The sequence below is a fragment of the Paenibacillus sp. Z6-24 genome (genome assembly GCF_054161335.1).
In genome coordinates this window covers 3,744,547-3,802,217 of the sequence record NZ_CP096398.1, presented here as the reverse complement: position 1 = coordinate 3,802,217, position 57,671 = coordinate 3,744,547, and the positions used below count along the sequence as shown (strand labels likewise).

Annotated in this window: 56 protein-coding genes and 6 tRNA genes (2 of these 62 only partly in view); 48 read left to right on the top strand and 14 right to left on the bottom strand. The window is 48.8% G+C overall.

Going from position 1 to position 57,671, the window contains the following annotated elements; genetic code table 11:
• Positions 1–966, top strand: the final stretch of a protein-coding gene (locus tag M1D61_RS16565) for a Tex family protein (protein WP_458119732.1). The gene continues 1,260 nt to the left of window position 1, outside the view; the window shows 966 of its 2,226 coding nt (coding positions 1,261–2,226); the start codon falls outside the window, past its left edge; its stop codon occupies positions 964–966.
• Positions 967–1,173: 207 nt separating this feature from the next.
• Here the strand turns inward: M1D61_RS16565 and M1D61_RS16560 are convergent, their stop codons facing one another.
• Complete coding sequence (locus M1D61_RS16560) at positions 1,174–1,539, bottom strand: hypothetical protein (RefSeq protein WP_046213066.1); 366 nt, start codon at positions 1,537–1,539, stop codon at positions 1,174–1,176.
• 218 nt (positions 1,540–1,757) lie between these two features.
• Between M1D61_RS16560 and M1D61_RS16555 the strand changes: the two genes are divergently transcribed.
• The 3 genes from M1D61_RS16555 to M1D61_RS16545 all read left to right on the top strand — a co-directional run bounded on the left by M1D61_RS16555 (position 1,758) and on the right by M1D61_RS16545 (position 2,441).
• On the top strand, positions 1,758–2,243 hold the full coding sequence (locus M1D61_RS16555; RefSeq protein WP_458119731.1) for a SprT family protein: 486 nt from the start codon (positions 1,758–1,760) through the stop codon (positions 2,241–2,243).
• Positions 2,244–2,267: 24 nt separating this feature from the next.
• Positions 2,268–2,343: transfer RNA gene (locus M1D61_RS16550), tRNA-Asn, on the top strand.
• 6 nt (positions 2,344–2,349) lie between these two features.
• Positions 2,350–2,441: transfer RNA gene (locus tag M1D61_RS16545), tRNA-Ser, on the top strand.
• Between the two features lie 216 nt (positions 2,442–2,657).
• Here the strand turns inward: M1D61_RS16545 and M1D61_RS16540 are convergent.
• Together M1D61_RS16540 and M1D61_RS16535 are read right to left on the bottom strand one after the other, a co-directional pair.
• Positions 2,658–3,533: a Cof-type HAD-IIB family hydrolase gene (locus M1D61_RS16540; RefSeq protein WP_458119730.1), complete on the bottom strand. Its 876-nt coding sequence runs from the start codon at positions 3,531–3,533 to the stop codon at positions 2,658–2,660.
• Entirely contained in the window at positions 3,530–4,315 is a 786-nt protein-coding gene (locus M1D61_RS16535; RefSeq protein WP_458119729.1) for a DeoR/GlpR family DNA-binding transcription regulator, read from the bottom strand. The genes M1D61_RS16540 and M1D61_RS16535 overlap by 4 nt, the downstream gene beginning before the upstream one ends.
• Before the next feature lie 241 nt (positions 4,316–4,556).
• Between M1D61_RS16535 and M1D61_RS16530 the strand changes: the two genes are divergently transcribed.
• From M1D61_RS16530 to M1D61_RS16520, 3 genes are all read left to right on the top strand, one after another.
• A tRNA-Glu gene (locus tag M1D61_RS16530) sits at positions 4,557–4,628 on the top strand.
• 17 nt (positions 4,629–4,645) lie between these two features.
• Positions 4,646–4,721 (top strand) — tRNA-Lys (locus tag M1D61_RS16525).
• A 15-nt stretch (positions 4,722–4,736) separates the two neighbouring features.
• Positions 4,737–4,819: transfer RNA gene (locus M1D61_RS16520), tRNA-Leu, on the top strand.
• A 409-nt stretch (positions 4,820–5,228) separates the two neighbouring features.
• Here M1D61_RS16520 and M1D61_RS16515 read toward each other — a convergent pair.
• Positions 5,229–5,432: a helix-turn-helix domain-containing protein gene (locus tag M1D61_RS16515; RefSeq protein ID WP_046213063.1), complete on the bottom strand. Its 204-nt coding sequence runs from the start codon at positions 5,430–5,432 to the stop codon at positions 5,229–5,231.
• Positions 5,433–5,634: 202 nt separating this feature from the next.
• Here M1D61_RS16515 and M1D61_RS16510 point away from each other — a divergent pair, with 202 nt between their 5' ends.
• Positions 5,635–6,003, top strand: coding sequence for a helix-turn-helix domain-containing protein (locus M1D61_RS16510; protein WP_458119728.1), 369 nt, complete (start codon positions 5,635–5,637; stop codon positions 6,001–6,003).
• Between the two features lie 212 nt (positions 6,004–6,215).
• On the opposite strand, the gene M1D61_RS16505 is transcribed toward M1D61_RS16510, so the two are convergent.
• Together M1D61_RS16505 and M1D61_RS16500 are read right to left on the bottom strand one after the other, a co-directional pair.
• Positions 6,216–6,866: an urease accessory protein UreF gene (locus M1D61_RS16505; RefSeq protein WP_458119727.1), complete on the bottom strand. Its 651-nt coding sequence runs from the start codon at positions 6,864–6,866 to the stop codon at positions 6,216–6,218.
• A gap of 330 nt (positions 6,867–7,196) precedes the next feature.
• Complete coding sequence (locus M1D61_RS16500; RefSeq protein ID WP_458119726.1) at positions 7,197–7,679, bottom strand: tetratricopeptide repeat protein; 483 nt, start codon at positions 7,677–7,679, stop codon at positions 7,197–7,199.
• Between the two features lie 103 nt (positions 7,680–7,782).
• Between M1D61_RS16500 and M1D61_RS16495 the strand changes: the two genes are divergently transcribed.
• Positions 7,783–7,865, top strand: a tRNA-Leu gene (locus M1D61_RS16495).
• Between the two features lie 257 nt (positions 7,866–8,122).
• Here the strand turns inward: M1D61_RS16495 and M1D61_RS16490 are convergent.
• Positions 8,123–8,602 (bottom strand): glutathione peroxidase, encoded by a 480-nt coding sequence (locus M1D61_RS16490; RefSeq protein ID WP_458119725.1) that lies wholly within the window; start codon positions 8,600–8,602, stop codon positions 8,123–8,125.
• Between the two features lie 169 nt (positions 8,603–8,771).
• Between M1D61_RS16490 and M1D61_RS16485 the strand changes: the two genes are divergently transcribed.
• From M1D61_RS16485 to M1D61_RS16475, 3 genes are all read left to right on the top strand, one after another.
• Complete coding sequence (locus M1D61_RS16485; RefSeq protein ID WP_152663484.1) at positions 8,772–9,191, top strand: organic hydroperoxide resistance protein; 420 nt, start codon at positions 8,772–8,774, stop codon at positions 9,189–9,191.
• Between the two features lie 448 nt (positions 9,192–9,639).
• A complete protein-coding gene (locus tag M1D61_RS16480; protein WP_046213299.1) occupies positions 9,640–9,918 on the top strand; it encodes a hypothetical protein in 279 nt (92 codons plus the stop codon).
• Positions 9,919–10,049: 131 nt separating this feature from the next.
• The gene (locus M1D61_RS16475) at positions 10,050–10,529 is read left to right on the top strand and encodes a thiol-disulfide oxidoreductase DCC family protein (protein ID WP_458119724.1); all 480 of its coding nucleotides are present in this window, start codon (positions 10,050–10,052) and stop codon (positions 10,527–10,529) included.
• 214 nt (positions 10,530–10,743) lie between these two features.
• On the opposite strand, the gene M1D61_RS16470 is transcribed toward M1D61_RS16475, so the two are convergent.
• The gene (locus M1D61_RS16470; RefSeq protein WP_458119723.1) at positions 10,744–11,988 is read right to left on the bottom strand and encodes a hypothetical protein; all 1,245 of its coding nucleotides are present in this window, start codon (positions 11,986–11,988) and stop codon (positions 10,744–10,746) included.
• A gap of 320 nt (positions 11,989–12,308) precedes the next feature.
• Between M1D61_RS16470 and M1D61_RS16465 the strand changes: the two genes are divergently transcribed.
• From M1D61_RS16465 to M1D61_RS16420, 10 genes are all read left to right on the top strand, one after another.
• The gene (locus M1D61_RS16465; RefSeq protein WP_458119722.1) at positions 12,309–13,454 is read left to right on the top strand and encodes a ParA family protein; all 1,146 of its coding nucleotides are present in this window, start codon (positions 12,309–12,311) and stop codon (positions 13,452–13,454) included.
• A complete protein-coding gene (locus M1D61_RS16460; protein ID WP_458119721.1) occupies positions 13,451–14,716 on the top strand; it encodes a CpaF family protein in 1,266 nt (421 codons plus the stop codon). The genes M1D61_RS16465 and M1D61_RS16460 overlap by 4 nt, the downstream gene beginning before the upstream one ends.
• Positions 14,717–14,804: 88 nt before the next feature.
• Positions 14,805–15,602 carry a type II secretion system F family protein gene (locus tag M1D61_RS16455; RefSeq protein WP_458122537.1) on the top strand — a complete coding sequence of 266 codons (798 nt, stop codon included), beginning with the start codon at positions 14,805–14,807 and terminating at the stop codon, positions 15,600–15,602.
• A 36-nt stretch (positions 15,603–15,638) separates the two neighbouring features.
• On the top strand, positions 15,639–16,529 hold the full coding sequence (locus M1D61_RS16450; RefSeq protein ID WP_458119720.1) for a type II secretion system F family protein: 891 nt from the start codon (positions 15,639–15,641) through the stop codon (positions 16,527–16,529).
• A gap of 11 nt (positions 16,530–16,540) precedes the next feature.
• Positions 16,541–16,738, top strand: a complete 198-nt coding sequence (locus tag M1D61_RS16445; protein WP_458119719.1) for a Flp1 family type IVb pilin — start codon at positions 16,541–16,543, stop codon at positions 16,736–16,738.
• Complete coding sequence (locus M1D61_RS16440) at positions 16,719–17,408, top strand: TadE/TadG family type IV pilus assembly protein (RefSeq protein ID WP_458119718.1); 690 nt, start codon at positions 16,719–16,721, stop codon at positions 17,406–17,408. The genes M1D61_RS16445 and M1D61_RS16440 overlap by 20 nt, the downstream gene beginning before the upstream one ends.
• A 35-nt stretch (positions 17,409–17,443) precedes the next feature.
• A complete protein-coding gene (locus M1D61_RS16435) occupies positions 17,444–19,753 on the top strand; it encodes a hypothetical protein (protein WP_458119717.1) in 2,310 nt (769 codons plus the stop codon).
• Complete coding sequence (locus M1D61_RS16430; RefSeq protein WP_458119716.1) at positions 19,722–20,852, top strand: TadE/TadG family type IV pilus assembly protein; 1,131 nt, start codon at positions 19,722–19,724, stop codon at positions 20,850–20,852. Before M1D61_RS16435 ends, M1D61_RS16430 begins: the two co-directional genes overlap by 32 nt.
• Before the next feature lie 80 nt (positions 20,853–20,932).
• On the top strand, positions 20,933–21,406 hold the full coding sequence (locus M1D61_RS16425; protein WP_458119715.1) for an A24 family peptidase: 474 nt from the start codon (positions 20,933–20,935) through the stop codon (positions 21,404–21,406).
• Positions 21,407–21,441: 35 nt separating this feature from the next.
• Complete coding sequence (locus M1D61_RS16420) at positions 21,442–23,421, top strand: DUF6382 domain-containing protein (protein ID WP_458119714.1); 1,980 nt, start codon at positions 21,442–21,444, stop codon at positions 23,419–23,421.
• Positions 23,422–23,734: 313 nt separating this feature from the next.
• Here the strand turns inward: M1D61_RS16420 and M1D61_RS16415 are convergent, their stop codons facing one another.
• Positions 23,735–24,658 carry a TIGR01777 family oxidoreductase gene (locus tag M1D61_RS16415; protein ID WP_458119713.1) on the bottom strand — a complete coding sequence of 308 codons (924 nt, stop codon included), beginning with the start codon at positions 24,656–24,658 and terminating at the stop codon, positions 23,735–23,737.
• A gap of 365 nt (positions 24,659–25,023) precedes the next feature.
• Here M1D61_RS16415 and M1D61_RS16410 point away from each other — a divergent pair, with 365 nt between their 5' ends.
• A complete protein-coding gene (locus M1D61_RS16410; protein WP_458119712.1) occupies positions 25,024–26,142 on the top strand; it encodes a deoxyribonuclease IV in 1,119 nt (372 codons plus the stop codon).
• A gap of 672 nt (positions 26,143–26,814) precedes the next feature.
• Positions 26,815–27,711, top strand: a complete 897-nt coding sequence (gene purU, locus M1D61_RS16405) for a formyltetrahydrofolate deformylase (RefSeq protein WP_458119711.1) — start codon at positions 26,815–26,817, stop codon at positions 27,709–27,711.
• Positions 27,712–27,957: 246 nt separating this feature from the next.
• Here the strand turns inward: purU and M1D61_RS16400 are convergent, their stop codons facing one another.
• Positions 27,958–28,398, bottom strand: a complete 441-nt coding sequence (locus M1D61_RS16400; RefSeq protein WP_458119710.1) for a hypothetical protein — start codon at positions 28,396–28,398, stop codon at positions 27,958–27,960.
• Between the two features lie 231 nt (positions 28,399–28,629).
• Between M1D61_RS16400 and tkt the strand changes: the two genes are divergently transcribed.
• Together tkt and ppnP are read left to right on the top strand one after the other, a co-directional pair.
• Positions 28,630–30,687: a transketolase gene (tkt, locus tag M1D61_RS16395; protein ID WP_458119709.1), complete on the top strand. Its 2,058-nt coding sequence runs from the start codon at positions 28,630–28,632 to the stop codon at positions 30,685–30,687.
• Between the two features lie 139 nt (positions 30,688–30,826).
• Positions 30,827–31,138, top strand: a complete 312-nt coding sequence (ppnP, locus tag M1D61_RS16390) for a pyrimidine/purine nucleoside phosphorylase (RefSeq protein WP_046213047.1) — start codon at positions 30,827–30,829, stop codon at positions 31,136–31,138.
• Positions 31,139–31,455: 317 nt separating this feature from the next.
• On the opposite strand, the gene M1D61_RS16385 is transcribed toward ppnP, so the two are convergent.
• A complete protein-coding gene (locus M1D61_RS16385) occupies positions 31,456–32,352 on the bottom strand; it encodes an NAD(P)-dependent oxidoreductase (protein WP_458119708.1) in 897 nt (298 codons plus the stop codon).
• A gap of 338 nt (positions 32,353–32,690) precedes the next feature.
• Here M1D61_RS16385 and M1D61_RS16380 point away from each other — a divergent pair, with 338 nt between their 5' ends.
• The 3 genes from M1D61_RS16380 to M1D61_RS16370 all read left to right on the top strand — a co-directional run bounded on the left by M1D61_RS16380 (position 32,691) and on the right by M1D61_RS16370 (position 35,671).
• A complete protein-coding gene (locus M1D61_RS16380) occupies positions 32,691–34,046 on the top strand; it encodes a glucose-6-phosphate isomerase (RefSeq protein WP_046213045.1) in 1,356 nt (451 codons plus the stop codon).
• Positions 34,047–34,325: 279 nt separating this feature from the next.
• Positions 34,326–34,976 carry a YigZ family protein gene (locus M1D61_RS16375; protein ID WP_458119707.1) on the top strand — a complete coding sequence of 217 codons (651 nt, stop codon included), beginning with the start codon at positions 34,326–34,328 and terminating at the stop codon, positions 34,974–34,976.
• Between the two features lie 113 nt (positions 34,977–35,089).
• Complete coding sequence (locus M1D61_RS16370; RefSeq protein ID WP_458119706.1) at positions 35,090–35,671, top strand: TetR/AcrR family transcriptional regulator; 582 nt, start codon at positions 35,090–35,092, stop codon at positions 35,669–35,671.
• Between the two features lie 243 nt (positions 35,672–35,914).
• On the opposite strand, the gene M1D61_RS16365 is transcribed toward M1D61_RS16370, so the two are convergent.
• Positions 35,915–36,316: a secondary thiamine-phosphate synthase enzyme YjbQ gene (locus tag M1D61_RS16365; RefSeq protein ID WP_458119705.1), complete on the bottom strand. Its 402-nt coding sequence runs from the start codon at positions 36,314–36,316 to the stop codon at positions 35,915–35,917.
• A 438-nt stretch (positions 36,317–36,754) separates the two neighbouring features.
• Between M1D61_RS16365 and cysT the strand changes: the two genes are divergently transcribed.
• The 11 genes from cysT (at position 36,755) to M1D61_RS16310 (ending at position 47,657) form a co-directional block, all read left to right on the top strand.
• Positions 36,755–37,573 carry a sulfate ABC transporter permease subunit CysT gene (gene cysT / locus M1D61_RS16360; RefSeq protein WP_046213041.1) on the top strand — a complete coding sequence of 273 codons (819 nt, stop codon included), beginning with the start codon at positions 36,755–36,757 and terminating at the stop codon, positions 37,571–37,573.
• Positions 37,570–38,367 (top strand): sulfate ABC transporter permease subunit, encoded by a 798-nt coding sequence (locus tag M1D61_RS16355; protein WP_458119704.1) that lies wholly within the window; start codon positions 37,570–37,572, stop codon positions 38,365–38,367. The genes cysT and M1D61_RS16355 overlap by 4 nt, the downstream gene beginning before the upstream one ends.
• A 1-nt stretch (position 38,368) precedes the next feature.
• Positions 38,369–39,433, top strand: a complete 1,065-nt coding sequence (locus M1D61_RS16350; RefSeq protein WP_458119703.1) for a sulfate/molybdate ABC transporter ATP-binding protein — start codon at positions 38,369–38,371, stop codon at positions 39,431–39,433.
• A 93-nt stretch (positions 39,434–39,526) separates the two neighbouring features.
• Positions 39,527–40,594 (top strand): sulfate ABC transporter substrate-binding protein, encoded by a 1,068-nt coding sequence (locus M1D61_RS16345; protein WP_458119702.1) that lies wholly within the window; start codon positions 39,527–39,529, stop codon positions 40,592–40,594.
• Positions 40,595–40,922: 328 nt separating this feature from the next.
• On the top strand, positions 40,923–41,738 hold the full coding sequence (locus M1D61_RS16340; RefSeq protein ID WP_458119701.1) for an MBL fold metallo-hydrolase: 816 nt from the start codon (positions 40,923–40,925) through the stop codon (positions 41,736–41,738).
• 218 nt (positions 41,739–41,956) lie between these two features.
• A complete protein-coding gene (locus tag M1D61_RS16335) occupies positions 41,957–42,685 on the top strand; it encodes an amino acid ABC transporter ATP-binding protein (RefSeq protein WP_458122536.1) in 729 nt (242 codons plus the stop codon).
• 60 nt (positions 42,686–42,745) lie between these two features.
• Positions 42,746–43,585, top strand: a complete 840-nt coding sequence (locus tag M1D61_RS16330; RefSeq protein WP_458122535.1) for a glutamate ABC transporter substrate-binding protein — start codon at positions 42,746–42,748, stop codon at positions 43,583–43,585.
• 286 nt (positions 43,586–43,871) lie between these two features.
• On the top strand, positions 43,872–44,525 hold the full coding sequence (locus M1D61_RS16325; protein WP_458119700.1) for an amino acid ABC transporter permease: 654 nt from the start codon (positions 43,872–43,874) through the stop codon (positions 44,523–44,525).
• 32 nt (positions 44,526–44,557) lie between these two features.
• Positions 44,558–45,223 carry an amino acid ABC transporter permease gene (locus tag M1D61_RS16320; RefSeq protein WP_458119699.1) on the top strand — a complete coding sequence of 222 codons (666 nt, stop codon included), beginning with the start codon at positions 44,558–44,560 and terminating at the stop codon, positions 45,221–45,223.
• A gap of 222 nt (positions 45,224–45,445) precedes the next feature.
• Positions 45,446–46,738 carry an ATP-binding protein gene (locus M1D61_RS16315; protein WP_458119698.1) on the top strand — a complete coding sequence of 431 codons (1,293 nt, stop codon included), beginning with the start codon at positions 45,446–45,448 and terminating at the stop codon, positions 46,736–46,738.
• A gap of 1 nt (position 46,739) precedes the next feature.
• Positions 46,740–47,657 carry a response regulator gene (locus M1D61_RS16310; protein ID WP_458119697.1) on the top strand — a complete coding sequence of 306 codons (918 nt, stop codon included), beginning with the start codon at positions 46,740–46,742 and terminating at the stop codon, positions 47,655–47,657.
• Positions 47,658–48,195: 538 nt separating this feature from the next.
• Here M1D61_RS16310 and M1D61_RS16305 read toward each other — a convergent pair.
• Both M1D61_RS16305 and M1D61_RS16300 read right to left on the bottom strand, forming a co-directional pair.
• Positions 48,196–48,993, bottom strand: coding sequence for a Cof-type HAD-IIB family hydrolase (locus M1D61_RS16305; RefSeq protein ID WP_458119696.1), 798 nt, complete (start codon positions 48,991–48,993; stop codon positions 48,196–48,198).
• 70 nt (positions 48,994–49,063) lie between these two features.
• Positions 49,064–50,065, bottom strand: coding sequence for a lipoate--protein ligase (locus M1D61_RS16300; protein WP_458119695.1), 1,002 nt, complete (start codon positions 50,063–50,065; stop codon positions 49,064–49,066).
• Between the two features lie 308 nt (positions 50,066–50,373).
• On the opposite strand from M1D61_RS16300, the gene M1D61_RS16295 reads away from it, so the two are divergent.
• From M1D61_RS16295 to cobT, 8 genes are all read left to right on the top strand, one after another.
• Complete coding sequence (locus tag M1D61_RS16295) at positions 50,374–50,556, top strand: hypothetical protein (RefSeq protein ID WP_046213028.1); 183 nt, start codon at positions 50,374–50,376, stop codon at positions 50,554–50,556.
• 258 nt (positions 50,557–50,814) lie between these two features.
• Positions 50,815–51,924 (top strand): pyridoxal phosphate-dependent aminotransferase, encoded by a 1,110-nt coding sequence (locus M1D61_RS16290; protein WP_458119694.1) that lies wholly within the window; start codon positions 50,815–50,817, stop codon positions 51,922–51,924.
• A complete protein-coding gene (cbiB, locus tag M1D61_RS16285) occupies positions 51,924–52,931 on the top strand; it encodes an adenosylcobinamide-phosphate synthase CbiB (RefSeq protein WP_458119693.1) in 1,008 nt (335 codons plus the stop codon). Before M1D61_RS16290 ends, cbiB begins: the two co-directional genes overlap by 1 nt.
• Positions 52,928–53,623, top strand: coding sequence for a histidine phosphatase family protein (locus M1D61_RS16280; RefSeq protein WP_458119692.1), 696 nt, complete (start codon positions 52,928–52,930; stop codon positions 53,621–53,623). The genes cbiB and M1D61_RS16280 overlap by 4 nt, the downstream gene beginning before the upstream one ends.
• A 60-nt stretch (positions 53,624–53,683) precedes the next feature.
• Positions 53,684–54,688 carry an ABC transporter substrate-binding protein gene (locus tag M1D61_RS16275; RefSeq protein WP_458119691.1) on the top strand — a complete coding sequence of 335 codons (1,005 nt, stop codon included), beginning with the start codon at positions 53,684–53,686 and terminating at the stop codon, positions 54,686–54,688.
• 32 nt (positions 54,689–54,720) lie between these two features.
• Positions 54,721–55,722, top strand: coding sequence for a FecCD family ABC transporter permease (locus M1D61_RS16270; RefSeq protein WP_458122534.1), 1,002 nt, complete (start codon positions 54,721–54,723; stop codon positions 55,720–55,722).
• 67 nt (positions 55,723–55,789) lie between these two features.
• Entirely contained in the window at positions 55,790–56,617 is an 828-nt protein-coding gene (locus M1D61_RS16265) for an ABC transporter ATP-binding protein (RefSeq protein ID WP_458119690.1), read from the top strand.
• Positions 56,618–56,758: 141 nt separating this feature from the next.
• On the top strand, positions 56,759–57,671 hold the 5' portion of the coding sequence (gene cobT, locus M1D61_RS16260; protein ID WP_458119689.1) for a nicotinate-nucleotide--dimethylbenzimidazole phosphoribosyltransferase. 158 nt of this gene lie beyond the right edge of the window; the window shows 913 of its 1,071 coding nt (coding positions 1–913); the start codon lies at positions 56,759–56,761; the stop codon falls past the right edge of the window.

Genomic DNA, 57,671 nt, shown 5'->3' with positions numbered 1-57,671 from the left:
CTGATCGTGAGTGAAGCGGGAGCAAGTGTATACTCTGCTTCCAAGCTCGCCCAGGAAGAATTCCCGGATCTGGATGTAGCGCAGCGCAGTGCAGCTTCCATCGCACGCCGTGTACAGGACCCGTTGGCCGAACTGGTCAAGATTGACCCAAAAGCCATCGGAGTAGGCCAGTACCAGCATGATGTATCCCAGAAGCATCTGGAAAGCAGCCTCAAAGGCGTTGTCGAATCGGCAGTTAACCATGTCGGTGTCGATGTGAATACAGCGTCGCCTTCCCTGCTGTCCTATGTAGCGGGCGTGAATGCCACGATTGCCAAAAATATCGTGAAGTACCGGGAAGAGAACGGCCGATTCTCCAGCCGCAAGCAGCTGCAAAAAGTACCCCGTCTCGGTGCGAAGACATTACAGCAGTGTGTGGGCTTTCTGCGGATCAAGGGTGGAGACAATCCACTGGATTACACCGGTATTCACCCGGAATCCTATGATGCCACCAACAAGCTGCTCCAATCCCTGAACATCAAGCCGGAACAGCTGGGCAGCCCGGAAGCTGTCGAAGCACTGGCTGCTGTAAATGTGGAAGAAGCAGCACAATCGCTGGAGATCGGTGTACCGACACTGCGCGATATTCTGGACAGTCTTCAGCGTCCGGGCCGTGACCCGCGTGATGAGCTGCCGCTGCCGATTTTCCGTACGGACGTGCTCAAGATCGAAGATCTGACACCAGGTATGGAGCTGCAGGGAACGGTTCGTAACGTGATCGACTTTGGTGCCTTTGTCGATATTGGTATCAAAAATGATGGATTGGTACACATTTCCCAGCTGAGCGAGCAGTTTGTTAAGCATCCGATGGATGTCGTCTCGGTTGGTGACAATGTAACCGTCTGGGTTATGAACGTCGATGTCAAAAAAGGCAGAGTCGGTCTGACCATGCGTCCATCGTCTGCCAATCAAGCGACAGCCCAGTAAGCAGAGGACATTTATCTGCATCTATCCGGATCGCTGATATCAGATTGCCCTGTAAAGGATATATAAAAACCATCTTCGGATCTACAAGGTGGATGATCACTAAAAAGGCAGTATGCATCTTATCGCATACTGCCTTTTTTGGTGTTGTGTTATCCCGAGATTGAATAGATTCAGTCCTTCTAAGCCGCCTATTGGCGGATAAGACGATTAGAGCCGGGCTTCCTCATATTCCTCATACCACTGCTCCAGCTGAGCCTGCAAAGCGCGAATCTCGGTCAGCAGGGAGATGAGCGGATATTGTTCTTCCTGGAGGGCTGCAAAAGACTGCTCCAGCTCGTTAATGTAATGCAGGCCGTTTAACAGGACTGCCTCCGGATTCAGCAATTCCAGGTTGTCGCATTCAGCGATAGCGCGTGGAAGGGAAGGGATATGATCAGCAGTGAGCTTGCTGATTTCCTTATGTAGTCGCAGATTCAGTGCGCTGAGCTGGTAGGCATACTCAGCAGGCATTTCCACATAGTGCAGCTGATCCTCATGCTGCAGAATTACATAGCGCATAACAGTTGTTGTCATCGGTATTCTCCCTTAAGTAACATATCCGCAGGCTGTTCAGATGAGTCATCCGGTTTGCGGTATGTAAAATTGGTAAAAAATTAGAGTAAGTACTTGAAGTGTATCGCATAACAAAGTTAAAATTCAAGAGAAGGCTGTGGCAATGATCCATCCGCCATCATCCGGAAGCATAACAGCAATCAGGAAGAACCACAACATAAAGGAGTATGCCGGGATTCATGACGAACGACGAACTACAAGTCTGGGTGGAACAGTTGTCATTGCAGCATTTTGAACGTCCGTTTCTGCACCGTGCCGTCTTCAATGCGAGACTGCAGACGACCGGAGGACGCTATTTTTTGAAAAGTCATCATATCGAGATTAATCCGCATCAGCTCCAGGCATTCGGCAGGGAAGAAGTAGAGAAAATTATCAAGCATGAGCTGTGCCATTATCATCTGCATATCCAGGGACTTGGCTACCAGCATCGCGATCCCGAGTTCAAGTACTGGCTGAAGCGGGTAGGAGGCGGACGTTACTGTCAGATCCCACCGGAAATGATGGGCATTAAACGAAAGGAACTTTACCGCTATCGGCTGGTTTGCCGGGAATGTGCAACCCATTATTTGCGCAAAAGACGCATGAACCCCGATAAATACCGCTGCGGCAAATGCAGTGGAAAATTGAAACTCGAAGTGCTTGACTTACCTCGGGAATCATGGTAAATTAATTTTTGTATTCAATATTGTTCCCTGATAGCTCAGTTGGTAGAGCACTCGACTGTTAATCGAGTTGTCACAGGTTCGAGTCCTGTTCGGGGAGCCATTTCTTGGAGAGATACCCAAGTGGCTATAAGGGGACCCTCTGCTAAGGGGTTAGACTGCGTAAGCGGTGCGAGGGTTCGAATCCCTCTCTCTCCGCCATATGATTTTTAGTGTGGTATACATAATAGCTATTAAGAGAGTCAGCCTATGCTGGCTCTTTTTTTATGTTCTGTGCCGCTATGTTCTTGGATAAGCCGATATAAGAATAACCTTCTATTTCGAGAGCAGCTGCAAGCACAGCTTGTTCTCAAACAGAAGGTTATCGGTCTTATATAATGAGTTCCATTGTGTGATTCACTAAATCAATCCAATAGATCAAGATAAAGGCACATTCATTCCCAGCGCTCGGTAAATGGCGTGGGCTACGCCGTCTTCTTCGTTTGTGCGTGTCACTTCATCTGCAATAGCCTGTACTTCAGGTTCGGCATTACCCATGGCTACGCCTTTACCGGCCATAGTGATCATGGAGACGTCGTTAAAATTGTCGCCGATCGCCATCGTATCCTCCATTGCAATACCGTAATGCGCAGCCAGATACTTGAGTGCGTTCCCTTTGGAAGCTTCTTTGTGTTCCATTTCAAAATTGTGACTGCCGGATACGACCATCGTCATATCGTCGCGCTCTGCAAAATGCAGCCGGCCGACTTCCAGTTTATCCGAGTCAAGGGAGAGGGCGAGGATATTATAGAAATCCGCCTCATCGGGAATATCATAATGGGACGATACGCGAATCAGCTGTACTTGGGCACTATGTGACTGCATAGCTTCCAGCATTTTGATCAGAGTCGGATCGGGGTTGGTGCTGAGCAGTCGGTCCACTTCGACAGCGAGGCGCTGATGGCCATTGCTAATCGTATAGATCCCTTTGCTCGTATGGGCCTGGTAATAATACTCCCCCTTTTCCAGCCAATCCAGCACTTCCATCGCCTGGTGGTGTTCCAGCGGAAGAGAGAAGAGATGCTGCGATTGATCATCATGAATTACAGAGCCGTTGGAAGAGATAACCGGTGTCACGAGGCCTGTTGGTTTAAGAATGTCTCTAACATTGTGGTGGGCACGTCCGGTGGCAATGCTGACAATGATGCCTTCCTGCTGGGCGGCACGAATAGCAGAGGCGTTAACCTCATTGACATAGCTATGCCCGCTCAGCAAAGTTCCATCCAGATCGATTGCGATTAATTTGATACTCATACACTCAGCTCCTTGGGTTGGGGTTGATCGGCAATCCATAATTCAACTTCATGCTGCTGCAGCAGTTCTGTCATCTCTGCACTGGGTGCCCGGTCTGTAATAATGAGATCGATTTCCGACAGGTCAGCAAATTTATAAAATAATTCCCGTCCGAACTTGGAGTGGTCGGCCAGAATAATCACCATTTCAGCCTGCTGCATCATTTTGTACTTAATGCGGCCTTCTTCTACGGTAAGGGAGGTTAGTCCTTTGGCGGAAATGCTGCCAATGCCGATAAAGGCGCGTTCGGCAAAGTAGTGAGACAGTGCCTCGATTGCTTCGGAACCATATACATAGCGGTGCTGGGATTGCAGCTGACCGCCGAGCAGATGAATTGTCATGTCTTCCTTGTCCGAAAGAATATCCGCCTGGTTGATCGAATTGGTGATGACCGTGCAGCCGGCTGCTTCAAGAAACTCGGCACAGGCCTGCACTGTAGTGGAGGAGTCCAGAATCACACGTTCGCCATCGCGGATCAGGGTGGCTGCAAGCTGACCAATTTTTTTCTTTTCCGAAGAGACGGTATTCAGCCGATCCTTATAACTGGGAATGGTCATTGTGGCCGTAGACAGCATGGCGCCGCCGCGCGTCCGGATAATGGAATTCTGCTCTTCCAGCCGGACAAGATCTCTTCTGGCTGTATCCCGGGAGACATGGAAAAGGCTGCAGATTTCCTCGATATTAATCCGCTGATGACTTTCGAGATATTTAAGAATATGAAGCATTCGCTCTTCCTGATACATCCGGAAAATCTCCTTTTTGTAAGTTCTCCATTTGGAAATAATAATCACCTGTAAATCTTATCCATATCCATGAGTAATCTGCATGAATATAAGCTATATAAGTGATTATAAGTATTTTTAAATTATTTTACAAGTAAAATACTTATGTTATAAGTGGAACTTAAGTTTAAAATTTATTTTATAAAAATGCTTGCAATCTAACTCCAGAGTTGGTATACTCATTTTTGTTGTTAGAAATTGTGGCCCGTTGGTCAAGGGGTTAAGACACCTCCCTTTCACGGAGGTAACAGGGGTTCGAATCCCCTACGGGTCATCCTCATTTTACAGTAAGAGCCATTAGCTCAGTTGGTAGAGCACCTGACTTTTAATCAGGGTGTCGAAGGTTCGAGTCCTTCATGGCTCACCATTTATATTTGTCTGTGCGGTCGTGGTGGAATGGCAGACACGCTATCTTGAGGGGGTAGTGGGTGTATACCCGTGGAGGTTCGAGTCCTCTCGACCGCATACTAGATAAGATAATAAAGAGTCCCTGTTATGATAATATAACAGGGACTCTTTATTTGTGTTAGAATATACGCTGGCAGAATAAAAATTAGCGCGATTAGGGTAAGTCATTGGGTAGGTCTGTTTTCCATAATTACTGGGAAGAGGCAGCAGCAGACAGGTGATTCAGCCGAAGAAAAGGCGCTGAATAGGGACAAAAGGGATTTTGGATGAATATGGTTATTGAATTCGCAGCCAAACCATACTATATTATAATTCATAATTGTATTTATCGTGCCGGTATAGAATTGTGGCTAATGAGTTCACTGAACGGCGGAACATGGTTATGGCAATACATAAATAAACATCTGGTTCTGCTATCTGTTATTCCGGTTCAATCGATATGGCTTGTATGTATGTTACGCGCCGATCAGTGATTATATTCGGCAATGTCGAGCAGTTCGGCGACTTGTTTACGATAGCGTGTAGCTTTGCGTGTACCGTTAATCAGATTGGATAAACGTGATGGTGGAATCCCATAACACTCGCAAAACGTCTTTTGATCCATCTGCATTTCTGCCAGCCGCTGCTTGATTGCCCAGCCAAAAGAGGTAACGGGCTGCTTGCGGTTCAACAATATCACCCCTTGCTTAAAAGTAACATCATACCATGCAGAAGATGCCTCCAGGCTCCCGTCGCAGGACCTGTGGTATAATGATTCAGGAAAAGAAGTAAAAAAATGTCGCTAAAGTTAGTATATACTTAAATGCGTTTTTAATCAACAATAAATTACTTATATAAGTGTTGTTAGATGACAAGGTCGGGAGTGGAAATATATGCAGCCGCAATCTATTTATGATCGTATCGAATTACTGATCAAAAACAAGGGAATTACCAAAAAGTCATTCTGTGAACAACTCAAAATTAGTACAGGTAACTTTGGCGACTGGAAAAGGGGTAAATCTACACCGGGTACGCATAAGCTGATCGAGATTGCTGCCTATTTTGATGTCAGTCTGGACTGGCTTCTTATTGGCAAGGAGCGCCAGGCTGAATTGATCAAAGAACAGAGCAGTCCTTATTTTTTTGAGCTTATAGGGCAACTGAATTGCCAGGAAGAAATCTTGAGTGATAACGAGAAAGAGTTTATCAAGGAATATATCGAATTTACGGCGTACCGCAAATCAAGGCTGCAGGAAGACTAGGCTCGCAGCAGCCTGGCTCCAGCCAGACGGCGGGATATTCGGGTTGTATTCACAGTTAAAAGAGTCCAGGGAGATGATGGACTCTTTTTGTCGTGTTTACTTTTTGCTGTATTGATTGAGCTTGTTGTATTTTAAAAAAGAGACTATCGCTGTAGGAAGATTATTTTGCGGCATAGAGTAGATTGGCGGTATACAACGGGGCATTAGGAACGCTATTTGACGATACTGCTGACCGGGCGTACAACAGGGCTGTTCTGGCGCAGATTGGATAGTTCTTTCCACTGCTGCTCCATTTGCAGGGATAGACGGTCTGTCAGTATGCCCGCCTGCGGGATACTCAACTGCAATGGACGTGCAGCCCTGCTGATACAGCAGGAGAGAAGGGTATACAAGTAACAGCTGACAGCCTGATCTGGTTCGATGTCGAGATGGTAATTAATCCAGGCATGCAGAGTGGTGAGTGACAGAATCGCCTGATATTCATAGACCGCTTTCTCCAGCACCGTGAAGCTCATCCATGGATACAGGTTGTGTGCCAATTTTAGTAAGCGCTTTCCAGTCTTACGGGCTTCATCCCTTGATTCAGCAGGTATAATCTGCTGAATGATCATTTTATCGATCAGAGCGAGTGTCCATGCATCCTGCTCGTTGCTGGCCGTATAGACGCTATGGATTACCGGTGCTTCCCATTGAAATAAATGGGGCTGGAGATTATCCAAAAGGTACTCTTCCAATTGGACGACATTGCTAATAGCACCCTCCTGTATACGTTGTTCTACATGGCGGGCATGAATAAAGCTGGCAGTTGGCAGTTTGGCATCCAGTAATTGCACATAGGCAAGCAGTTTTTGGCTACTGTTCATCGTTCCATCAGCCTCCGTTTGTTGTTTTTCTCTATTTTAATGGGTAAAAGTATACGGGATAGAGGGATGAGGTTAGTAGAATGTAAATTAATATAACTTACTGTCGATTAATAATTATGCTTCTTTTAATCTGTAAATAATACTTACATATATCCGCTTTATATGTCAATATAAATGACTGATAAAATGAATATTTTAGCATTAAATAATTAATGTTATAATTTTTGTCGATATTTAATAACGAAATGTATATTATATGTAACTTAAAGTTACATATAAATGAACTGAATATAAACTTCATATTCGAAGAATATTAAATCATCTATACAGCTAGTCCCATATTCGATCCAGTTGATCTGAATAAAAGCGGATCGCCTTGTCATAATCGGCAATACCCTGATCCGATGATGTATCGGCGAGCTGGATTAACAAACGTCTCATCGCTTCCGCATGTTCACCCAGATTGTAAAGCACCATCGTATAGAAGACTTCCAGTTCGCGGTGTCCCGGGAACTCCTGCAGCCCATTTTCAAAGCATTGCTTGGCCTGTTCATAGCAGCCCAGTGTTCGATACGTACTACCGAGTCCCAGTATGGCACCTGCCCGGTCTCTGCCGGCCAGTCCGTGGTTCAGCGAATTCTCATAATAGGGGACAGCATCCTGCTCTAATCCAAGCGAATCAAGGGTCCAGGCGAGCTGATACCATGCCTGGGCATGATCGGGTTCCTGCGAGGTGATTTCTTTTAAAAGTACAATGGCTTCATATAAATGGCCTTCCTGCCGCCAACGAATAGCTTGTTCCAAACGAGTCATATATACGTCTCTTTCTATTTATTAATATAGAGAAATTAATAGTTTACAATGTCTCGGAATAATGGTAAACTGATACAGTTGTTATGGTTTCTGCTGTTATTATGCGGTCGTGGTGGAATGGCAGACACGCTATCTTGAGGGGGTAGTGGGTGTATACCCGTGGAGGTTCGAGTCCTCTCGACCGCATTACAATGATTGTAATCAGGAAATTATAATTGCCGGATCATCAAGTTATCTTAACTTGACCTCAATCATCCGCAAAAGTTGTACAAGTACGATATAATACATAAAACGCTGCCAGCGATAAGCTGGCAGCGTTTTTTCTTGTAAGCTTATGTCATAGTATCGGCAGGTCTGTTTTCCCAAATAAATGTGTATAAAAGTTTTTTGGAGTGCATTTTCTGCAGACGACTGCTGTAAGGATTCAGTTGGTGCCTGTTTCTCTACTGAAGCTGCTTCTGGATATCGGCTTCGATTTTGTCTGGTGTCATCTTGGGAGCATAACGTTTGATCGGATGGCCTTCGGCATCGATCAGGAATTTAGTGAAATTCCATTTAATCGTTTTGGAACCGAGGATGCCTGGTGCCTGTTCGCTGAGATACTGGAACAGCGGGTGGGCGGAAGCTCCGTTCACGTCGATTTTCTGAAACATGGGGAAGCTAACACCGTAATTGAGCTGACAAAACTCTGAAATTTCTTCATCACTGCCAGGGTCCTGGTTGGCAAACTGATTGCTGGGGAATCCGAGGACCTCAAAGTTCTGGTCTTTGAATTTATCATATAATTCCTGCAGACCGGTGAACTGTGGAGTGAGTCCACACTTGCTGGCGGTATTCACGATTAGCAGGGTTTTGCCTTTATATTGTTCCAGAGAGACTTCTTCACCACGCATAGAGACGGCTTTGTATGAATAAATACTCATGGATATCATGCTCCTCTCAAATTGGGTAACAATTTAATTTTAGAAAATTAATTAAGTATAGTCAATTTTAGCTATAAAAACAATTTGCCGAAATTAAGTTTCATTTCTGGCCCGGTGCTTTACAATTATAGTGTTGGTCTGAAACAAATTAGACGAAGGAGCTGAAATGATAATGGCACTTTATACAGCAACTGCAAAAGTTCATGGTGGACGTCAAGGCAAGGTTGAATCAAGCACAGGTGCGCTGGATGTAAGTCTGGTTATGCCCAAAGAGCTTGGTGGCGGCGGTGGAAACGGGACGAATCCGGAAGAAATGTTTGCAGCCGGTTATGGAGCCTGTTACCAGAGCGCCCTTGCTAATGTAGCCCGCAAAGAGAAGGTCAATGTGACGGATACGGTTGTTACAAGTAACGTCATGATCGATAAAGATCCTTCGGATGACGGCTTCAAGCTGTCTGTTCGTCTGGATGTCAGTATCCCAGGCCTTTCCAAGGAAGAAGCGATGGATATTGCCAAAAAAGCACATGATTTTTGCCCATACTCCAAAGCAACCCGTGGTAATATTGATGTGGAACTGAATATTGTCTAACATATAAATGCTGCTTATGGGGATGCTGCAAATAAGGCAGATATTCATCTTTTAGCAAGCATAGCATAGAGTAGGAAAAGGCAGATTCCGCTGGGGGATCTGTCTTTTTTGTCGTATATTCATTCAGCTCGTGCAGCTGTATTTTGAAAAAGAAGCGAATTTACAGGATAACGATTGAAAATACAAGGGACGGGTAAAATGTACATAAGCAGGACGTTGGAGGATGTTCTCAAGGCTCAGTACACTTGAGATGCAGCCGAAAGTTCTGATATTGCAGACACCTTGAAATGGCATAGTTAAGGCCTTATCCTGGCGAAATAAAGGCTGTTCAGCTCCCATTTACGCCAACCCGCAGGCAATTGGAGTTGACACACACCTGAAAATTCTTTAAGATGTCATAGGTGATTTGTAATTCGCTACGAAATTTAAAGGATAACGGGTGATGATAATGGCATATAGACCAACGATTACGACATTGAAAAAAGCCGGTATTAACGAAAAAGAAGGCTTGTATGAATTTACAGCAACACTGGCGGATGGAACAGAATGTCGTATGTTCTACAATCGTTTTCCAGAATGGAAGATGACCAATATTAACCGCTTGTTAACCAAGCCATGTCCTGTATGCCGTAAAGATTTCATCTGCAACTGCTTTAATGCATTTGCCGGTGAGATTGATCAGCAGATCAAAGATCGTCAGCTGATTGACGAAGCTTTGGCCAACTAAGAACAGAGTACACTTTCATATTGCAGAGCGCGGGATTAACTTCTCGCGCTTTTTTGCTATCTTTATGGCAGTATGGGGTAACTATAAGAATAAAGAGAACTGAACGATCAACGAAAAGGAGAGTGAATCATATGGTAACCGCACATGCTCCGATATCCCGTCCGGGAGAACCGACCGAATTAACTGATGCTCAGATTGAGGAATTACTTCAGGGAGAACATCCGATTGTACTGGTAGATGGGGTATGTCATTTCTGCCAGGGGGCTACCAAGTTCATTATCAAACGTGATCCGAAAGGAATCTTTCATTTTGCTTCGATCCAGTCGGAAGTCGGCCAGAAGCTAATGCAAAAAGGTGGACTGCGTACGGATACGATGGACACGTTTGTACTGATCGAGAAGGGGCATTTCTATACCCGCTCTACCGCTGCACTGCGTATTGCCCGCCGTCTGCGCTACGCATGGCCGCTGCTATATGCATTTATCGTCGTACCGAAAGTACTGCGCAACAGTGTGTATAATCTGGTCGCTCGCAATCGTTACCGCTGGTTTGGCAAATCGGATCAGTGTATGCTGCCGACACCGGAGATTCGGGAACGGTTTATCGAGTAATCGACCGTATACCAGACTGCAGCAATGTAGATGAAGAGAAGTACCTTTCATTTAAAAATAAATGATAAGCAAAATAAAAACCTGCAGGACCGTATAATAACGGCCTTGCAGGTTTTTATTTTGCTGTTGTGCCTGTTATTTAACGATTATGCTTATTGTTCAGTCTTGGTACGTATGAATAGCAATCATATAGAGTATCCACATGGACAGCCTGTTATTTCAGCGGGTACCGGGTCAGTACTTTTTCATTTACGGAATAGACTGTATGGTCATTGTAATCAACAGGTGAACCCAGTTTGGTTGTATTAAACACATGTACAACCGCCAGATTGGACGGATAAAGGATGTACATGCGATCATCCATATTAACCATCAGATTGCCGTCCGTTGTGCGTTTCACCCATGTGTAATCTGCTGCATCGCCTTCGAGACTGACGGAAGCTACGGATTTGCTTGAAGCTACATTATACAATTTCAGATTGCCGTTCTCATAGGTGGTATAACCGGTGCCCGTAGATTGGGTAATGGAACCACCGGGAATCATGCGTCCCCAGAGAAGCTTGCCTTTTGGATCAAAGGCGAACAGTTTATTGCCGACCTGATCGATATTGGTACGGATCAGCACAGTGCCGTTTTTCAGGACAAACATCGAATCGCTGCCATCTCCATATACATTGGCATTAGCAGGGAACTGATAACGGTACAGCTTTTTCAGATTCAGGCCGTATACGTCAATCCTTGGATTTGGTACAGCCTGCCAGCCGTTCTCGTTTTTGGTCAATTTGCTGGCGGCTACGATGATGCGGTTGCCTTCGGCATGAAGAACAGAACCCTGAATAGCCTGCTGGTTCAACAGCTTGCCGTTATTGTCGTAACGGCTGAGTGACGAGCGAATGATGCCCTGGTTATTCACTTTGCCGCGTGAAGCAACGAGCAGGGAACCATCCTTGAGCAGGGTAATATCACTGGCATCCGGAAGTGTCTTGACCCAGTTGGCTTTGCCGGAAGTATTGATTGAATGAAGCTTATGAGTTCCATCGGAATAATCGGCATATACATAGACGGTTCCATACGAGGTATACGCCATCTGTGTAGTTAGCGTGTAAGGGCCATCGGATTCATGCAGTACATAACTCCACTGCGGCTTGCCCGTAACTGTACTGTACGCTTGCAGGGTATCGAGATACCAGCTGTTTTCCGTATTGCCCGTGGTGTTGGGCATATCCTGCTGGGTATGTACATAAGCGATTTTTTTGGCAGGTACTGCGTGTACGTCTGTAGCACGTATGGCAAGAGCATTCTCCATTTTGTCCTTGAACAGGGATGGGGACGTCCACGAAGGGTTGCTGAGCGGCTGCAATTTGTCTGCCGCGGATACAGGCGCAGCCAAAGAAAAGCTGACCATTCCTGCCAACAGGAGTGCCGCCCATTTGTGCTTCGGTTTCCGATTCAATTCCATTACAATTCCACCTTTTCTTTTGTAAAGTATATTCCTTGAATTTTTAACCCATTTTGCTGAAGAAGCAACAGATGTGACGCTAATGTAATAAATGGAGGGCATAACCGAGAAAATATATAGGCTGATGGATGCAGGAATCGATGATAGTAATTCTTTATACACGGTTATTATTTTCAAAAATAGTATTGCGGACCTATAAAATCTATGATATCCTATCGTTAAATATAGTTCTTGCAACGGAAGCACCGTTTAAGTACCGCACTCTTTGTGCGTTATTTAAACGGTGCTTTTTTTGTTGCCTGGGAAAAGGGGGAAAGACAATGGCTCCGGTACAGATCGTACTATGTGTGGAGGACAGCCAGTACATTGAGCTGTTGCTGAGGTACATCCGGGAAAGTGAGTATGCAGCCAAAGTACGAATCAGGGCATTTTCCGATGTGGATATGTTCATGACCTATATGGACAAGGAAGAGCATCGCGGACTGGTAGCGGCAGAGGAGGCTTTTCTGAAACGATGGCTGCACAGTGAAAATATCAAGACCGCACGCTGGGTAAGACTGAGTGAAGAAGCAGAGGATTATACGGAGGGCGTCACACTTGCCAAGTACCAGCCGCTCCACAACCTGCTGGATCAGTTGTCTGGTATGACCGGACGTACTGCTGCTCCGGATATCACCCTAAAAGAAGGCCAGCATGCGATGATCACTTCGGTATACTCTGCAGTACCCGGCAGCGGCAAGTCAGTGACGGCGATGAATATGGCCAAACAGCTGGGTTTAAGAGGACAATCGGTCTTTTATCTGAATCTGGAAGCGGCCAGCAGCACACATCTATTGAGGCTGGAGCGCAGGCAACCGGCGGAGAACGGATTGTCCCGGCTGCTGTATGATCTGCAGGCTGCAGCAGAGCAAAAGGAGCTGCCTGTACATCCACCTTCACATTATGCGGTATATGCGGAAGAGATCAAGGCGGATACATTTGAGCCGCCGGAGAACTTTAATGAGCTGCTGCACATGACGGAGCAGGATACATTGTCCCTGATCGCCTATATTGCAGGCAGCCGGGAGTATGACCATATCATTATCGATGGCGAGTCCGGAGGGCAGGAGCGCATGAGAGCTGCTCTGCAGGCCAGTGACCGTATTATCTGGCTGCTGACGGATGATCTGCCGTGCATGCACAAGACAGGGCTGTGGATGTCATACTGGCAGTCTCATGATCCACAGTGGTATGAACAAATATGCTCCAGGATTTCCTTTGTAATGAACCGGTTCACCGGAAGCGTGATGAATCCGCTGCCGATGTCAGGGATGGAGCTGGAAGGTACGCTTCCGTATGTGCCTTCGTGGAAGCAGGTGACCAGCAGTGAGCTGCTCTGGTGCTCGCCAATTTTCCAGCGTGACATTTTGAAATTATGCCGGATGCCTCATGATCAGGCTTATGCTGCAGGCGGGGTGGGAATGTGAACGAAGATTTATTTATCAGTTTGCGGGATGAAGTCCGGTCCGCTCTGGATGTGACATTTACGGTCGATGACAACGAACTGATGCGCCGGATTGAGCAGAAGGTGCTGGACAACAGCCGCTATCCGGGCCTGACAGCAGGGGAGCGCCGTAGACTGGTCCGACAGGTATTTGATTCGTTTCGCGGCTTGGATATTTTGCAGCCTTTGGTCGACGACAAAAGTGTAACCGAGATTATGATTAACAGTCACAAGGATATTTTTATCGAGCGCAATGGTCAAGTGATTCAGAGTGAAGCGGTATTTGAATCCCGGGAACGGCTGGAAGATATTATCCAGACGATTGTCTCGGGAGTGAACCGGGTCGTTAATGAATCGTCGCCGATTGTGGATGCCAGGCTCAAGGATGGATCGCGTGTTAATGTCGTGCTGCCGCCGGTAGCGCTCAAGGGACCGACGATGACGATCCGTAAATTTCCGGAGAATCCGATGACAATGGACGATCTGGTGCAGATGGGAGCACTGGCACCTGTAGCTTCCCATTTGCTGCAGACGCTGGTGCGCAGTAAATTTAATATTTTCATCAGCGGGGGAACGGGGTCAGGGAAGACTACCTTTCTGAATGCATTATCCCAGTACATACCGCCGGAGGAACGCGTTATCACCATCGAGGATTCGGCGGAGCTGCAAATACGTACCGTTCCGAATCTGGTATCGATGGAGACGCGGAATGCCAATACCGAAGGCAAAGGGGAAATCAGCATCCGCGATCTGATCCGTTCCTCACTGCGTATGCGTCCCAACCGGGTTATCGTCGGTGAGGTACGTGGGGCGGAAGCGCTGGATATGCTGCAGGCCATGAATACAGGCCATGATGGATCACTTTCTACCGGTCACGCCAACAGTGCAAGGGATATGCTCAGCCGGCTGGAGACGATGGTGCTGAGCGGCGCCGAGCTGCCGATTCAGGTAGTGCGTCAGCAGATTAGCTCTGCAATCGATATTTTCGTGCATCTTTCCCGGCTGCGGGATCGTTCACGCCGAATCACGGAGATCTCGGAAGTGCACGGCATGATCGATGGCGAGGTAGTGCTTAATCCGTTGTTTGTTTTCGAAGAACATGGGGAGAAGGAAGGCAAAATCATTGGCAATCTGGCACCTACAGGCAATTTGCTGATCCATACGGACAAGCTGCGGGCGGCCGGTATTGAGGAATGGCGCAGACTGGCAGCGATCAGTAATCCGGAACACAGCGCCAGAGCTTGAGAGGAGGTTAAGGAGAGGGATGCTTTATTTTAAAAATCGGTCAGGCCGCAGGCAGAGCGATGATGGTGCAATGGCCGCTGGAACGAGCATGAATAAGCGTGTAGCTGTACCAGATGACGTACCGGTCGATCCAGGCAGTATGCTGACGGATTATACCGTGTATGAGCTGTCGGCTGTACAGCGGTTCGGCTGCCTGTTGATATGCGGCGTTATATTTCTGCTGGTCGGTTATTTGTTTTATCATAATTGGCTGATTGGAGCGGTGCTGGCTGCTGCAGGATGGTTTACTCCAAAGCTGCTGCGCAGACATCTGCTTGAGCGGCGGCGCAGTGCACTGAGTTCTCATTTTAAGCAGGCATTGTATTCATTGTCTTCTTCGCTGGCTGCCGGTCGATCGGTCGAAAATGGATTCCGGGAAGCGGCACAGGATCTGCGAATGTTATATCCGGACGGTGATAACGACATGATTCGTGAGCTCAATATTATTACGACCCGGCTGGACTATGGCCAGCCGATCGAAGAAGCGCTTCAGGATTTTAGCAATCGTACAGCCAATGAAGATATTGCCAATTTTGCGGATGTGTTTATTACATGCAAACGTACAGGTGGAGATCTGATTGAAGTGGTGCGCAAGACATCTTCTGTTATCGGGGAGAAGCTGGATATCCAGCAGGATATCGCAGTTATGATATCGCAGAAAAAGTTCGAATCCAATGCGCTTATAGCTACGCCATTTATCTTCCTGATTTTTTTGAATGTTGCAGCGGGGGACTTTATGAAGCCGATGTATGGCAATCCGCTGGGCATCATCGTATCGACGTTATGTCTGGGAGCACTGGGATTTTGTTTCTGGCTGATTCGGAAATTTATGAATATCCGAGTGTAATAAATGACCCGGCGAATATGTGCTGAGAGGAGGTGAATGAAACTGATCTGGGTATGGCTGGAAGGGCTGATGTCAGCTCTGCTGGCGGTGGGGTGGGTTGTGCTGCATCAGAGTGCAGAGGAGCGTCACAAGCAGCTGGCCGGGCTGCCATTTGAAGTGATTAAGCTGCGGCCGCTGCTGCCGGCAATGCTGGTATGTATAGAGAAAGTTAGATTTGTATCGCGTTTCTCAGGGGTCTTTTATCGTATTCAAAGCTCTGTTCAAAAAGGATTTGGGGTCCACATGAGCGGAGAGCGGTCACTGCTGTATATTGCAGAAATGGCCGGTTATGTCTGGCTGCTGCTGACGGTAGGTTTTGTCCTGGCTGCTGTCAATGGAGGCAGTGCTACCTGGCTAGGGCTTGGAGCCTTGTTGGCAGTGGTACTTCCTGTCGCATTATTCCGTGATCTGCAGAAAAAAGTGCAGGAACGGGAGCAGGAGATTTTGCTGGAACTGCCGGAGCTGCTGAACAAAATCATACTGCTTGTTGGAGCAGGTGAGACGGTACAGCGTGCTATTGTACGCTGCGTGCAGCGCAAGCAGGAAAATGCAGCAGGGCATCCTCTGTACAAAGAGCTGATCGAGATGCTGAACGAGCTGGAGAACGGGTATTATTTTCAGCAGGCCCTGGAGACATTCAGCAAGCGCTGCGGTGTGCAGGAAGTATCGGTGTTTACAACGACAGTATTGCTGAACTTCCGTCGCGGTGGCGGAGAGTTCGGACTCGCGCTGCGCGATCTGTCGCGTACGCTCTGGGATAAGCGCAAGGCAGTCAGCCGCATGCGCGGGGAGCAGGCATCGTCCAAGATGGTATTTCCGATGGTCATGATTTTTGTAATTGTAATGATATTGGTCGGTACGCCGGCATTTATGATGATGAATATGTAGGAGGAAATGAAATGACAAACATACTTAAGCAATCCTGGAATGGGATCCAAAATTTCTGGAAGGAAGAAGACGGAATCGGTACGCTGGAAATGGTACTCATCATTGCAGTTATTCTGATCATTGCATTGGCTTTTAAAAGCAAGATTACTGCAGTTGTTACCAGCATGCTGGAGTACATGGGACAAAAAAGTGAAGAGTTCAAAAAGTAATCCCTACATCCAACGTCTCTGGCAAAACACAAAAGGAAGCTTCACGATTGAAGCTTCCCTCGTGTTTCCCATTATCCTGTTCACTACGCTGCTGATCCTGTTCTTTTGTATGTATCAGTATCAGAATACCATGCTGAAGCAGGCCGCTTCCAAAACATCCGAACGTGCAGCATACTCTTGGGATAACAGCCACAAAGATGCGGTTACCGGAGCATTTGCAGAAGGTGAAAACGATGGATTGTACTGGCGTCTGACTCAGGATGATATGTTGAGCAAATTATTTGGTTGGGCAGGAGCATCCGGTTCAGCAGAAGTTTCCATTCCAGGAGGCAGCGGCGGATCACTGCCTACGGATAAATTATCTGCCGCTGCCTCCTGGGTTCCCGGTGAAATGAGTGGAGATATAGCTTATAACAACGAGCTGATGATCAGAAAAGTCAAGACTACACTTTCCCGCCCTGTATCCTTTGGAGCATTGGAACGAGAGCTTGGTCAGTCTCTCCAGGCCGAGGTCAGCGCAGGAGCAGTTGTTGTGGAGCCTGTTGAATTTATTCGTAATGTAGAATTGCTGCGTTATTATGGCGCCAAAGTATCCGGTAAGTATGGACAAGCTTTCAATCTGGGACAGGCAGGAAGCATATTGAAGATGTTTGGCGGGCAGGCTCCATAGCAGTCTGCCTGAATGAATCGGGAGTGTGAATCCAATTGAAAAAACGATTGACCAAGCAGCATATGCGCAGCTGGCTTGGACCCATATGGAACAAAGTGACCGATACACGCGGTTCGGTTACGATTTTTATGATTGTGGTACTGGCAGGGGTATTCATGTTCACCGCCGTATTTATCGATTATTCCAGAATTGCGGCAATGGAAGTGCAATCCGAGCGGCTGACCCATGCGGTAGTCCGCTCGGTCATGTCTGCCTATGAACCGGAGTTTCAAAAGGAATATGGTTTATTCGCTTTTGGTGAGTCGGATGCGACCCAGCTGCTGGACACAGCGCTGACGGAAAATTTCAACTATACCGATCAGAAGGATGGGTTCCATCTTATCCCGCTGCAGGCTGATCAGACGTCGATTGCACTGAGTCGGCCGCTCGGCAAGTACGATACATTCAATCAGCAGATTCAGGAGGAGATGAAATACAAAGCTCCGATTGACTTTACGATTGAGATTGTAGAGAAAATGCGTACGATGTCAGGTGTGATGAAGGAGACTACGCAGACAGTATCTGTACTGAACAGAGTACGCAAACCTTATGAAGCCAGGGAAAAAGCGATAGATGAGCTGATTGCGCTGCAAAAGAAAACGGCAGGCGAAGTGCAGGAACTGGCCAAAATGATTATGCATCCGGCGGGAAACTCCATTGCAGACAAAAATGTAGGTTCGATCTCTTCGATAGCCCAGATTGCGGCGCAATTTAAAAATTACACCGATCTGATCGATGAAGACAAACGACGCAAGAAAAAGGACAAACCGCGGATCAATACAGCCAAAATCGCTGCATACAAAAGCCGATCTTCTTCATTGCTGCAGAAAATAAATCCCAAGGTGGAAAAGCTGCTGGAGACTCATGCACATACATACAGTGAAGGTATAGAGCTGATGGCCAAAATCAGACACTATAACCAGGAAATTGCGAATATTATCGAGGAAGAGAAGAATCGATCGGCTAATGCTTCCTATGACAAGGTAAGCGGCGCACGCATACCCGGCAGTACGGCCAAAGGGGATGCAGGTGCAGAGCAGCAGCTGGCAGAACTTCGTAAAAATCTGGATCAGCTGGTACTTTCCCAGGAGCTATTAAACCAGATGGAAGCTTCCGTGAAATCGCAAGGAGATGATTATACAAGTGTCTCCCAGGCTGTAAAAAGTCTGGTTACCGCAGCGAACCAGCAAATCATCCAGACTTCCGGCAGCGCATCGGCTCTGAAAAACAGCACGATCCGTACGGCTCGTCTGCTGCAGGATTATCTGGACAACTATTTGGGCAGCGCACCGGAAGGAACGATCGGCAAGATTGAAAAGCAATTGGCTGCTGCACGTGCCGGCACGGATAGTATTGCCAAAGATGAAGACAAGGCCAAGCAGGATATGAAAAAAGCAACGATGATGCTGAGCGGCATTGCCGGTATGGGAGCGGCGGCTACTGCACTGGATGCCGATTTCAGTGAAGTGAATGGCTATTATGAAGATAGTTTGAAATTTAACAGCAGTGCCGGAGGCGAACAACCCCAAGTGGAGGTGGATAAAGATCCATACGAGGAAAGTCAAAAGTCCATGGATGCAATGGATGTTATTTTCGGTGGGGTATCCGAATCGCTGATGAACGGACGCAATGAATTTTTCCAAAATGAATATGCGATTCACTACTTTGAGCCATTTGATGTCACCTTTTTCCGTAATATGGCAGAGAGTCTGCAAAAGGGCGATGGTGCTCAGGCAGCCGATGCTCTGGCAAATGTGGATATTGAGGGAATGATTCAGAATTTTGCGGTGGAACATCAGCAGGTTGAATATATTATTTACGGATTCAATGGTCCTACGGCCAACCTTACGGCAGCTTACAGCGAAATATTTGGTGTTCGTCTGGCGATCCGTACTGCTGAAGGTCTCGTAAAAAGTGCCAAGTTGGGACATCCGCTGGCTGTGCTGGCGGCTGGAGTTGCCTACGGAGTTGAGATGGCGATCAAGGATATGATTGATCTGTTTACCAAGGGTCATACGGATCTGTCTGCTTATATGAAAGTTCCATTTGAATATCGAGATTATTTGAGATTGTTTTTGCTTCAGACCAATGACAAGAAAAAAATGTCGCGAATGCTTGCACTGATTCGTCATAGTACCAAAATCAATCCAGCAGAACGTAATACGTATGCATCGGCTCATGTGCGAACAGGAATGAGAATCTGGTTTTTGCCTGGAGTTATGAAGATGCTGAAAACAGGACAGGCGGGTAGCTCCGTGGAACAGGGTGTGTATTATGCAGACAAACAGGCAGACTACGGATACTAGCAAGAAAGGGATCGCGCTGCGGCCAATCGGTGTATTGGATCGTCGATCCAGATTTGCGGCTCAGTATTCCAGACAACAAACGTCATCCCATGCGACAAGTTATCGTGTTTACGAAAAGAATCATGCATCCAGGAACAAATCGCGGCTGTGCATTATCCCGTTTCCTTCGGCTCTGAAAAGGGAGGAGCGCGGCAGTATCGTACTGGAAGCAGCCATGGTGCTGCCGATCTTCCTGTTCGTCGCGATCTTCCTCGTGTATCTCGTTCAGATGACGCTCGTCTCTACTGCGCTGAATAATGTTACTTCCGATACGGCCAGATATGTGGCGACCCATATGTATCCGGTACAGAAAGCTTCGGAAGCTATCGATGCCAGTCCGATTATGCCCAAGCTGAGCCTGAGCGAGCTGGCTTCGCAGTATGAAGGGGCCTTTCCATCACCGATCAATGAATGGATGATGGAGGCTGCCAGCGGCGGCGATGCAAAGATTGAGCAGTTGAAAAATCAGGCGGCCGCTGCTGTACTGGATGCAGCGATCAAACCGCTGATTCAGCAGATTGCTTCTGATAACCGCATTGACTACAGCCGTATCCATGTTACGGAAGTAACGGTGCCGGATCTGTCCAATAAAACCAATCCATATTTTGGTATCGAGATCGAATATGAGCTTCCTTTTCGGGTACCGCTTATTTTCAAGCCAATTGTATTGCAGTCCCGATCGATAGAGCGGCTCTGGATTGGAGATACCGGCGAATTTGGTGCAACCGCTCAGGAAGCAACGGAGAAAGAAACAGGGGTCAAAGTCATGTCTGTACCGCAGCCGGCACATCCCGAATCGATGATTTCCATCAAGGCGACAGCGCCGCCCAGCTCGGTGGTGAGCCTGGAGATCCGTTACAAAAGCGGGGAAAGTACGGCCAAAGGCTTGGGACAGGCTATTGCCGATGCAGAAGGCAATATTGACTGGACGTGGAAAATTCCATCGACCGCAACTACCGGATGGGCAACCTATGTATTGACGACAGCGGATGGGCAGAAAATCCGGGGAACTTTCCAGATTGCCCAGTATGATGGCAGACCTGTTATTTCGGATTCGTGAGACAGTAATGTAGGGGCAAGAATGGAAAGGAGCATTTCAGGCGAATGGAGAGCATGTTTATCGGTGGAGGCATTTTTATAATGTGGGCGTTTTGGACGGATATGCGTGCGCGTAAAATCCCTAATTTTCTCAATATATTATTTATTATCAGCGGTTTGGCTTATCATCTGGCCACCAACCGGTGGGAAGGGCTGTTGTTCGCTGGCAAGGGATTTGCGCTCGGATTCGGCATTATGCTGCTGTTGTATGCATTTCGTGCAGTGGGTGCCGGTGATGTGAAGCTGTTTGGCGGTATTGGCGCCTGGTTCGGGATCGGTATGACGGCACAGATTCTGATGTATTCGATTATTTTTGCAGGTGTGATTGGTCTGGTGATTATGCTGTGGCGACGCGAGACGATTGTGCGCATGCGCAGAGTATTGTGGAAGGTAACGGGAGCCCTGCTATGGAAGCAGCCGCTCCGCGCCAGTCAGGCAGAGCATCAGCAATATCTGACCTTTCCGTTTATGGCGGCCGTGCTGCCAAGTGTTATTTTTTGTTACTGGTATATCTGAGTCTGGATGTCTAAGGAGTAGAGGTGAGAGCGATCATGGAGATATTAACACAGGATTTTATTCAAGACGGCAAGACATATATGACGATTGACCGCGAGGCGGGATTTCAGCAAAATGATCTGAGCAAAACACAAACTGGCATGATGCTGTCCTCGCGGATTCGCGGCATACTGCAGCTTCATCTGCATGAAGTCAATATGAAGGCGGTACTACGCTATGATATCAGCGGCAAAAAAATGCTGCGGCATTGTTTGCAAAGTGAACCAATGGGCATTGCCGAGTATCTGGGATTGCTGCTGCAGATCGTATCCACGCTGGAGGAAAGCAGCCAGTATATGCTGTCACTGCCCAACTATGTGTTAGATGAGCAGTATATGTTTGTCGATGGTACGCTTCAGGCAGGAGGATTGTATCTGACCTATGTGCCATCTCTGGAAATGCTTACGGATGAGCCGGTTCAGTCGATTCTCAGCAGACTGGCTTCCCGCTGGATGGCTTATGTGGCAGAGTTAACCGGAAATAAAGTGCAGCGTATTCTCAAGTACTGCCAGAATGATAACTTCAATCTGCAGGAACTGAAGCTGCTGCTGTTGGAACTTTTGGCAGATTACCAGCAGCCGGGTAATGAACAATATACCGATTATAGCAGTGCAAATACTGGCTATCGACCATCCAGTAGTAGTGCCCAGGCAGTCGCGCCAATTCAGCCAGGAGCAGGATTCCGGGGAGGATTTAATATAGAGGACACTTATCCGGCTGGGGGGATGAATAGTCCTTCATCAGCTGGAAATTCACTATATGTAAAAGACCCGGCTGCTCCGGGAGCAGCTCATCCAGTGCTTCAGCATTTGCGGGAGCGGCAGAGTGCCCCTGCTCCTGCGGGGGGGCGTTCAGATACCAGAGCTGTTAATCCGGCTTTGGCTGCATCCATGCCTGCTGGTGACAGAAATAGAAATCCGTCATTACATGCAGCAGATCCTTCCGCATTCTATTCATCAGGCAAAGGAAGCCAAGGCAATCTCCTTCGTCCACAGACATCAGAGGCAACAGCCTTGTCTGAAATGGATGATGGCGATAATGAAGAAACTGAGTCCGGGCCAATTTCTTCTGCCCAGCGTACCTATCTGCTGGCAGGTGGAGCATTGCTGGTTGCCATGATCTGGAGGTTCGGTTATCTGGAGCATGGTAATAATATGATGCTGTATGGATGTACAGTTCTTACGATAGCTATCGGCATCATAATTTATATGATAATCAAAGGAAAATGGTCTGCAGCCAAAAAGCTCAAGCTGCCTGTGCTTCATAAGTCAAAGCAGGAAGACGAAGAATACGGAAGTGAAAGCTGGCGCTGGAAGCCTGAGCCGGCTGCTGCAGGCGGATTGGCTATGGCTGCAGCAGGAGCTTCTGCTTACGGAGCAGATTCGATGAGTCAGCGTGACCAGAGCATCGCAGCTATTTTTGGCGGAGACCCTGCCAGGCAGACCGGGCAGCATCCGCATGACAATACCATATATCCTGGTCATCCCGGAGCCAACAACGGCAGTAGACAAATGGAAAATAACCAGCGATCGTTCGCTTCTACACATTCTAATCAGGCGATGGAACCCCCGGGTGAACCTCTGCCGGATACGGGGCTTCTTTCTTCCCATATGGCCACAGTGCTGCTGGATGAATCTGCTGCTGCACATTCACAGGGAGGTCTCAAAGCATTTCAGGGTTATCTTGAGCGCAGAGAGCTGGATGGTATTCAGACCGAGCCGATTCGTTTGACTGCGGGTACTTTCCTGATTGGACGTGCGGAGGAAGGTGTGCATTATTATGAGAAATCGATCGGTACTTCGCGCAACCATGTGGAGCTGGAAATCAGCGAACATCAGGTACTGATCAAGGATCTCAGTTCGCGCAATGGTACATTACTCGGCAGCGAACCGCTTGTTCCTTATAAGTCATATCCTATGCAGGATGGAGACTCTTTTACTATCGCAAGAGCGGTGTATACACTTCGGCTGAATTAAATTGGGATATAGCAGATGTAGAGATAAGGTATAAATAAAAACACCATAATTATTCGTAACCCGGAAAGCCACATGCCATACCTCTTATACCAACTAACATGCCGATCTAATGCAGGATGCAAAATCTAAAGAAGCAGACTGTCCAAAGACAAATTGAAATAACGAAATATCCAGGATATAAAGTAGCTGAACATCAAGAAATCAAATTGATATGAGCAATCTAAAAAAGCCGCCTCCCCAGCATCTTTGTGCTGATCGAGCGGCTTTCGTTCACATTACCTGCCTATACAATAAAATCAATCAGGACAACCGGTCAGGCATGCGAAGGCTGTGAGCTTTTTTTTCCTTCCAGATCGGCGATTGCGGATTCAATATTAGGGAACTTGTATGTGAATCCAAGGTCCAGCGCTTTCTGCGGAATGACTCTCTGCCCTTGCAGCAGCACAACCGACAACTCACCCAGCACCGGCTTGATCAGCAGGGACGGAACATGGAACCAATGCGGGCGGTGCAGTACTTTACTCAGGGCAGCACCCAGTTCCTCATAACGTACCGGTCCGGGACAGGAAGCATTGACCGGTCCGCTGACTTCTTTGTTCATGACACAAAAGTCAATCAGTCTGACCATATCATCGATATGAATCCAGGATACCCACTGCTTTCCGGAACCGATCTTGCCGCCGGCATACATGCGATACGGCAGGGTCATCAGAGGGTAGACGCCGGCATCTTTGCCAAAGACCAGACTGACACGCAACTTGATCAGGCGCACATCTTTGATGCTGTCGGCTACAGCTTCCCACTGTTCGGCCAGACTGGACGGGAAGTTCATCGTTCGCCGTTCACTGCTTTCATCAAATGTCTCGTCCTGGGAAGTACCATACACCGCCATGGCACTCGCTTGAACAACGACTTCCGGTTTGCGCTCCAGCTGTTCCAGCGTTTTGGATACGATATTCACCGTACGCATACGCGATTCCACCAGTTCCAGCTTGGTTTTAGTGCTCCAGCGCTGATTGAGAGATTCACCTGCCAGATTTACAATGGCATCGACGCCTTCCAGCTGCTTGGGGTTCTGCTCCATATCTTCCCAGGTGATGTACTTAATAGTGGGATCTGTTTTTTTGTCTTTGGTAATTTTGCGTGTGACAATGGTAATGGTATGTCCCTTCTGCTGCCAAAAAGGCACAAGATGACTTCCTACAAATCCGGTACCGCCGCATACTACAATATTCATAAATTGGCCTCCTCGGTAAAGTAATGTACTATTTATGTGGATCAACGTATACGGATCAAAGTTATCCGAATATGCAGCTAACTTCTTTGGTTAATCCGTTGTTGTCATACGCGCTGCTTCTCATTATTCCTGAACAGATACTCATCCGGAAACGTATATTCCAACGTTCCAAAATTACATTCTAGTTATTATTAACCATTATCCGCTACTCTGCTCCGGTAAAATGTATTTGTGCTGTCTTGCTGGTAAACAAAGCTGTGCGTCTTAATCAATTATTCATGCGTCCGTCCTAGATTTATTTACCTATTCACGTTAAAATAGGTTGGATTCGCGAAGACCAGGCATATCTAAGGGGGAAATTTACCGTGTTAAAAATAGGTTCCCATGTATCATTTTCCAGCAAGGGACTGCTGAGCGCAGCTAATGAAGCGGCTGAATATGGATCAAGCTCATTTATGATATATACCGGTGCGCCGCAGAATACGCGCCGCAAACCGATGGATACCATGTTTATTGAAGAAGGCAAAGCCAAAATGACAGCTACCGGGGTTGAGGAAATTGTTGTGCATGCCCCATACATCGTTAATCTAGGCTCGTACAAGGAACATACGTATGAACTTGCAGTGAACTTTCTGCAGGAAGAGATTCGCCGTACGCATGAAATTGGTGTGCGCAATATTGTGCTGCATCCGGGCGCATTTACAGATATGGATGCCGAATACGGGATCAAACGTATTGCCGCCGGTTTGGAAGAAGTGCTGGCCGGGGTCAAGGAAACGGATGTCAATATTGCGCTCGAGACCATGGCGGGCAAAGGCACCGAGATGGGTCGCAGCTTTGAGGAAATCGCTCAAATTATGGAACTGGTACCGCATAATGAAAGACTTACCGTCTGCTTTGATACCTGTCACACCCATGATGCCGGATATGATCTGATCAACAATCTGGATGGCGTGCTGGAGGATTTTGACCGTATTGTCGGCCTGGATCGTATTACTGTCGTCCATGTCAACGACAGCAAAAATCCGGTAGGTGCAGGTAAGGACCGCCACACGCCAATCGGCTCCGGCTGGATCGGCTTTGAAGCACTCGACCGTCTGGTACACCATGAGAAGCTGCAGGGACGACCGTTTATTCTGGAAACGCCATGGATCGGTAAAGACGCCAAAAAGCAGCGTCCGATGTACGAAGTCGAAATCGCACTGCTGCGCGGCGATCTGTCCGGACGATTCGGCAGCGGATTTGTGGAAGATGTAGAGAAGCTGCATCATTTCTTTGAAGGTCAGGGTCTTGAAGCGCGTCCATTCGTACTCGATACCTGGACAGTACTCAAAAATGATGCCAAAGCCCGTAAAGCCGATCCACGCGAGCCGCTCGAGCGTCTGTACGATCTGATCACCGCAGACGGATTATTGGGCGAAATGAGCGAAGAGCAGATCAACCTGCGCCTGATCGCTTTTCTTGCCGGTAAGCAAGTTCTGTAGATATTTATCATCCAGAAGAAAATAAGCCTAGTCAGCTAATCAATAGCAGACACAATTAAGTAGCTGAACTGGTACGATAGGTTCAGCCAATCGAGCAGCCTTGTATGCAGAGCTCATATCTGTGTTACAGGGCTGTTTGGTTTGTATATTCGGAAGAGAGATATACCGTATTAACAAAGCGGTGTACTGCATTAACAAAACTATGTATCGCATTAACAAAGCTATTATCACATTCATAAAGCTCTGTGTTGCATTAATAAACTTGATATGGTTAGCATCTAGAAGTAGAAATGGGAGAAGAGTGTGCATATTAATGGCGGTTGTATATAGTCTTATTCAAGCAGACTCTGCACATTATATTCCATTTCCTCTCTGCACACCAAATTATAAAATCTACATTCCCATTCAGCTTCATTCAGCGAATCGTCAAATGACTCATGAGTCATCCCTGCTCTGAAACATTATAACCGATTCATTAAATAAATTTGTTTACTTTCCGGGCTGGATCACATAGATTGTAATATAAGATATTTTGGGATTACCCGAAAAGTTAAAAAAGAAGCTGTTCTTCATCAAGATCCTTTATCGTGGGGAAGCTGTAAAGTCAGGACGTATATTTCGGATAGAATATTACGATCCTGTACTGTCATCAAAGGAGGAAATCAATTACTTATGGAAGTACATGTAAAGCAAAACCAATCTGCACGCGAGCAGCAGGATAACCGGGCACGTATGCTGATTTCCTGTCCGGATGGACCGGGTATCGTCTCTGCGGTATCCCTTTTCCTATTTGAACATGGAGCTAATATTGTACAGTCTGATCAATACACGATGGACCCGGATGGCGGCATGTTTTTTATGCGGATCGAATTTGATCTGCCGGAGCTGGCTGAGAGTCTGACCGGATTGAAGCAAGACTTTGAAGAGATTGCCGGGCGTTTTCAGATAAAGTGGGTTATTAATGAAGTCAGCCGCAAGAAAAAGCTTGCGATCTTTGTATCCAAGGAAGATCATTGTCTGGTCGAGCTGCTCTGGCATTGGCAGGCCGGCGATCTGGATGCGGATATCGCGATGGTGATCAGCAATCATAATGATATGCGTGCCTATGTGGAATCTTTTGGAATTCCATTCCATCATATTCCTGTCACTGCGGATACCAAGCAGGAAGCCGAGCGCCGTCAGCTGGAAGTGATCGGGGCGGATATTGACCTGATCGTGCTGGCCCGTTATATGCAGATTATTTCCCCAACCTTTATCGAGCATTATCGCAACCGGATTATTAATATTCATCATTCATTCCTGCCTGCCTTTGTTGGTGGAAAGCCGTATGCGCAGGCCTATAATCGCGGTGTGAAAATTATCGGTGCTACCGCTCACTATGTGACCGAAGAACTCGATGGTGGTCCGATCATTGAACAGGACGTGCAGCGTGTCAGCCACCGTGACAATGTCAATGAATTAAAACGAATCGGACGCACAATCGAGCGCGTGGTACTGGCCCGTGCTGTGCAATGGCACACCGAGGATCGCATTCTGGTGCATCAGAACAAGACGGTTGTATTTAACTAAAACGCCTGTCTGTATAAAGAATGAAAAATGCAAATATGTATGTACCCGGCCACTTTGTAACCAAAGTGGCCTTTTGGTGCTTGTACGTCATCCGTCTCAACAGGGATCAGAAGAAATATCAGAGTAGTTGCTGTAACTAAACTATTACGTGGGAAATATTTTTTTCAATAAGCCGTACACGTCTAAATAAGACGTCTGTGTTCGTAAAAACCTTGTGTCGTAGTTACTCTTAACGCTCCGTTAATATTAATATGTTACGGTAGCTGAAGTACGCCGCAGTTCCAGATCACCAAGCAGTCCCAGCACCAGTCCATACAGTATATGCCCGGCAAGCCAGTACATATAGGACGGCAGATCATCCACCTGCGGTACCCGCTCAGACATCAATGCCAGCGGGAAAAACAGCAGGGAGGAAGCGGCTCCGATCAGCAGACCGCAGATCCATGGATGCGGCCAGCGAATCAGCCACAGCCGGTAAAGGAAACCAAGTACAAACGACACGGTCAAATGCAGGCTGAATTCCAGCCATTCGGGCAACCGGTCAGGCAGCATAGGGACAAAATCAATATTCAGCAGCAGTGTGTATACGCCAGATCCGGTCAGCAGCTGAATCCATTTCAGGAAAAATCCGAGCAGTACTCCACTGAGCAGACCGGCGATGATTCCTTGCAGGACATATCTTTTCAAAATATAATCCTCCTCTTTTAGCGGATAGGATATTGGGTATAAATACAAAGTAGTGAAATAACGATATGGTAAACTGCCGGGACAAGTGTTACAATGGACAAAGGGCTAATAAGTCAAATTGAAAGACTCAAGAAGAATCATTTCATTTGAGACCACTGCATAGATGAATTTATCTCAGATGAAGTAGGGTCTGAGCACCTCGCTTTACCAAGAAGAATGAGGAGGATTAACATGACTGATAAGAAACAAGAGCAAGAACAAAGCATTAGCCAATCCGGCAACTCCAACGTGGATAATCTTGCAATCTCCACGATCCGTACACTTTCGATCGATGCGATTGAAAAAGCAAATTCCGGACATCCGGGTATGCCAATGGGCTCCGCGCCAATGGGTTACCAGCTGTTCGCTAAAACTATGACACATAACCCGGCTAACCCTACATGGGTAAACCGTGACCGTTTTGTACTTTCTGCAGGTCATGGCTCCATGCTATTGTACAGCCTGCTGCACCTTTCCGGCTACGGTCTGGAAATGGATGAAATTAAACAGTTCCGTCAATGGGGAAGTAAAACTCCAGGTCACCCTGAGTACGGTCACACTGCTGGTGTTGACGCAACAACAGGTCCTCTGGGTCAAGGTGTGGCAATGGCTGTAGGTATGGCTCTTGCTGAATCCCACCTGGCGGCGACTTACAATAAAGACAATGCCAACGTAATTGACCACTTCACATATGCAATCTGTGGCGATGGCGACATGATGGAAGGTGTAGCAAGTGAAGCTGCTTCCATGGCAGGTCACATGAAACTGGGCAAACTGATCATGCTGTACGATTCCAACGATATCACGCTGGATGGTAAAGCAGGTCTGTCCTTCTCCGAAAATGTAGAAGACCGTTTCAAAGCTTACGGCTGGCAAGTACTGCGTGTAGAAGACGGTAACGATCTGACTGCAATCTCGGCAGCTCTTGAAGAAGCAAAAGCGGACACTTCCCGTCCAACACTGATCGAAGTGAAAACAGTGATCGGTTACGGCAGCCCGAACAAACAGGGTATCGGCGGTCATGGCGGTACACACGGTTCCCCACTGGGCTCCGCTGAAGCCAAACTGACCAAAGAATTCTATGAATGGACATACGAGGAAGACTTCTATGTACCGGACGAAGTTCGTGAATACTTTGCAAAAGTAAAAGAGCGCGGCGTGGAAGCCAACAAAGCATGGGACGAAATGTTTGCCGAGTACAAAAAAGCAAACCCTGAGCTGGCTGCACAATTTGAATCGGCATTCTCCGGTAACCTGGCAGATGGCTGGGACAAAGAACTGCCATTCTACAGCACAGAGGACAAAGCGGTTTCAACACGTGTTGCTTCCGGTAACGCTCTGAATGGTCTGATCAATGGTGTACCTCAATTGGCCGGCGGTTCCGCTGACCTGGAGAGCTCCACAATGACTCACCTGAAAGGTCTGGAAAACTTCACACCTGAAACACGCGCTGGCCGTAACATCTACTTCGGTGTACGTGAATTTGCAATGGCAGGCGCAATGAACGGTATTGCTCTGCACGGCGGTATCAAAGTATTCGGCGGTACGTTCTTCGTATTTACCGATTACCTGCGTCCGGCAGTACGTCTGGCAGCGCTGATGGGTCTGCCTGTAACTTATGTTCTGACTCACGATAGTATCGCTGTTGGTGAAGACGGTCCTACTCACGAACCAATTGAGCAGCTGGCTTCCCTGCGTATTATCCCGGGTCTGACTACAATCCGTCCTGCGGATGGTAACGAGACTTCTGCTGCATGGGCTCACGCTATGGAAAACAAAGGCGGCCCGATTGCACTGGTACTGACTCGTCAGAACCTGCCAATCCTGCCGGGTACAGTGGAAAATGTACGTGAAAACATCAAAAAAGGTGCTTATGTGGTATCCGATGCAAAAGCTGGACAACCGGTAGCACAACTGATCGCAACAGGTTCCGAAGTGCAGCTGGCTGTCAAAGCTCAGGAAGCACTGGCAGCTGAAGGCATCGAAGTACGCGTTATCAGCATGCCAAGCTGGGAACTGTTCGAAAAACAGGATGAAGCTTACAGAGACTCCGTCATCCTGCCAGATGTCAAAGCTCGTCTTGCTATCGAGATGGCTCAAACATTCGGTTGGGAACGTTATGTTGGCGACAAGGGCGCAATCCTGGGTATCACTACCTTCGGTGCTTCCGCTCCTGGCGACCGCGTAATGGCCGAATACGGATTCACAGTAGACAATGTGGTACAAAAAGTTAAAGGACTGCTGTCCTAATATCGTTTGACCTTAAAAGGTGCAGAAGTGGCCCAGCGCCACTCTGCGCTTTTTTCTAATCCAGGGTTTGGAAATAGTGTTGATATGACGGGGATACCCGATGTTTTCCATTTGATAAACAGGGGAGCGGTATAAGCGGATGAGTCAATTTGAACAGGTTACAGTGGTCAAGGAAGCCAATATTTACTATGAAGGCAAGGTGACGAGCAGAACGGTACTGCTGCCGGACGGCAGTAAAGTCACGCTTGGAATCATGATGCCGGGCAGTTATGAATTCGGTACCGATCAGCATGAGACGATGGAGATTCTGTCCGGTCAGCTGTCTGTTCAACTGCCGGGAGCAGAGGAATGGATGGAGATCGATGGACAGGCGACCTTTGAAGTGCCTGCCAATTCCAGATTCAAGCTGGAGATCAAGACCGTTACCGACTACTGCTGCTCGTATTCCTGATCGACTGTACAGTATGGCAAGAGGAGCTGAGAGTCCAGCCTGCACGGAAGACGGCAGTCAGCAGAGTATCTCTTTATGAGGAACGGCTGCAACAGTTCTGAAATAGTGCAGTACGATAATGCGCTACACTGAACACTGAAAAAGCAGTATCCTCCGATCAGCTGCATCTTATGGATGAGCTGTCAAAAGAATACTGCCTGATCATTCTGCATTATCAAAGCTCACAGCCTGCAGCGGCACACGGAAGCCTATAGCGTCTATGCTATATCTCATTGGCGCCGCTTAGCTAAGGTTTTATAGTAAAGCAGGGTTGCTAATTACAGCAATTTGCCGCTGATGGTCTGGCCGATCCATTCTTCATAGCATCGGGCGATAACGGACAGATCATCGTCACCGTAGCCTTTGGACTGACCGGCCTGGAACAGGCTTTTGGCCAGATTCAGCATTGGCGAAGGGACACCGTTCTTGTCATTGAGTGAAGAAGCCAGCTTGAGATCCTTGAGCATCAGCGCCAGGGAAAACTGGTTGCTGTAATCGCCATCGATGATTTTCTGGCCTTTCAGCTCGATGGTGCGGCTGTTGGCAGCGCCATTACTGATCAGCTGCAGGAAGGCGGATGGATCAATGCCTCCTTTGGAAGCTATCGCAAAGCCTTCTGCCAGTGCAACAGTGTGAATGCCGACCATTGTATTATGGGCGAGCTTGGCGGTAGCTCCGCTGCCGTTATCGCCCATAGGAATTACGAGTCGTCCCATCGCCTGGAATACATCCTGATGAGCGTCAATCGCCTCACGGCTGCCGCCGACCATAAATACAAGTGTGCCGTCAATGGCTGCCGGCTTACTGCCGGTGACCGGCGCATCCAGATAGATACCACCGCGCTCGGCAACCGCAGCAGCGATTTCCTGAGCCAGCGGCGGGGAGACCGTGCTGCAGTCCATCACTGTCAATCCCTGCTGCACAGCGGCGATAATTCCGTCTTCACCCTGATAGACCTCATGAATGGAAGCATCATCGCTGACGATGGTAATTACCATATCCTGTCCTGCAGCGGCTTCGCGCGGAGTATGTACCTGCCGTGCTCCCTGCTGGACCAGCGATTCGGCCTTGGATGCAGTACGATTATATACCGTAAGCTCAAAGCCTTTCTGAAGCAGGTTTTCTGCCATCGGCAGACCCATTGTACCCAGACCGATAAATCCGATTTTTTTCATAGCGTCGTTCCTCCATCTCTTTCTGTGATCCAAAGTGTGCCTGTTCTGCCAGCAGTCGGGATGCTTGCAATACGGGAATCATCCGGTCATACTAAAAGCAGAAATGGCCTGACCCGTTAAGTGTAGCATGACCGGCATTCGGTTGGGTATAGGCAGGCGATGGATCACCGGCAGGAGCGCAGAACATGCTCATTTGCTATAAAAAGGTGTCATCCGGCATCCGGTCAGGGTACATACTCAGGTAGGCCATATAGGGTAGAACACCGCATCAGGGAGTAGACCGATCAGCAACTGGTCGGAGTGTGCAAATAATTTATTTTTGGGAGGGTAACAATATTATGTCTAAAAAAGTGAAATTTGATTACAGCAAAGCTCTTTCTTTTGTCGCTCAACATGAAGTGGATTATTTTGCAGAGCCGATTCGTCTGGCTCACGAACAACTGCACAATGGTACTGGCGCAGGCTCCGACTATCTGGGCTGGATCGATCTGCCTAACAACTATGACAAAGAAGAATTCGCACGCATCCAAAAAGCGGCTGCCAAAATCCAGAGTGATTCCGAAGTACTGATCGTTATCGGTATCGGTGGTTCTTACCTGGGCGCACGCGCAGCGATCGAGATGCTAACGCATTCCTTCTATAATGTACTGCCAAAAGACAAACGTAAAACGCCGGAAATTTACTTTGCCGGTAACAACATTAGCTCCACATATGTAAATCACCTGCTGCAGGCGATCGAAGGTAAAGATTTCTCCGTGAATGTCATCTCCAAATCCGGTACAACGACAGAGCCGGCGATTGCTTTCCGTATTTTCCGTGCAGAACTGGAGAAAAAATACGGTAAAGAAGAAGCACGCAAACGCATCTACGCTACAACAGACCGTGCCAAAGGCGCACTGAAAACACTGGCGGATGCAGAAGGCTACGAAAGCTTCGTTATTCCTGATGATGTAGGCGGACGCTACTCCGTACTGACACCGGTAGGTCTGCTGCCAATCGCAGCTGCTGGCGTTAACATCGAAGAAATGATGCAGGGTGCTGCCGATGCTGCCAAAGAATACAGCAACCCGAATGTTGCCGAGAATGAGAGCTACCAGTACGCAGCCGTTCGTAACGCGCTGCATCGTAAAGGTAAAGCGATCGAAATTCTGGTTAACTACGAGCCATCCCTACATTTTGTATCCGAATGGTGGAAACAGTTGTACGGCGAAAGTGAAGGTAAAGACTTCAAAGGTATCTTCCCGGCTGCGGTTGATTTCTCGACTGATCTACACTCTATGGGTCAATTTATCCAGGATGGCAGCCGTAACATTTTCGAAACCGTCATTCAGGTGGAAGAAGTAGCCAGCCATATTACGATCGAAGAAGATCCGGAAGATCTGGATGGTCTGAACTTCCTGGCAGGCAAAACACTGGACTTCGTTAACAAAAAAGCATTCCAGGGTACACTGCTGGCGCACACAGACGGCCAGGTGCCTAACCTGATCGTCAACATTCCGGATCAGACTCCGTATTCTTTCGGTTACCTGGTGTACTTCTTTGAGAAAGCCTGCGGTATCAGCGGCTACCTGTCCGGCGTGAATCCGTTCGACCAGGAAGGTGTAGAAGCTTACAAAAAGAACATGTTCGCGCTGCTGGGTAAACCAGGATTTGAAAAGCAAAAAGCGGAACTGGAAGCCAGACTTTCCGAGTAATCATGGAGAGTTTTGCATAAAACCTGCAAGAAGCTGATTTAAAAGTCTTTTCCAATAAGCTACTTTTGAGGTAAAATAGGATAAACTTCATGAAGAAAGCAGTTCTCGGGCAGCGATGCCAGGGAGCTGCTTTCTTGATACCTAAATATATTGTATGATATCTTTAGTAACCTGGAAGGTATTGGTACATAGAGTGCGAGTTATGCAGTACTCTGACCTATAGGGGAATACATGAATACTGCTTGCATAACAGGCAGGAGTAGTAAGGAAAGGATTATCATGACAACAGACAAACCTGAACGCTACAAGACGATACAACAAGCTGGAGCCAAGGAAATCGTGATCAAAAAATCCCGGTTTATCGGTCACTCTAGACCGGTCGCTACCGAAGAGGAAGCCTTGGAATTTATAGAAAGCATCAAAAAGCAGCACTGGAATGCCACGCATAACTGCTCTGCCTACCTGATCGGCTCGCGAGGCGAAATCCAGCGCCAGTCGGATGATGGCGAACCGAGCGGAACAGCAGGCAAGCCTATTCTGGAGGTGATCAAAAACCAGGGATTACAGGATATCGCGATTGTCGTAACCCGGTATTTTGGCGGAATCATGCTGGGCGCCGGTGGATTGATCCGGGCTTACACCGACGGAGCCGTGGCTGCGATTGAAGCAGGACAATCGATTACACGTGTACTGCACCAGGAAGTGAAGGTTGAACTGGATTATACCTGGCTCGGCAAAGTGGAGAATGAGCTACGCAGCCGGGGCATCCGTATGGGTGAGACCGCTTTTACCGATAAAGTTATTCTAAACTGTCTGCCGGTCGTCAGTGAAGCTGAAGCATTTGAGGAATGGATGACTGATCTTACGCAGGGACAGTCACTGATCACGACAGGTGAACAGCTGTATTTTACGGAAGAACAAGAGAAATAGAGCAGAACCGGGCACTGCTTGGAGATATATCTGTGCAGAGATCTATCGTTTACAGATACCGCAGCAGGCGCTTCTAATCTGACTATGCAAAATGCTTGAAGGGGAATCACACTATGGCACGTAGAGCGGTAGAGCAGGAGTTATCCAGGGAGAGAATTTTAGAGGCTGCCAGACATCTGTTTGTAACGAAGGGGTACCGTGCAATCTCGATGCGGAGTATCGGTCAGCATCTGGGCTACAGCCATGGTTCACTGTATTATCATTTCAAGGAAAAAGCGGAACTGTTCTATGCGATTGTCATGGAGGACTTTGACCATATCTGCTATCTGCTGCAGGAAGTCAAGGAATCGCCGGAGCAGGGCGAGTGGAACAAGGTAGAGCGTCTGCTGATTGAATTTATCCGCTTTGGGCTGGATAATGCCCATCAGTACGAGATTATGTTCATGATCCGGGATGAGGAACTGCTGAGCTATTGTCGTGCCGAACAGGCACGCTGCTTTGAACTGTTCTCTTCGATTGTCAGGCAGCATATGAATATGACGGAGCACACGCTTGAAGCGATGCATACGGTGCCGCTTAGTCTGTTTCTGTCCATTCATGGATTCATCTCTTATTATATCCAGGACAGGGTCACCTATGACGAGATCAGGCCTGCAGCGATTGCCCATGTCAAGACGATCTGCCGGGTATTATAAGAGGATACAGATGATGAACTGTATAATCGGATACCCGAACAGAATGGTGAAAGGGGCATTCGTCTGCACTTGCACTTTAAGGCTTTGCCCTGTCAAAACGTTGAATCCCTATAGTGAAATGAATGGTAAAGCATATGTTGGCTATCCAGCAGCAGAATATGTTCAAAACAAAAGGCGACTGTCCGCACAATTGATGCAGATCAGTCGCCTTTTATATTTGTTGACCCGTTGAGCCTGGCCGGATTAGCCCTGCATAATCTTGATCATATATTCCCGCTGGCGTGGACCATCGAATTCACAGAAATAAATGCCCTGCCAGCGTCCGAGCAGCAATTGGCCGTCCTGAATAATAATCGTCTGTGACGGACCGGTTGTAATGGACTTGAGGTGGGAAGCGGTGTTGCCTTCCATATGGCGGTACTTGGGATGTTCCCACGGATAGACTTCGTCCAGGCGCATCAGTACATCATGTTTGACATCCGGATCGGCATTCTCGTTGATCGCAATGCCTGCTGTCGTGTGCGGACAATAGACGATCGCAATACCTTCTTGTACGCCGCTCTGACTGACTTTGGAAGAAACCTCTCTTGTAATATCCCTCATTTCATCACGTTTGCTGGTAGAAATCTGCATCGTATACAGCATGGATATCCCTCTTTCCCTACTTTTTTTCAAGATGAGTCTTAGAATGTACGATTAGGCACTTCTGATATCATTTTAACCCGTATTTCTGCTTGTTTCTATTCAGATATTACCTCATCCGGCAGTTGTTAATCGGATCAGTAAGTCAAAAGCCAAAATCGGCGAAGGAACCAAAACAGCAAAACATAATTCCAGCAGCTATCCGCAAAGCTGAATTTCATCGTATAAAATGGCGGTTTCAAGCTCATAATGATGCTGAATCGCCTCTAAAAACGAACATTACGGATGACTATAAATCATTTTGGCAAAAAGTAAACTTCTCATTGACGCTGGAAGTCGGCTTTTGCTAAAGTATGGCTAAGATTTAATTCCAAGTATACTAATAGGAAATAAAGGTTAAAACAAAATGAACTGTTGAGTTTTAAGTAAAGGAGTCTTCCAGTGAATAGTACATTACTGCGCCACAAAGGTTGGACATGGGGATTTCGCACGACTGTATTGCTGTATTTTCTCATCTTGATTGTACTGCCGATTGCCGGAGTATATGTGAATTCACTATCGGACGGATGGACAGCTTTTGTCCAGAATATTGGCGACCCGATCGCCTGGAAAGCGGTGCTGCTGACGCTCAAGCTGGCACTGACGGCTACGATTATCAATGCGCTCGTCGGTACGATGGCTGCATGGGTACTGGTGCGATATGAATTCCCGGGCAAATCACTGCTGAACAGCATTGTGGATCTGCCGTTTGCACTGCCTACAGCTGTCGGCGGATTGATGATCCTCGTACTGCTGGGACCAAACAGTATCGTGGGCAAGGCAGCGGCTTCGGTCGGGCTGGATCTGGTATTTCATCAGCCGGCGATTATCGTGGCGATGGTGTTTGTGACCTTTCCTTTTGTGATCCGGGCAATACAGCCGCTGCTGGAGGAATTGGACCGCTCGGCGGAAGAGGCATCCTATACCCTGGGAGCTTCCCGTACACGAACCTTTTTCCATGTGATTTTGCCGGCGATGGTGCCGGGTATTTTGAGTGGAGCGATGCTGGCCTTTTCCCGGGCGCTGGCGGAGTTTGGAGCGGTGGTGCTGGTGGCAGGCAATATTCCCGGACGTACGCTGACGGCTTCGGTTTATATTTTTGGTGAGGTGGAGAGTGATAATGAAGCGGGTGCGGCAGCTGTATCGATTCTGCTGCTGACATTGTCCTTTATCATTCTGTGGCTGATCAATCTGGTACAGACAAGGAGGATGAGCCGATGAGAAGATTATGGATTACGCTCACCTGGCTCGTATTCAGCATTCTGATCCTGATCCCGCTTGTTGTACTGACAACGGGAGCTTTTGATGAAGGCGGCACAGGCTTCGTGCAGGCACTCAGCCGACCCGAAGCGCTGCATGCGCTGATGATGACCGGACTGATCGTCCTGGTGGTTACTGTACTCAACGGCATATTCGGCATTATGATGGGCATCTATCTGGTCCGGGGAACCTGGCTCAGCCGCAAGCTGCGTCAGCTGTTCAACAGTATCGTGGATCTGCCGTATGCCGTATCGCCGGTAATCGGCGGGCTGATGATTGTGCTGCTGCTCGGACCGGACACGGTGATCGGGACTTTTTTTGAACAAATCGGCTTCAAGGTTGTCTATGCATTCCCCGGTATGGTTATCGCGACGCTGTTCGTGACATTCCCGCTAATGGTACGGGAAGTGATGCCGGTGCTGCAGGAGATCGGTACCGATCAGGAGGAGGCGGCTTCGACGCTTGGTGCTTACAGCTGGAGAACGTTCTGGCAGGTCACCTGGCCGTCGATCCGCTGGGCGGTCATCTACGGTACGATCCTGACGGTCGCCCGCTCACTGGGGGAGTTCGGTGCGGTGCTGGTTGTGTCGGGCAATATTATCAACAAGACGCAGACGGCGACGACGCTGGTCTATCAGGATATGGAGAATTTTAATGTTACTGCGGCCAATGGAGTCGCGCTTGTGCTCGCCGTATTCTCGATTGGACTGCTGCTGCTGATGGAACGTGCCAAGAAAAGAAAGGAAGTGCTCTGATATGCATGTGGAAGTCCGTCATTTGGATAAGCATTTTGGTCAATTTCATGCCGTGCAGGATGTCAGCTTCTCCATTGCCAAAGGACATCTGATCGGACTGCTCGGTCCAAGCGGCGGCGGCAAAACGTCCATTTTGCGGATGCTTGCCGGATTGGAGTCACCGGACAGCGGGGAGATTATTTTCCATGGCAAGGCTGTGAACCATCTGCCGCCGCAGGAACGGGAGATCGGGTTTGTGTTTCAGAACTATGCGCTGTTCAAGCATATGACCGTATTCGATAATATTGCGTTTGGTCTGAAAGTGAAGAAAATTCGCAAGGAGGCGATCCGGAATCGGGTACGCGAGCTGGTGGAGCTGACCGGCCTGTCCGGATTCGAGCATCGGTATCCGCATCAGCTATCCGGCGGACAGCGGCAGCGGGTCGCTTTTGCCCGGGCACTGGCACCGGAGCCGCAGCTGCTGCTGCTGGATGAGCCGTTCGCAGCGATCGATGCCAAAATCCGGCAGGAGCTGCGTACCTGGCTGCGCGAACTGATCGAGCGGGTCGGCATTACGTCGATCTTCGTTACTCATGATCAGGATGAAGCGATCGAGGTGGCTGACGAGATTATGATCATCAACGGCGGCCGTCTGGAGCAGAAGGGCACGCCATGGGATATTTACAAGCAGCCATCCACGCCGTTTGTCGCTTCCTTCATCGGGGAGTCTACGATTGTGGATGAGATTGGCCAGCTCAAAGGATTCGAGCAGCCAGGAGCAGCCGATTATGCCCGTGCACTGATCCGGCCGGAATATATCGAGATTGGCCTAGCGCATGAATTCCGACTGCTGTCAGCGACAGAAAAAGGCACAGTAAAACATATGCACTTCCGGGGCAGCCAGTGGATGGTCGAGGTTGAGGTGGGCGCGAATCGCCTGATCACGTACCGTTCTCTGGAAAAGGATACACTGGAAGTCGGACAGGAAGTTCATGTGCTCGTTCACCGGGCGTATCTGTTCAACGATCAGGAGAGCTGGATTGCCGAAAATGCACTCAAAGCCGATCCGTTATCGGTATTTATCTAGATGGAAAGCCTGCTGCGAAATGCTGGACAATCCAGGCAGAAAGCACAAACAGACCTGTTCACAAGCAGCACAGATCGGAGAGGAGAGAGCAGAATGAAACGAGGAATCCCATTATCTGCAGGACTACTGATATGGATTATCCTGCTGAGTGTGCTGCTCTCCGGATGCAGCGGCAAGGAAGAATCCGGAGCACAGCCTGCATCCGCTGCTCCGGCGGCAGCCGGGGATGTGACACTGGTAATCGGCGCCTACAGTGTAGCCAAGGATGCAGTCGGTGAGATCCTGCCGCAATTTCAGCAGTACTGGAAAGACAAGACTGGCCAGAAGGTAAGCTTCCAGGAGTCGTATGAAGCCTCCGGTACACAGGCACGGGCGATTGCCGGAGGTTTTGAAGCCGATGTGACGATTCTGTCGCTCGAAGGTGATGTCGATAAGCTGGTCAAAGCGGGATTGGTCGATAAAAACTGGAAAGACGCTCCATATCAGGGCATGGTCACACGTTCGATTGTTGTACTCGGTACACGAAAGGGCAATCCGCTCGGTATTCATCAATTTCAAGATCTGGCACGTCCGGGTGTCAAAGTGCTGTATCCTAACCCCAAAACTTCCGGCGGCGCACAGTGGGATATCAACGCGATCTACGGTGCAGGACTCAAGCAGTCGGAACGTGAACAAGGCAAAAAAGATCCTGCCGCAGCCAAAGCTTTTCTGGAGGAGGTTCATCAAAATATCGAATCCCTCGATAAAAGCGGACGGGCATCGATGGCTGCTTTTGAATACGGGGTAGGCGATGTCATTGTGACGTACGAAAATGAACTGCTGGCACGGATGGTCAAGGGAGCACAGTACGATCTGGTCGTGCCCGACGATACGATCCTGATCGAGAATCCTGCTACCGTAGTGGATTCGTATGCAGACAAGCATGGTACCCGTAAGGTCGCCGAAGCCTTTCTGGATTATCTGCGTACACCCAATTCTCAGGAGATCTTTGCGAAACACGGCTTCCGGCCGGTGGAAGAGCAGGCGATGAAAGCTCACCGCAGTGAGTACCCGGATCCGCCGGGGCTGTTCGATATACAGTACCTGGGAGGATGGAGTGAAGTACGGAGTTCGCTGTATTCCAAACGGGGGATATGGTATCAGGTATTGGCAGGGATTTGATGCTATTTGCGTTTACTGCCAGCCAATTATGAATAAAAGACCTGCAGGTACAATTATCTATCTAAGAAAATAAAGAACAGGGAAAAGCAGATAATAGGCTTTTCCCTTTTTTTGTATTTAATTTCTTGAAATGGTGCAGATTATTGATTTCAAAAGGCATCTTCATTGCGGTTGATATCGAAAATGGAAGGAAGATGGTATACTCTATGGTATATCCTCTAGATACAATAGACTACAATCTTATATGTAAACAACCAATAGACTGCATTTATGAAATATGACATTAGCGATCAAGTAACAGACCTCAGGCTCAAGGAGAGAATACAGTATGAACGGACGTGTAGTGGATCGATTAACATTTTTGGGAACAGGAGATGCAATGGGTGTTCCCCGGGTGTATTGCGACTGTGAAGTGTGCGATGAGGCGAGGAATAGCGGTACCAACCGGCGCTTGCGCTCATCCGTGCTGATTGAGAGTACGGAAGGTGACTTTCTGATCGACTGTGGTCCTGACTGGCGGCTGCAGATGGAGATGATTAACCGTCGTGCGGATATTACGGATATCGTGATCACCCATGCGCATTTCGACCATATTGCCGGACTGCCGGAATGGGCGGATGCATGCCGATGGCAGGGAGTCACGGGAAGAGTATACGCACCGCAGGAAGTGCTGGATATTATTGAGCGTCAATATCCATGGATTAGCAAGCATCTGGACATGATTGGCAATGATGAAGGCATGATGCTGAGCGGATGGAAAATGACGCCATGGAAAGTTCATCATGGATTTAACGGATATTCCTATGCTTACCGGATGGAAAAGCATGATTTTAGCTGGGTGTACTGCCCGGATGCGATCGGCCTGACCGCCGAGCAAAAGGTATTGATGGACCGGCTCGACCTGCTGATTCTCGGTACCAGCTTTGTCCATGAAGAAGCAGAGTACAGCACTCGCTCGGTATACGATATGCGTGAAGCGGCCGAACTGGTCGATGAGCTGGCTCCGATCCAGACGATTTATACGCATATGTCCCACGATGTGGATCTGCGGCAGGAGTTGGAGCTGCCGGTCGGAGCCAGTACAGCGCGTACAGGCATGACAATTGATTTGGGTAATTACACAGCGCTGCTGCCCGAGGAATAAAACAAGAATGCTACTTGTAAAAGTAGACCGGTATCAGAAGATACCGGTTTATTTGTATTTTTTTGATCATTTTTTATAAGAATTCAGGAATTTACAGCACTACAGCGTAGGTTTACGTAGTTTTCTGTAGGTGTAGGTTAGTATTATTAAAAATGTAAGTATACCTAACAGGTTAATCGTGAAAAAGATAAATTTTTTACATAAAAAGGAGGAAAATGATGATTACCTTCCATGAAGTTGACAAATTTTTCGGAGACTTTCAGGTATTAACTGGAATTAACCTGCATGTCGAGTCAGGAGAGGTTGTGGTAGTACTCGGTCCCTCCGGCTCCGGCAAAAGTACGATGCTGCGCTGTATCAATCGGCTGGAAGAGACCAGCAGCGGTCAGCTGACCGTAAATGGAGTGCGTGTGGATGAACGCAAAACGGATCTGAATAAGCTGCGCCGCAATATCGGCATGGTGTTCCAGCATTTCAATCTGTATCCGCACAAGAAAGTCATCGACAATATTACGCTCGCTCCGATCAAGGCACTAGGCGTCTCCAAAGCCGAAGCGCATAAGACGGCTATGCATTATCTTGAAAAAGTCGGCATTGCCGACAAGGCACAGGCGTATCCTTCCCAGTTATCCGGTGGTCAGCAGCAGCGTGTGGCGATTGCCCGGGGATTGGCGATGAAGCCGCAGATTATGCTGTTCGATGAACCGACCTCGGCGCTTGATCCCGAGATGGTCGGAGAAGTACTGGACGTAATGAAGGCGCTTGCTCTGGAAGGTATGACGATGGTGGTTGTTACCCACGAAATGGGCTTTGCCCGTGAAGTGGCTGACCGGGTCGTCTTTATGGATCAGGGCAGGATTGTGGAAGAAGCTCCACCGGAACAATTTTTCTCCGATCCCAAGGAAGAACGGGCCAAGCTGTTCCTCAGCCGTCTGTTGAATCACTAATCACACTGCCGGATATTTGTCTGTTTTGGCACGTATACTAATGAAAAGGGGAAATGAATGATGTCTAACAAAAAAAGATTCTCGCTCCTCCTTGTATGTATGATGGCTCTGGTGGCTGTACTGGGAGCATGCAGTACGACCACATCGAATACGAGCGGCGGTTCTGCGGAAAGTAATGCAAGTGCACAAATCGATCAGATCAAGCAGCGCGACAAACTAATTGTGGGTGTCAAATATGACACGAAACTGTTCGGTCTCAAAGATCCAGGCAGCGGCAAAGTAGAAGGTTTTGATGTAGACATGGCTCATGCCCTCGCCAAAAGCATTCTCGGGGACGAGAGCAAGGTGGAACTGAAAGAAGTAACATCCAAAACCCGTATCCCGATGCTGAACAATGGTGATGTGGATATGGTTATCGCCACGATGACAATTACGGATGCACGCAAAAAAGAAGTCGATTTCTCGGATGTGTATTTCCAGGCAGGTCAATCCCTGCTCGTGAAAAAAGGCAGCCCGATTCAGGGAATTGAAGATGTAACCGCCGATACGACAATTCTGGCAGCCAAAGGCGCGACATCGATCGATAATATTGAAGAAAAAGTACCTGATGTGAAAGTACTGGAATTCGATAACTATCAGGATGCTTTCAACGCTCTCAAAGCCGGACAGGGTGATGCACTGACGACAGATGATGCGATTCTGTACGGTATGGCTGCACAGGACCCGAACTACGAAGTGGTGGGCAAGCCATTTACCGATGAGCCATATGGTATCGCGGTGAAAAAAGGCCAGACCGGTCTGGTGGAAGCAATCAACAAAGGGCTGACTGATATGAAAGCAGACGGTTCTTATGATGAGCTGTACAAAAAATGGATTGGTAAGGCACCGGAAAACAAATAAGCTGGATCGACATGAAATCGCCGGGATTAGCGTAATTGAATAAGACAGGGATGGGCAATCACGCCCATCCTTTTCATTAGAACAGGTGAGATGGTAATCGGATAAAAGGCAGGCCGAGGTAAAGATCTTATTTGGACAGAAAGAACAAAGTGGAAAATAACGAATAAAAATAGGGGACATGAAATAGCGAACATGAAGCAAAGAAAGCGGACATAAAGCAGTATATCAAAGCTGCATGCTGCGTCGTCAAAATCTTTGGCAGTAAAGAATTAAAGGAGGTATGAGAATGCTGGATTTTTCCATTCTGATTGAATATTTCCCTGACTATATGGAAGGGTTTCTGAATACGATCCAGGCAAGTGTAATTGCGCTGATCGGAAGTTTTATTCTTGGTACGATTATCGCCGTCTTCCGGATTACCGGCATCAAGCCGCTGCAATGGCTGGGAACTGCCTATGTAGAGTTTATCCGTAATATACCGATTCTGATCGTTGTACTGTTTTTCTATCTGGGTTTACCCTCTCTAGGAGCCCGGCTGGATGGATTCCAGGCAGGAACGCTGGGTCTGACAGTATATACATCCGCATTTATTGCTGAAGCAATCCGGGCGGGGATTTTGTCTGTACCCAAAGGACAGATGGAAGCTGCACGTTCGTCAGGGATGACTTACATACAATCAATGCTGCATATTATTTTGCCGCAGGCGATCAAACTCGTCATTCCACCGCTGAGCAACCAGTTTATCAACCTGATTAAAAACTCGTCAGTGCTTACAATCGTAGCCGGACTGGATCTGATGTACTTTGCCGATTCTATCAATGGAGATAGTTATGCCACGGTCAGCACGTATATTTTTACAGGCATGTTCTATCTGGTACTGACGCTGCCGATGAGCTATGGTTCTCATGTACTGGAACGCCGACTGGCCAAAAGTTCATAACAGATCAGCAATAAGGGTTAAGGAGGAGTACTATGGATTTTGCAGGTGCGTATTCACCCGAGAATTTGAAGTTTCTGATGGAAGGTCTGGGCATGACACTGTATGTGGCCTTCTTTGCTATTATATTCAGTTTTGTGATCGGATGTTTTGCCGGGGTTATCCGGTATATGCAGATTCCCGTATTGTCACCGGTATTGGCTATAATCGTGGAAGTGCTGCGTAATCTGCCGCTGCTGTTGATCATTTTCTTTGTTCAGTTTGCAGTTCCACAGATTTCATTTTTCGGTATTCATTTCAAGTTTACAATACCGGTAGGTGCCATTATTGCCCTGACTTTGTTCGAAGCGGCGATGATCTCGGAGATTGTTCGTGCCGGTCTCAAGTCGATTCCGAAAGGACAAGTGGAAGCCGCACGTTCGTCAGGACTGGGAGCAGTACAGACACTCTGGCATATCGTACTGCCGCAGGGGCTGCGCCGGATGGTGCCGCCGCTGGTCAGCCAGTTCATTTCCCTGCTCAAGGATACCTCGCTCGCAGTTATCGTAGCGCTGGCGGAACTGATGCATAATGCGCAGATCATCATGGGACAGAATCAAAACTATCCGATCCCGATTTTGCTGCTTGTCGCAATGATCTATTTTATTGTAAATTATACATTATCCCTGATCTCCAGACGGTTGGAGACCAGAACGGCTTAAGGTACACACAGGCGGCCGGTTTCCGGAAGGAGACCGGTTTTTGTTATTTCTGGAGGATGAAACATGTTGTATAACCGTTATGGAGAGTGTTTTATAATGAAAACAGCATGAAAGGGAATTTTTATGATACCATATAAACAATTTCACAAAACGACAGGGACACCAGTGCCAGCTGCAATTATAAGCCAGTCCGATTCGCGTCGAAAGGGAGCTGAAGGACATATGCCTGCTCTTTTTAGAAAGGAGAAAGTCCAGATTCTGGCGGTAGCGCTCGGAACAGCGATTGCCGGAGAGTTCAAGATCAATCCGGTGCCTGGAGATCTGTTTCGAATCGGTCTGGGCGGCAGTGCATTTTTGCTGTTCCTGCTGCTGATGAACCGGCTGCCATTTATCCGGGCAGGCATATGGACGGCAGTGACGGTTATTGTATTCCGGATTGTGCTGGATCTGGTTTTGAGACCGGCCGAGTTTGAATGGATGAACCGGCTTCAGGTGCATACGTCCGGCGGGTTGTACTATCTGACATTTTCCATCGGTATGTATCTGATTCAGGGGCAGATTGAACGGATGAATCTGCTGCTGCTTGGTGTGCTGGCGACATATATTGATTTTAGTTCCAATACGATCGAGATGATCTGCAGATGGCTGCTAACCGGATCGGAAATAGGCAATCCGGCGATATGGGGATATATTGTTCTCGTGGCGGCGATCCGGGGATTTTTCATGACAGGGCTGTACAGCAGCATCGCAGTCAGCCAGATCCGCGCACTATCGCTGGAGCAGAATAAGCGAATGGAACAAATGCTGTCGGTCAGTTCGGGTCTATATGGGGAAGTCTTTTACCTGCGCAAATCGATGGATACGATTGAGCGGGTTACCAGCAGCAGCTATAGGCTGTACACGGATCTCAAGCGGGAAGGTCTGAGCGAGTTCAGTCAGCGGCAGCTTAGTATTACCCAGGAAATACATGAAGTCAAAAAAGATTCCCAGCGCATCGCTGCTGGATTGCTCAAGCTGTTTGAGCAGGATGCACAGTCGCTGCTGTCCCTGTCGGAGATTATAGATTACGCCATTCGCGGTAACCGTAAATATGCGATCATGCTGAACAAGCAGGTGGTCTTCAGCGCCCATCTGGATCAGGATTATCTCACATCGGATTATATCCCGCTGCTGACGCTGCTGAACAATCTGCTGGCCAATGCGATTGAGGCATTGGACAGGTCCGGTTCAATTGAACTGCGTATCGAGCAGCAGGGTGATCGCACCGTATTAACGGTCGCTGATTCAGGCAAAGGAATTTCCGAGCGTGACCGGGAGATGATCTTCGAACCGGGATTCACGACCAAGTTTGCGCAGGGAGGCAGTGCGGCGACCGGAATCGGGCTTTCGCATGTGCATGATATTATTGCCTCGCTGGGTGGCAGTATCCGGCTCTGTCAGCAGGAAGAATATGTACCATGGACAACGGCGTTTCGAGTAGAACTACCAACCGATTCACTAAAGAGAGGAGGATAATATGGGATTATCTTTTTGTATTGTAGATGACGATCCGGCAACACGCGCCATGCTGGAGAATATTATTAGAGAAAGTAATCTGGGCGAAGTAACCGGTACGGCCAGAGGTGGCGAAGAAGGTATGCGTATCATTATGGAAAGTCAGCCGGATGTCGTTCTAATCGATTGGCTGATGCCTGATCAGGATGGACTGGAGACGATTGTACAGCTGCAGCGACAAGGATTTCGCGGCAAATACGTCATGATCTCGCAGATCGAGAATCAGGAGATGGTCGGAGAAGCGTATCAGTCGGGAATCGAATTTTTTATCCGCAAGCCGATTAACCGGATTGAAGTGGAGTCGGTATTGTCCCGGGTCAGTGAGCATTCGGAGATTCAGCAGTATCTGCATGAACTCAAGTCTTCACTGTCCCGTCTGGACACGCTGAATCTGCTGTCTGCCGAACGTCAGACTGCGGTACCGGTCAAGCCGCGCAGTATCAGCGAAGTCATACGCCCCATTTATATGAATCTGGGCATTGTCGGCGAAGCCGGCTGCAACGACATTACCGCCATTATGGAAATGCTGCTGCAGCGTGGTCAGGCAGGCCCATTCCCGCCGCTCAAGCAGCTATACGAGGGAGTGGCTGCCAGCTACAAAACGACGCCGCGCGAAATAGACAAAGAAGCCAAAGCGATCGAACAGCGTATCCGCCGTACCGTTACGACAGCACTCACCCACCTGGCATCGATCGGACTGACAGATTACGGCAATCCCAAGTTCGAACACTATGCTCCGCTCTATTTCGACTTTGAGGATATCCGAGCCAAAATGAAGGAAATCGACGAAGAACGCGATGACAGCAAAAGCAAAGTCAGCATCAAAAAGTTCCTGCAGGTACTTTACCTTGAAGCACTGGACCAGATGCAAAATGTATAATTAGTAAGCATAAGCATAAGCATAAGCATAAGCATAAGCATGAGCATGAGCACACAATGTATACAGCAACACTAAAATCAAAAGCACCTTGCGGTGAGTATAGCATTATCCCGGCAATATCACGGAATGATGCTATACTCTCTGGCAAGGTGCTTTTTTGGTTTTGCTTTTTTCATCGTACAATTTCTATTTTCTTGCTGCATCCGTTTCGTTCTCTGCTCTATGATGCTTACAAACAACTAAATGGTATCACCAGCTGTATAACAAAATCCTGACTGCCAGCACGACTTAATTATGCAGTAGAAAAATGATACAGCGCCCAAGCTATGCTCAATTTGCCATAGCGGAGGAAAGGGAATTTGGTCAAAGGACGACCTTTGAGCCGGGAGATCGCCCTTTTAACCTATTCCGGATCTCCCGGCTCAACCGGAGGACGTAACCAAATCCCTTTCCGCAGCGGATGATGCACATACGCATAACCCGCGCAGATACGCAGCGGATGTGCATATACACATAACGTACACGTGCCCGCACACAATCAGCCTTTAAGAATAAACTCCTCGATAACCTGCTTCACGCCATCTTCGTTGTTGCTCGCCGTAATGTAGTCGGCAATCTCTTTGAGCGGCGGAATCGCGTTGCCCATTGCTACACCAAGACCAGCCACTTCCAGCATCTCGTGGTCATTCCAGGAATCGCCGACAGCGATCGTATCCTTCAGATCACAGTTGAAATGTTCTGCCAGGAAAGTGAGTGCAGCTCCTTTGGTACCTTCCTTGTGCATGATTTCCAGGAACTCCGGCTTGGACTTGGTAATGTGTACACCGTCGCCCAGCAGTTCGCGAAGAATCGGCTGCAGCTCATCCAGGAAGTCCGGATCGTCGATGATCAGCATTTTTGGTGTGGGCTGTTCGATCATTTTGATAAAATCAGGCTCTACGTAATATTGTGTACGATTGAGCGTTGTGTAGTCGATCAGATGCTGGTTCAGCTCGCGCGCATACAGTTTGTCATCGATGTAGGTCTGCAGATGAAGATTGTGCTCCACGCAGTATTCGAACAGCTTGCGTGCCGCTTCGATTGGTACATAACGCTCATACAGGACTTTTTCATCCATCAGGTTTTTGATCAGGGCACCCTGGTACGTGATGATCGGTACGTTCAGTCCGGTCTGGCGGGCAATCGCCTGGGCGGATGCATAGGCGCGTCCGGTAGCGAGTGTCACCACGGTTCCTTTGGCAACGGCCTGTTCCAGTGCTTGCTGGGTGGCAGGGGTTACTTCCTTATCATCGTTGATCAGCGTATCGTCGATATCAATAGCGATTAATTTATACATCGTATGCTCTCCTTCTATCCTCAAATGGGTCTGTATTTATAGGTGTACAGGAATCATCCGGATTCGCTGCTTAATCTTCCAGCAGGGCGAGTCCGATAAAGTCTTCCAGTTCCACATTACCAAAATAATGCTTGATATCCAATCCTTGCAGAGCTTCGCGCACCGCCGCTTCTTCATAACGCTGGCCGCGCAGTCGGTTCTCGATATCCGCCACATCGCCGATGCCAAAGAAATCACCGTAGATCTTGATTTCGTGGATATGGCCTTCTTTGATATTCATGCGGATATCAATAATGCCGGCCGGGAATTTTTTGGCGTGTTTGATATTGGATTCCGGGGATTGGCCGTAGTTCCAGTCCCAGTTGCGGTAGCGTTCTGCGGAGATTTCATGGATTTTGGCCCAGTCTTCCTCGGTCAGTACGTACTGGGGAACATCGGCAGGTTCCACACCGAAAATATGACGCAAAATATCATCGCGAAACTCTTCCATGGTCATCGGCTGATTCAGGAATTCGGAGATATTGGCGACCCGGCTGCGTACGGATTTGGTACTCTTGGACTTGAACTTCTCCGGGTTGACCTTGAGTGCGGACTGCACATTATCCAGTTCGGAATTGAACATCAGCGTACCATGGCTGAACATGCGGCCGCGAGTGGAGAACTGGGCATTGCCGGAAATTTTCTGTTCGCCGACCTGAAGGTCATTGCGTCCGGACAGTTCGGCATTGACGCCAAGCTGCTGCAGCGCTTCGACAACCGGCTGGGTGAATTTGCGGAAATTGTGGAACGATTGTCCGTCGTCCTTGGTCAGGAAGCTGAAGCTGAGATTGCCGAGATCATGATAGACGGCGCCACCGCCGGACAGACGGCGTACGACGTGAATATGGTTGGCTTTTACATATTCGGCGTTGATCTCTTCGATTGTATTTTGATGCTTGCCGATAATGATGGACGGTTCGTTAATATAGAACAGCAAATAGCTGTCATCCATCGGCAGATGCTTGAGCACAAATTCTTCAATAGCCAGATTGATCGTTGGATCGGTAATGCCTTTGTTATCGATAAAGAGCATGGTATTTCCTCCATTTATGTTCACCTTACCGGCATGGTCTCTGCGAATGATGATACAACCGCTGCCTGACAAAACGGATGAACGGCCGCTCTGCCGGGCAGTCCCGGAGACTGAAATGTTCGCAAATATGCCTGCTTTCTTATTGTAAACGAAAGATATACCAAAACCAATTGAATTATGCAAAATGATAGTATTGACTATTGATCCGGAAACATCGCCTGCCTGAAGCTGGATGGGCAATTCCGCGTTTAGCTGTAAAAAGAGACGGGTAATAGCTGTTAACGCTTGCTATAAGGAGGCCTACAACGATGAGTGATCAAGCAAAAGATTTGCTGAAAAGTAAGCAGGAAAAAGATCAGCATAACCAGGACATGAAAAACTTCGTGGATGGTAAAGAGCAATCACCGGATCTCGAGCAAGGCGTATCCGATCAGGGTCGTGTACCGGATGAGCAGCACCATATGAAAGATCAGGAGAATCGCAGAATATAACCGTACAGCGCAGATATCGCTGTACAGAGAAAGGCCGCCAGGCTGCTTGAAACAAAAGCGGACCGGCGGTCTTTTTTAAAATAACCGGAAAGGGGAAAATCATGATATCCACCGTTTTCATTGAGATTATTCGGCAAGCTATAGTAATGTAATATTACATACATATATGAAGTTGCAGTCTCTGCATCGCCTGTTCAACATGCAAGCCTAATAGACGATGTGAAGATTGCAAGGAGCAGGAAGGAGAACACAGCAGGTATGATTGAAATCTATGGACATGGAGGCGACCGGGAGACGGCGGCCGAGCAGTTTGGGCGGCCGGTCTCGGAGCTGCTGGATTACAGCGCGAATATGAATGCGGCCGGACCGCCTCCGGGGCTGCTGGACTATCTGGTGGACTATCTGCCACAGATTATGCATTATCCCGATCCGGCGCACCGGCGTCTGCGCTCACTGCTGGCAGAGCGGAATCATTGCACGGAGGAACAACTGGTGATTGGTAATGGAGCGGCAGAATGCATGGCACTGCTGCTGTTGGCACTGCGTCCGGCACGGGTAGGCTTGGCCGAGCCGTGTTTCTCGGAATATGCCCAGCTGTCAGGCCAGTATGGCAGTGAAGTGATTCGGATTCATGGCCGCAAGGAACTGGATTACCGGGCGGATGCAGCAGAGATCTGCCAGCTGATTCCGCAGGTGGATCTGCTTTTTCTCGGTCAGCCGAATAATCCGAATGGTGTACAGTACATAAGCAAAGACCTGCAGCGGATAGCAGATACGGCGAGAACACATGACGTAACGCTGGTGGTGGATGAAGCCTTTATCGACTTTATTCCGAGAGCCCGACGTGTATCACTGCAAAGCGAGCTGGAGCAATATCCGAATATGATCATCGTGCGCTCGATGACCAAATTCTATGCTATTCCCGGTCTGCGTCTTGGCTATACGATCAGTTCTCCGGGATGGGCCGCCAGACTGCGCAGCCAGCAGGTAACCTGGAGTGTGAACACACTCGCACTGGCTGCTGGCGAGTGGTGTCTGAAAAATAGCCGGGCGGAGGAGTATGAACAGCAGACTATCCTGCATAATTTGTGCCAGCGAGATCGGCTGCATGAACATCTCACCCGAATGGGCTGCACAGTCTGTCCGGGAGAAGCCAATTACCTGCTGGTCGAGCTGGAGGAACCGTGGACAGCGGAACATTTTCAAATAGCTATGGGCCAGCGTGGTATTCTGATCCGCAGCTGCGCCATGTATCCGGGTCTTGGCAGCAGGCATATACGGATCGCTGTAAAGGATGAAAACAGCAATACAAAGCTGCTGAAATGCTGGGAGCAGATCATGATCGATCCACAGCAGGATGAAATGTGATGGACCTGCTGTACTGGCAATATGTTGCTCTCTGGGCAGGAGGCGGCTGGATACCTTTGGCAGCTTATATACTCGACCGAATTATCGGTGATCCCCGCTGGCTGCCTCATCCGGTGATTGGCATGGGCAAGACGATTCAGGCAGTGGAGCGGATGATCCGAAGCTGGCGACTGCCGGAGCATCGTCTGCGTATGGCAGGGTTGCTGCTGCCGATACTCATCGTGGGTGGCGTCTGGGTCATAACGTGGATGCTGCTGCTGGTGGCGCAATGGATTCATCCGTATGCAGCAGCAGGTCTGGAGATTGTACTGATTGCGACAACGATCGCTTCCAAAGGTCTCAAGCAGGCAGGCATGGCTGTCTACCGGGATCTGATTGGACAGGACCGGTCTGCTGCCCGCCGCTCCCTGAGCATGGTCGTCGGAAGGGATACCGCTGATCTGAACGAACCGGAGATCATCCGGGGAACGGTGGAGACCATCGCCGAAAATATCGTGGATGCAGTCATTTCCCCGTTGATCTACGCAATGATCGGCGGAGCACCACTGGCCATGGCTTACCGGGCGGTCAATACACTCGACTCTATGGTCGGTTATAAAAATGACAGGTATCTCTATCTCGGCTGGGCTTCTGCCCGGCTCGACGATCTGGCCAATTATATCCCGGCACGTATAACGGCTGTCCTGCTGGTTATGCTCAGTATGCCGATGCGGTTAAATGCTGCCGGTGCATGGCAGACAGTTATGCGTGATGCTTCCGGACATCCGAGTCCCAACAGCGGTTACCCGGAAGCCGCGGTCGCCGGAGCGCTCGGTATCCGGCTTGGCGGACAGAACAGCTATCACGGTGTCATTTCTCATCGTGCCTATATGGGTACAGCCCGGCGCAGCATGGTGCCGGATGATATTATTCGGACGAACCGGCTGATGTACTGGACCGGTACGGTTATGGCGCTTGGAGGAACTGTGTTGTTGCTATGGGTAGGGAGAGGCGGTGGCGGAGCATGAAGATGCAGATAGTGCTGCTGCGCCATGGCACGACACAGTGGAACCGGGAAAAGAAATATCTGGGACATACCGATCTGCCGCTGATTGCCGAGGCGCAGCAGGAACTGGAACCTGTACGCCGTGCATTAGAGGAATGGCAATGGGATGGGATGTATTGCAGCGATCTGCTGCGCTGCCGGGAGACACTGGAGCGGATTATGCCGCGTTCACTTCATTCCGAATCAATGCCCGCAGTGATCCATGATGCCCGGCTGCGTGAACTGGACTTTGGCCGCTGGGAAGGACTGACCTATAATGATCTGTGCGAACAGCCGGCATACAGGCGCTGGATCGATGATCCTTCGTCCATCTGCCCGCCGGATGGAGAATCCTGGCAGCATTTTAGCCAGAGGGTTGAGCAGTTTGCCCGAATGATTCTGCCTGATTCCGGTACAGTGGACCACTTTTCAGATCGGTCTCCGTTCCAAGATCAGCCGGCTGCTGCCAAGAATGTGACCGATATGCCGCTATTCCTGGACAGATCCGATTCGGTGCGGCGGATTATGGTCATGACTCATGGCGGAGTGATTCGCCAGTTCATCACATGGTGCTGTCCGGGTATCCATTTCTGGGAGCTGACGATTCTTCCGGGTAGGGGTTATCTGCTGAATTGGGATACAGCGGATTGTGAGGTCGTGGCTTTTCCCCTATAATCATGAGGTTGTGCTTAATAAAACTGCTATTAAGAAGCTGTTATCAAAGGAGAATAAGTAATGAATATGAACAGGTATACTTCCCGATGGGCGACGTCCATCATGATTCTGTCGCTCGCCCTGATGCTGGCTTCCTGCGCACCTGCCCAGGAAAGTGCTCCAACTGCGCAGCAGCCGGCTGGCAATGAAGCCGCTTCAAACAGCGGTACATCCGTCTCCCAGACGGTCTATCCGTTAACTGTACAGGATGCAACCGGTAAATCATTTACGTTCGATCAGGCACCGCAGCGCATCGTGTCCATCTCTCCGGCAGAGACAGAAGCTCTGTTTGCCCTGGGACTGGATCAGCAGATTGTGGGTGTATCACAGTATGATGATTATCCCGAACAGGTAAATACCAAAGCCAGAATCGGCGGAATCACCAAGCCGAATGTGGAAGCGATTATCGCCCAGAACCCGGATATCGTTTTTACCGGCATTTCTTCCAGTGAGGAGCTAGTACAGGAGCTGCGTAATGCAGGCATTAATATTTTTAAAACGACTCCAAAAACGGTGAACGATGTCATGAACAATATCGAGCTGTACGGCAAGATCACCAACCGTCAGGCAGAGGCCCGCAAAGTAACGGATCATATGAAGGAACAGATGCAGATGGTCAAGGATGCGGTCGCTTCTTTGAAGCCGGAGCAGAAGAAAAAAGTGTATATCGAGTTTTCTCCCGGCTGGACGGTCGGCAAAGGGGAATTTATGGATGAGCTGATCACGCTCGCAGGTGGCATTAATATTGCCGGAGACACTGAAGGCTGGAACGAAATTAATGAAGAAAATATCGTCGCAGCCGACCCGGATGTAATTCTCTATTCCAAGGAAACGGTTGATACCAAAACCAAGCAGACACTGGATCAGATTATCCGTGCCCGCAGCGGCTGGAGTGAAATCAAAGCGATTAAAAATGATCAATTATTCGGTCTGAATGATGATCTGGTCAGCCGTCCGGGACCGCGCGTAACAGACGGACTGGTGGAAATTGCCCATGCGATCTACCCGGATCTGGTTAAGAAGTGAGCCGTAAAGCCGCACTTCCGGTACTGCTGTTCATGGCTATACTGGCGATCAGCTTCGTACTGACGACCGGAATTGGCTCGGTCTATATCCCAGCAGGGCAGATTACCCGTATTCTGCTGCATCACCTGCCTTTTATGCAGCAATGGGTCGTGCCGGACTGGAGTACGGCTTCAGAACAGATTATGCTCAAAATCCGCATGCCCCGTGTAGTGCTATCGATGCTGGTTGGAGCGGCACTCGGGGTGGCAGGAGCTGCCTTTCAGGGCGTACTGCGTAATCCGCTGGCCGATCCGTTCACGCTGGGTGTCTCGTCAGGGGCATCGGTGGGAGCGGCAGTGCTTATTTTCACTGGTTATCAATATTCGCTGCTCGGCGGCTGGACGCTGCCCCTGGTTGCTTTTGCGACCGGTATGATTACGCTGTACGGTGTATTGATGCTGGCGCGTGAACAGGGACGGATTCCGACCAACAGCCTGATTTTGGCAGGGGTTGTGATGCAGTCTTTTCTCGGAGCGATCGTCTCGTTTCTGGCTTCAATGTCGGAGGGAAGTGTGAATGAGATTATATTCTGGACGATGGGCAGTCTGAGTCTGCGGGGCTGGCCGTATGTAGTCGTGATGCTACCTTATGTGCTGGCCGGTATGCTGTTCCTGTGGAGTCAGTCCCGGGCAATGAACCTGCTGGCGCTTGGGGAGAGAGAAGCTGCTCATCTTGGTCTGCCGGTAGACCGGACCAAGATGTTGGTGCTGATCGTGGCAACATTGATTACGGCGGCAGCGGTATCGGTATCGGGGGTGATCGCCTTTGTCGGGCTGGTCGTACCGCATATGATCCGGCTGTTGGTCGGTTCCGACTATCGTCTGCTGATTCCGCTGTCGGCACTGGGAGGCGGTATTTTCCTGGTGTGGGCGGATACGGTAGCGCGTACCGTACTGTCACCGACCGAGATTCCGCTTGGAGTGGTGACAGCCTTTGTCGGTGCGCCGTTCTTTGCCTATTTGCTGCATCGTTACAAAAAGCAGCAGAGTAAGTAGGGAAGCCGTGTGATCTGTATCCAGAACGTTTATCATCGTAAAGACTGCCGGAAAAGGAGGAGACATCATGGCATCAACAACCGATCCGCAGGAACATCAGGGAAAAGCACCCGTACCTGTCGTGGCACTACAGCAGGCTGGTAAATCCTACGCCCGCAAGCCGGTACTGCAGGATGTAAACTGGCAGGTTCAGGCAGGAGAGTGCTGGGGAATTATCGGTCCCAACGGCAGCGGCAAAACTACGCTGCTGCAGTTGATCTCCGGTATTGAGCGACCAGATACCGGTAAGGTAATGCTGGCAGGCCGGGATATTGGCAGCTGCAGCCGCCGCCGTATTGCCAGGTTCACAGCCGTGCTCGGACAGGAGGGGCTGGCGCCGCTGCATTATCCGGTACGGGAGGTGCTGGCGATGGGCAGGTATCCGTATCAGAGTTGGCTGGGCCGCGATGAGCTGGATACAGCCGACGAGTTGATTGATCAGATTATGGACCGACTCGATCTGCGTTCGCTGGCCAATCGTCCACTGGATCAGCTGAGCGGCGGGCAGCGTCAGCGGGTCGCATTTGGCAAAGTGATGGCTCAGCAGCCGAAGCTGCTGCTGCTGGATGAACCGACCACGTATCTGGATATTGCCTACCAGATTCATTTTATGGAATGGCTGGATGAATGGCGGCGGGAATCCGGCATTACGATTATTGCGGTGCTGCATGATCTGAATCTGGCTGCCCGGTATTGCGACCGCCTGCTGGCGTTGAATGAAGGGCAGGTCGTCCAGACCGGCACACCTGAGCAGCTGATGCAGGAAGAGACGATTCGCCGTCTTTTCCAGGTGGAGCCTGCGATCGTGCATCATCCGGATATTCGTGTTCCCCAGCTGCTGCTGAAGCGGCAGTAAAAAGTAAGATTTATTACTACTACTATGGGTATCAACATACTATACAAATGTAGATGTGCATGTCTGCCGATATTTGTCCCCACCGAGCGGTGTCAGCTGTGAAGCGGACAGCCGGCAGACAGAAATAGAAGGAGGATCATCATGGAGCAGTTCATTCGAGAAGTCTCGGAACGTATTCAACCTGTCCATCTGGAAGTAGGCCGTGCGGCACAGCTGCATCTGGATCAATTGACCAAACCGCCGGGAAGCCTGGGCATGCTGGAGAATCTGGCAGTGCAGCTGGCCTGTATTACCGGAGAAGTTAAGCCGGTGATCGACCGCAAGACCGTCATCGTGATGGCTGCGGATCATGGAGTGTGTGAAGAGGGAGTCAGTGCCTTTCCACAAGAAGTTACCCAGCAAATGCTGCTGAATATGCTGTCCGGGGGAGCGGCGATTAATGTGCTGTCCCGGCAGGCCGGCGCAGATGTGCTGTGTGTGGATATCGGGGTCAAAGGCAATATCGAGCATCCCGAGTTGATTAATCACAAAATCCGTCAGGGAACCGGCAATATGGCACGCGAGCAGGCAATGACCCGCGAACAGGCGATTCAGGCGGTGGTGACCGGAATGAATATCGCGATTGAAGCAGCGGACCGCGGCAGCCAGCTGTTTGTGACGGGGGAAATGGGGATTGGCAACACGACGGCCAGCAGTGCGATGCTGTGTGCGTTGTCCGAATTATCACCGGAAGAAGTCACCGGACGAGGTACCGGTCTGACCGACAGTGAACTGCGGCACAAGGCCAGAGTGATCCGGGAAACGCTCTCTTTTCATCAGCCGGACAGCAAGGATACGATCGATGTATTGGCCAAAGTAGGCGGTCTGGAGATTGCCGGTCTGGTCGGCGTGATCCTCGGGGCAGCTTCACAGTCTTGTCCGGTAGTATTGGATGGATTCATCTCCACGGTAGCTGCGGTAGCTGCCTATACAATGGCTCCGCAGGTCAAAGGTTATCTGATCGGTTCCCATCTGTCGGCAGAAAAAGGCCACCGGCTTGCACTCAAACAGCTCG

Coding starts and splice junctions, on each gene's coding strand:
- M1D61_RS16455 (WP_458122537.1), top strand. CDS start 14,805: ATGAATAAGCGTGTAGCTGTACCAGATGACGTACCGGTCGATCCAGGC.
- M1D61_RS16430 (WP_458119716.1), top strand. CDS start 19,722: ATGCAGACAAACAGGCAGACTACGGATACTAGCAAGAAAGGGATCGCG.
- M1D61_RS16500 (WP_458119726.1), bottom strand. CDS start 7,679: ATGACTCGTTTGGAACAAGCTATTCGTTGGCGGCAGGAAGGCCATTTA.
- M1D61_RS16560 (WP_046213066.1), bottom strand. CDS start 1,539: ATGACAACAACTGTTATGCGCTATGTAATTCTGCAGCATGAGGATCAG.
- M1D61_RS16470 (WP_458119723.1), bottom strand. CDS start 11,988: ATGGAATTGAATCGGAAACCGAAGCACAAATGGGCGGCACTCCTGTTG.
- cbiB (WP_458119693.1), top strand. CDS start 51,924: ATGGACCTGCTGTACTGGCAATATGTTGCTCTCTGGGCAGGAGGCGGC.
- M1D61_RS16270 (WP_458122534.1), top strand. CDS start 54,721: ATGGCTATACTGGCGATCAGCTTCGTACTGACGACCGGAATTGGCTCG.
- M1D61_RS16490 (WP_458119725.1), bottom strand. CDS start 8,602: ATGAGTATTTATTCATACAAAGCCGTCTCTATGCGTGGTGAAGAAGTC.
- M1D61_RS16540 (WP_458119730.1), bottom strand. CDS start 3,533: ATGAGTATCAAATTAATCGCAATCGATCTGGATGGAACTTTGCTGAGC.
- M1D61_RS16375 (WP_458119707.1), top strand. CDS start 34,326: ATGACAACAGACAAACCTGAACGCTACAAGACGATACAACAAGCTGGA.
- M1D61_RS16380 (WP_046213045.1), top strand. CDS start 32,691: ATGTCTAAAAAAGTGAAATTTGATTACAGCAAAGCTCTTTCTTTTGTC.
- M1D61_RS16385 (WP_458119708.1), bottom strand. CDS start 32,352: ATGAAAAAAATCGGATTTATCGGTCTGGGTACAATGGGTCTGCCGATG.
- M1D61_RS16315 (WP_458119698.1), top strand. CDS start 45,446: ATGCCTGCTCTTTTTAGAAAGGAGAAAGTCCAGATTCTGGCGGTAGCG.
- M1D61_RS16445 (WP_458119719.1), top strand. CDS start 16,541: ATGACAAACATACTTAAGCAATCCTGGAATGGGATCCAAAATTTCTGG.
- M1D61_RS16265 (WP_458119690.1), top strand. CDS start 55,790: ATGGCATCAACAACCGATCCGCAGGAACATCAGGGAAAAGCACCCGTA.
- M1D61_RS16415 (WP_458119713.1), bottom strand. CDS start 24,658: ATGAATATTGTAGTATGCGGCGGTACCGGATTTGTAGGAAGTCATCTT.
- M1D61_RS16320 (WP_458119699.1), top strand. CDS start 44,558: ATGGATTTTGCAGGTGCGTATTCACCCGAGAATTTGAAGTTTCTGATG.
- M1D61_RS16335 (WP_458122536.1), top strand. CDS start 41,957: ATGATTACCTTCCATGAAGTTGACAAATTTTTCGGAGACTTTCAGGTA.
- tkt (WP_458119709.1), top strand. CDS start 28,630: ATGACTGATAAGAAACAAGAGCAAGAACAAAGCATTAGCCAATCCGGC.
- M1D61_RS16300 (WP_458119695.1), bottom strand. CDS start 50,065: ATGCTCTTTATCGATAACAAAGGCATTACCGATCCAACGATCAATCTG.
- M1D61_RS16325 (WP_458119700.1), top strand. CDS start 43,872: ATGCTGGATTTTTCCATTCTGATTGAATATTTCCCTGACTATATGGAA.
- M1D61_RS16555 (WP_458119731.1), top strand. CDS start 1,758: ATGACGAACGACGAACTACAAGTCTGGGTGGAACAGTTGTCATTGCAG.
- M1D61_RS16450 (WP_458119720.1), top strand. CDS start 15,639: ATGAAACTGATCTGGGTATGGCTGGAAGGGCTGATGTCAGCTCTGCTG.
- M1D61_RS16290 (WP_458119694.1), top strand. CDS start 50,815: ATGATTGAAATCTATGGACATGGAGGCGACCGGGAGACGGCGGCCGAG.
- M1D61_RS16425 (WP_458119715.1), top strand. CDS start 20,933: ATGTGGGCGTTTTGGACGGATATGCGTGCGCGTAAAATCCCTAATTTT.
- M1D61_RS16505 (WP_458119727.1), bottom strand. CDS start 6,866: ATGAACAGTAGCCAAAAACTGCTTGCCTATGTGCAATTACTGGATGCC.
- M1D61_RS16310 (WP_458119697.1), top strand. CDS start 46,740: ATGGGATTATCTTTTTGTATTGTAGATGACGATCCGGCAACACGCGCC.
- M1D61_RS16365 (WP_458119705.1), bottom strand. CDS start 36,316: ATGCTGTATACGATGCAGATTTCTACCAGCAAACGTGATGAAATGAGG.
- M1D61_RS16475 (WP_458119724.1), top strand. CDS start 10,050: ATGGTAACCGCACATGCTCCGATATCCCGTCCGGGAGAACCGACCGAA.
- M1D61_RS16305 (WP_458119696.1), bottom strand. CDS start 48,993: ATGTATAAATTAATCGCTATTGATATCGACGATACGCTGATCAACGAT.
- M1D61_RS16295 (WP_046213028.1), top strand. CDS start 50,374: ATGAGTGATCAAGCAAAAGATTTGCTGAAAAGTAAGCAGGAAAAAGAT.
- purU (WP_458119711.1), top strand. CDS start 26,815: ATGGAAGTACATGTAAAGCAAAACCAATCTGCACGCGAGCAGCAGGAT.
- M1D61_RS16510 (WP_458119728.1), top strand. CDS start 5,635: ATGCAGCCGCAATCTATTTATGATCGTATCGAATTACTGATCAAAAAC.
- M1D61_RS16330 (WP_458122535.1), top strand. CDS start 42,746: ATGTCTAACAAAAAAAGATTCTCGCTCCTCCTTGTATGTATGATGGCT.
- M1D61_RS16280 (WP_458119692.1), top strand. CDS start 52,928: ATGAAGATGCAGATAGTGCTGCTGCGCCATGGCACGACACAGTGGAAC.
- M1D61_RS16355 (WP_458119704.1), top strand. CDS start 37,570: ATGAGAAGATTATGGATTACGCTCACCTGGCTCGTATTCAGCATTCTG.
- M1D61_RS16480 (WP_046213299.1), top strand. CDS start 9,640: ATGGCATATAGACCAACGATTACGACATTGAAAAAAGCCGGTATTAAC.
- M1D61_RS16420 (WP_458119714.1), top strand. CDS start 21,442: ATGGAGATATTAACACAGGATTTTATTCAAGACGGCAAGACATATATG.
- M1D61_RS16535 (WP_458119729.1), bottom strand. CDS start 4,315: ATGTATCAGGAAGAGCGAATGCTTCATATTCTTAAATATCTCGAAAGT.
- ppnP (WP_046213047.1), top strand. CDS start 30,827: ATGAGTCAATTTGAACAGGTTACAGTGGTCAAGGAAGCCAATATTTAC.
- M1D61_RS16345 (WP_458119702.1), top strand. CDS start 39,527: ATGAAACGAGGAATCCCATTATCTGCAGGACTACTGATATGGATTATC.
- M1D61_RS16275 (WP_458119691.1), top strand. CDS start 53,684: ATGAATATGAACAGGTATACTTCCCGATGGGCGACGTCCATCATGATT.
- M1D61_RS16350 (WP_458119703.1), top strand. CDS start 38,369: ATGCATGTGGAAGTCCGTCATTTGGATAAGCATTTTGGTCAATTTCAT.
- M1D61_RS16340 (WP_458119701.1), top strand. CDS start 40,923: ATGAACGGACGTGTAGTGGATCGATTAACATTTTTGGGAACAGGAGAT.
- M1D61_RS16370 (WP_458119706.1), top strand. CDS start 35,090: ATGGCACGTAGAGCGGTAGAGCAGGAGTTATCCAGGGAGAGAATTTTA.
- M1D61_RS16465 (WP_458119722.1), top strand. CDS start 12,309: ATGGCTCCGGTACAGATCGTACTATGTGTGGAGGACAGCCAGTACATT.